This window comes from Streptomyces sp. NBC_00212, assembly GCF_045206365.1.
Taxonomy (GTDB): domain Bacteria; phylum Actinomycetota; class Actinomycetes; order Streptomycetales; family Streptomycetaceae; genus Streptomyces.
Window position 1 is genome coordinate 1,130,533 of the sequence record NZ_CP108115.1, and the last position, 56,782, is coordinate 1,187,314.

The 56,782-nt window shown below is 70.7% G+C and carries 47 protein-coding genes, 1 tRNA gene and 4 pseudogenes (2 of these 52 running past the window's edge); 21 read left to right on the top strand and 31 right to left on the bottom strand.

Features of this window, described 5'->3' with window-relative positions; all coding sequences use genetic code 11:
• The 4 genes and pseudogenes from OHA17_RS05255 to OHA17_RS05270 all read right to left on the bottom strand — a co-directional run.
• Positions 1–1,216: the 5' portion of an ATP-binding protein gene (locus OHA17_RS05255; RefSeq protein ID WP_406510943.1), read on the bottom strand. The gene continues 644 nt to the left of window position 1, outside the view; only the first 1,216 of its 1,860 coding nucleotides appear in the window; the start codon lies at positions 1,214–1,216; its stop codon lies off the left edge, out of view.
• A gap of 14 nt (positions 1,217–1,230) precedes the next feature.
• Positions 1,231–1,644: pseudogene (locus OHA17_RS05260) on the bottom strand (AAA family ATPase); the annotation flags it as partial.
• 155 nt (positions 1,645–1,799) lie between these two features.
• A tRNA-Pro gene (locus OHA17_RS05265) sits at positions 1,800–1,873 on the bottom strand.
• Between the two features lie 137 nt (positions 1,874–2,010).
• Positions 2,011–3,204, bottom strand: coding sequence for a Gfo/Idh/MocA family oxidoreductase (locus OHA17_RS05270; RefSeq protein ID WP_406504479.1), 1,194 nt, complete (start codon positions 3,202–3,204; stop codon positions 2,011–2,013).
• A gap of 1,249 nt (positions 3,205–4,453) precedes the next feature.
• Between OHA17_RS05270 and OHA17_RS05275 the strand changes: the two genes are divergently transcribed.
• Positions 4,454–5,659: an acyl-CoA dehydrogenase family protein gene (locus OHA17_RS05275; protein ID WP_406504480.1), complete on the top strand. Its 1,206-nt coding sequence runs from the start codon at positions 4,454–4,456 to the stop codon at positions 5,657–5,659.
• 24 nt (positions 5,660–5,683) lie between these two features.
• Here the strand turns inward: OHA17_RS05275 and OHA17_RS05280 are convergent, their stop codons facing one another.
• The 7 genes from OHA17_RS05280 to OHA17_RS05310 form a co-directional block, all read right to left on the bottom strand.
• Complete coding sequence (locus tag OHA17_RS05280) at positions 5,684–6,247, bottom strand: GAF domain-containing protein (RefSeq protein WP_053730981.1); 564 nt, start codon at positions 6,245–6,247, stop codon at positions 5,684–5,686.
• 1 nt (position 6,248) lies between these two features.
• On the bottom strand, positions 6,249–6,866 hold the full coding sequence (locus OHA17_RS05285) for a GTP-binding protein (protein ID WP_406504482.1): 618 nt from the start codon (positions 6,864–6,866) through the stop codon (positions 6,249–6,251).
• A complete protein-coding gene (locus OHA17_RS05290; RefSeq protein WP_053730983.1) occupies positions 6,844–7,215 on the bottom strand; it encodes a DUF742 domain-containing protein in 372 nt (123 codons plus the stop codon). The genes OHA17_RS05285 and OHA17_RS05290 overlap by 23 nt, the downstream gene beginning before the upstream one ends.
• A gap of 2 nt (positions 7,216–7,217) precedes the next feature.
• Positions 7,218–7,652 (bottom strand): roadblock/LC7 domain-containing protein, encoded by a 435-nt coding sequence (locus OHA17_RS05295; RefSeq protein ID WP_053730984.1) that lies wholly within the window; start codon positions 7,650–7,652, stop codon positions 7,218–7,220.
• Between the two features lie 7 nt (positions 7,653–7,659).
• Positions 7,660–9,579 carry a sensor histidine kinase gene (locus tag OHA17_RS05300; RefSeq protein ID WP_406504485.1) on the bottom strand — a complete coding sequence of 640 codons (1,920 nt, stop codon included), beginning with the start codon at positions 9,577–9,579 and terminating at the stop codon, positions 7,660–7,662.
• 459 nt (positions 9,580–10,038) lie between these two features.
• Entirely contained in the window at positions 10,039–10,572 is a 534-nt protein-coding gene (locus OHA17_RS05305; RefSeq protein WP_406504487.1) for a hypothetical protein, read from the bottom strand.
• Between the two features lie 69 nt (positions 10,573–10,641).
• The gene (locus OHA17_RS05310; protein WP_406504489.1) at positions 10,642–11,070 is read right to left on the bottom strand and encodes a hypothetical protein; all 429 of its coding nucleotides are present in this window, start codon (positions 11,068–11,070) and stop codon (positions 10,642–10,644) included.
• 241 nt (positions 11,071–11,311) lie between these two features.
• Between OHA17_RS05310 and OHA17_RS05315 the strand changes: the two genes are divergently transcribed.
• The gene (locus OHA17_RS05315) at positions 11,312–12,571 is read left to right on the top strand and encodes a sensor histidine kinase (RefSeq protein ID WP_406504491.1); all 1,260 of its coding nucleotides are present in this window, start codon (positions 11,312–11,314) and stop codon (positions 12,569–12,571) included.
• Positions 12,556–13,203, top strand: a complete 648-nt coding sequence (locus OHA17_RS05320) for a LuxR C-terminal-related transcriptional regulator (protein WP_406504493.1) — start codon at positions 12,556–12,558, stop codon at positions 13,201–13,203. The genes OHA17_RS05315 and OHA17_RS05320 overlap by 16 nt, the downstream gene beginning before the upstream one ends.
• A 2-nt stretch (positions 13,204–13,205) precedes the next feature.
• Here the strand turns inward: OHA17_RS05320 and OHA17_RS05325 are convergent, their stop codons facing one another.
• The 5 genes from OHA17_RS05325 to OHA17_RS05345 all read right to left on the bottom strand — a co-directional run bounded on the left by OHA17_RS05325 (position 13,206) and on the right by OHA17_RS05345 (position 18,928).
• Positions 13,206–15,275, bottom strand: a complete 2,070-nt coding sequence (locus OHA17_RS05325; RefSeq protein ID WP_406504495.1) for a transglycosylase domain-containing protein — start codon at positions 15,273–15,275, stop codon at positions 13,206–13,208.
• 175 nt (positions 15,276–15,450) lie between these two features.
• On the bottom strand, positions 15,451–16,527 hold the full coding sequence (locus tag OHA17_RS05330; protein WP_406504497.1) for a Leu/Phe/Val dehydrogenase: 1,077 nt from the start codon (positions 16,525–16,527) through the stop codon (positions 15,451–15,453).
• Between the two features lie 83 nt (positions 16,528–16,610).
• Complete coding sequence (locus OHA17_RS05335; protein ID WP_406504499.1) at positions 16,611–17,408, bottom strand: hypothetical protein; 798 nt, start codon at positions 17,406–17,408, stop codon at positions 16,611–16,613.
• Between the two features lie 95 nt (positions 17,409–17,503).
• Positions 17,504–18,241, bottom strand: a complete 738-nt coding sequence (locus OHA17_RS05340) for a Phenylacetic acid catabolic protein (protein WP_406504501.1) — start codon at positions 18,239–18,241, stop codon at positions 17,504–17,506.
• A 273-nt stretch (positions 18,242–18,514) separates the two neighbouring features.
• Positions 18,515–18,928, bottom strand: coding sequence for a PaaI family thioesterase (locus tag OHA17_RS05345; RefSeq protein WP_406504503.1), 414 nt, complete (start codon positions 18,926–18,928; stop codon positions 18,515–18,517).
• A gap of 24 nt (positions 18,929–18,952) precedes the next feature.
• Between OHA17_RS05345 and OHA17_RS05350 the strand changes: the two genes are divergently transcribed.
• Complete coding sequence (locus tag OHA17_RS05350) at positions 18,953–19,570, top strand: TetR/AcrR family transcriptional regulator (RefSeq protein ID WP_406504504.1); 618 nt, start codon at positions 18,953–18,955, stop codon at positions 19,568–19,570.
• 27 nt (positions 19,571–19,597) lie between these two features.
• On the opposite strand, the gene OHA17_RS05355 is transcribed toward OHA17_RS05350, so the two are convergent.
• Positions 19,598–20,239, bottom strand: coding sequence for a LuxR C-terminal-related transcriptional regulator (locus tag OHA17_RS05355; protein WP_406504506.1), 642 nt, complete (start codon positions 20,237–20,239; stop codon positions 19,598–19,600).
• An 845-nt stretch (positions 20,240–21,084) separates the two neighbouring features.
• Here OHA17_RS05355 and OHA17_RS05360 point away from each other — a divergent pair.
• Positions 21,085–22,071 carry an alpha/beta hydrolase gene (locus OHA17_RS05360; RefSeq protein ID WP_406504507.1) on the top strand — a complete coding sequence of 329 codons (987 nt, stop codon included), beginning with the start codon at positions 21,085–21,087 and terminating at the stop codon, positions 22,069–22,071.
• Positions 22,072–22,135: 64 nt separating this feature from the next.
• On the opposite strand, the gene OHA17_RS05365 is transcribed toward OHA17_RS05360, so the two are convergent.
• Positions 22,136–22,546 carry a hypothetical protein gene (locus OHA17_RS05365; RefSeq protein ID WP_398872692.1) on the bottom strand — a complete coding sequence of 137 codons (411 nt, stop codon included), beginning with the start codon at positions 22,544–22,546 and terminating at the stop codon, positions 22,136–22,138.
• 162 nt (positions 22,547–22,708) lie between these two features.
• Complete coding sequence (locus OHA17_RS05370; protein WP_406504509.1) at positions 22,709–23,191, bottom strand: hypothetical protein; 483 nt, start codon at positions 23,189–23,191, stop codon at positions 22,709–22,711.
• 190 nt (positions 23,192–23,381) lie between these two features.
• Between OHA17_RS05370 and OHA17_RS05375 the strand changes: the two are divergent.
• The 3 pseudogenes from OHA17_RS05375 to OHA17_RS05385 form a co-directional block, all read left to right on the top strand.
• Positions 23,382–27,115 (top strand): annotated as a pseudogene (locus OHA17_RS05375) (nitrate reductase subunit alpha).
• A gap of 3 nt (positions 27,116–27,118) precedes the next feature.
• A pseudogene (narY, locus tag OHA17_RS05380) lies at positions 27,119–27,383 on the top strand (nitrate reductase subunit beta); the annotation flags it as partial.
• Positions 27,381–27,740 (top strand): annotated as a pseudogene (locus OHA17_RS05385) (respiratory nitrate reductase subunit gamma); the annotation flags it as partial. The pseudogenes narY and OHA17_RS05385, both read left to right, overlap by 3 nt.
• Before the next feature lie 7 nt (positions 27,741–27,747).
• Here the strand turns inward: OHA17_RS05385 and OHA17_RS05390 are convergent.
• Both OHA17_RS05390 and OHA17_RS05395 read right to left on the bottom strand, forming a co-directional pair.
• Positions 27,748–28,599, bottom strand: coding sequence for an SDR family oxidoreductase (locus tag OHA17_RS05390; RefSeq protein WP_406504511.1), 852 nt, complete (start codon positions 28,597–28,599; stop codon positions 27,748–27,750).
• 29 nt (positions 28,600–28,628) lie between these two features.
• The gene (locus tag OHA17_RS05395; protein ID WP_406504513.1) at positions 28,629–29,315 is read right to left on the bottom strand and encodes a MarR family winged helix-turn-helix transcriptional regulator; all 687 of its coding nucleotides are present in this window, start codon (positions 29,313–29,315) and stop codon (positions 28,629–28,631) included.
• A 159-nt stretch (positions 29,316–29,474) separates the two neighbouring features.
• Between OHA17_RS05395 and OHA17_RS05400 the strand changes: the two genes are divergently transcribed.
• The 4 genes from OHA17_RS05400 to OHA17_RS05415 all read left to right on the top strand — a co-directional run bounded on the left by OHA17_RS05400 (position 29,475) and on the right by OHA17_RS05415 (position 33,182).
• On the top strand, positions 29,475–29,720 hold the full coding sequence (locus OHA17_RS05400) for a hypothetical protein (protein WP_406504515.1): 246 nt from the start codon (positions 29,475–29,477) through the stop codon (positions 29,718–29,720).
• A gap of 195 nt (positions 29,721–29,915) precedes the next feature.
• Entirely contained in the window at positions 29,916–31,817 is a 1,902-nt protein-coding gene (locus tag OHA17_RS05405; RefSeq protein WP_406504517.1) for a chloride channel protein, read from the top strand.
• A 428-nt stretch (positions 31,818–32,245) separates the two neighbouring features.
• Positions 32,246–33,058 (top strand): SDR family NAD(P)-dependent oxidoreductase, encoded by an 813-nt coding sequence (locus OHA17_RS05410; protein WP_398872673.1) that lies wholly within the window; start codon positions 32,246–32,248, stop codon positions 33,056–33,058.
• A gap of 49 nt (positions 33,059–33,107) precedes the next feature.
• Positions 33,108–33,182, top strand: a complete 75-nt coding sequence (locus OHA17_RS05415; RefSeq protein WP_373300991.1) for a 50S ribosomal protein bL37 — start codon at positions 33,108–33,110, stop codon at positions 33,180–33,182.
• Positions 33,183–33,309: 127 nt separating this feature from the next.
• On the opposite strand, the gene OHA17_RS05420 is transcribed toward OHA17_RS05415, so the two are convergent.
• From OHA17_RS05420 to OHA17_RS05430, 3 genes are all read right to left on the bottom strand, one after another.
• Complete coding sequence (locus tag OHA17_RS05420; RefSeq protein ID WP_406504519.1) at positions 33,310–34,656, bottom strand: hypothetical protein; 1,347 nt, start codon at positions 34,654–34,656, stop codon at positions 33,310–33,312.
• 412 nt (positions 34,657–35,068) lie between these two features.
• Positions 35,069–35,863, bottom strand: a complete 795-nt coding sequence (locus OHA17_RS05425) for a DUF4118 domain-containing protein (RefSeq protein ID WP_406504521.1) — start codon at positions 35,861–35,863, stop codon at positions 35,069–35,071.
• 130 nt (positions 35,864–35,993) lie between these two features.
• Positions 35,994–38,426 (bottom strand): ATP-binding protein, encoded by a 2,433-nt coding sequence (locus OHA17_RS05430; protein ID WP_406510636.1) that lies wholly within the window; start codon positions 38,424–38,426, stop codon positions 35,994–35,996.
• 393 nt (positions 38,427–38,819) lie between these two features.
• Between OHA17_RS05430 and OHA17_RS05435 the strand changes: the two genes are divergently transcribed.
• Both OHA17_RS05435 and OHA17_RS05440 read left to right on the top strand, forming a co-directional pair.
• Positions 38,820–40,394: a Na+/H+ antiporter gene (locus OHA17_RS05435; RefSeq protein WP_406510637.1), complete on the top strand. Its 1,575-nt coding sequence runs from the start codon at positions 38,820–38,822 to the stop codon at positions 40,392–40,394.
• Between the two features lie 88 nt (positions 40,395–40,482).
• The gene (locus tag OHA17_RS05440; RefSeq protein ID WP_406504523.1) at positions 40,483–41,025 is read left to right on the top strand and encodes a hypothetical protein; all 543 of its coding nucleotides are present in this window, start codon (positions 40,483–40,485) and stop codon (positions 41,023–41,025) included.
• Between the two features lie 149 nt (positions 41,026–41,174).
• Here OHA17_RS05440 and OHA17_RS05445 read toward each other — a convergent pair whose 3' ends face one another.
• Positions 41,175–42,374: an MBL fold metallo-hydrolase gene (locus OHA17_RS05445; protein ID WP_406504524.1), complete on the bottom strand. Its 1,200-nt coding sequence runs from the start codon at positions 42,372–42,374 to the stop codon at positions 41,175–41,177.
• 86 nt (positions 42,375–42,460) lie between these two features.
• Positions 42,461–42,910 carry a PPOX class F420-dependent oxidoreductase gene (locus OHA17_RS05450; RefSeq protein WP_406504526.1) on the bottom strand — a complete coding sequence of 150 codons (450 nt, stop codon included), beginning with the start codon at positions 42,908–42,910 and terminating at the stop codon, positions 42,461–42,463.
• A 70-nt stretch (positions 42,911–42,980) separates the two neighbouring features.
• On the opposite strand from OHA17_RS05450, the gene OHA17_RS05455 reads away from it, so the two are divergent.
• The 6 genes from OHA17_RS05455 (at position 42,981) to OHA17_RS05480 (ending at position 49,215) form a co-directional block, all read left to right on the top strand.
• Positions 42,981–43,601, top strand: a complete 621-nt coding sequence (locus OHA17_RS05455; RefSeq protein ID WP_406504528.1) for a GNAT family N-acetyltransferase — start codon at positions 42,981–42,983, stop codon at positions 43,599–43,601.
• A gap of 26 nt (positions 43,602–43,627) precedes the next feature.
• Positions 43,628–44,806 carry a Glu/Leu/Phe/Val dehydrogenase dimerization domain-containing protein gene (locus OHA17_RS05460; RefSeq protein ID WP_406504530.1) on the top strand — a complete coding sequence of 393 codons (1,179 nt, stop codon included), beginning with the start codon at positions 43,628–43,630 and terminating at the stop codon, positions 44,804–44,806.
• Between the two features lie 162 nt (positions 44,807–44,968).
• Positions 44,969–45,769 carry a polysaccharide deacetylase family protein gene (locus tag OHA17_RS05465; RefSeq protein ID WP_406504532.1) on the top strand — a complete coding sequence of 267 codons (801 nt, stop codon included), beginning with the start codon at positions 44,969–44,971 and terminating at the stop codon, positions 45,767–45,769.
• Positions 45,770–45,805: 36 nt separating this feature from the next.
• A complete protein-coding gene (locus tag OHA17_RS05470; RefSeq protein ID WP_406504534.1) occupies positions 45,806–46,423 on the top strand; it encodes a TetR/AcrR family transcriptional regulator in 618 nt (205 codons plus the stop codon).
• A 344-nt stretch (positions 46,424–46,767) separates the two neighbouring features.
• On the top strand, positions 46,768–48,036 hold the full coding sequence (locus OHA17_RS05475) for a phosphatase PAP2 family protein (RefSeq protein ID WP_406504536.1): 1,269 nt from the start codon (positions 46,768–46,770) through the stop codon (positions 48,034–48,036).
• A gap of 177 nt (positions 48,037–48,213) precedes the next feature.
• Positions 48,214–49,215, top strand: a complete 1,002-nt coding sequence (locus OHA17_RS05480; protein ID WP_406504538.1) for an NAD-dependent epimerase/dehydratase family protein — start codon at positions 48,214–48,216, stop codon at positions 49,213–49,215.
• Between the two features lie 71 nt (positions 49,216–49,286).
• Here OHA17_RS05480 and OHA17_RS05485 read toward each other — a convergent pair whose 3' ends face one another.
• The gene (locus OHA17_RS05485; protein WP_053724115.1) at positions 49,287–50,078 is read right to left on the bottom strand and encodes an SGNH/GDSL hydrolase family protein; all 792 of its coding nucleotides are present in this window, start codon (positions 50,076–50,078) and stop codon (positions 49,287–49,289) included.
• A 215-nt stretch (positions 50,079–50,293) separates the two neighbouring features.
• On the opposite strand from OHA17_RS05485, the gene OHA17_RS05490 reads away from it, so the two are divergent.
• Positions 50,294–51,472, top strand: coding sequence for an erythromycin esterase family protein (locus tag OHA17_RS05490; protein ID WP_406504540.1), 1,179 nt, complete (start codon positions 50,294–50,296; stop codon positions 51,470–51,472).
• A 56-nt stretch (positions 51,473–51,528) separates the two neighbouring features.
• On the opposite strand, the gene OHA17_RS05495 is transcribed toward OHA17_RS05490, so the two are convergent.
• From OHA17_RS05495 to OHA17_RS05510, 4 genes are all read right to left on the bottom strand, one after another.
• Positions 51,529–52,767: a peptidase S8 gene (locus OHA17_RS05495; protein WP_406504542.1), complete on the bottom strand. Its 1,239-nt coding sequence runs from the start codon at positions 52,765–52,767 to the stop codon at positions 51,529–51,531.
• 323 nt (positions 52,768–53,090) lie between these two features.
• Positions 53,091–54,062, bottom strand: coding sequence for a patatin-like phospholipase family protein (locus OHA17_RS05500; protein ID WP_406504544.1), 972 nt, complete (start codon positions 54,060–54,062; stop codon positions 53,091–53,093).
• 13 nt (positions 54,063–54,075) lie between these two features.
• Positions 54,076–55,890, bottom strand: a complete 1,815-nt coding sequence (locus OHA17_RS05505; protein WP_406504546.1) for a peroxidase family protein — start codon at positions 55,888–55,890, stop codon at positions 54,076–54,078.
• On the bottom strand, positions 55,887–56,782 hold the 3' end of the coding sequence (locus tag OHA17_RS05510; protein ID WP_406504548.1) for a GMC family oxidoreductase. The gene runs 1,021 nt beyond the window's last position; 896 of the gene's 1,917 nt are visible here — the last part of the coding sequence; the start codon falls outside the window, past its right edge — the gene reads right to left on this strand; its stop codon occupies positions 55,887–55,889. The genes OHA17_RS05505 and OHA17_RS05510 overlap by 4 nt, the downstream gene beginning before the upstream one ends.

Genomic DNA, 56,782 nt, shown 5'->3' on the forward strand with positions numbered 1-56,782 from the left:
CCGGCGCCCACTCGACATCGTGCTGAGCGAACAGCGCGGTGGCGAGGGCATGGGGATCACCGGCGGTACGGGCGATCTCCGCCGCCTGCCGGGCATGCTCCTGGGCTCGGCCCACGTCCCGCTCCGGGCCGTCGGCCAGCTCCCGCGCCAGTGCGGCGAGCACCTCGGCGTGCGGTGCCGCCGGGGGGCCGCCGCGCAGAGCCGCTTCCGCCCGCTCCAGCCAACCGACCACCGCGCGCCGTGAGTCGCCGCTGCGGACGCCCGCCCGGTGCAGGCCAAGGGCTGCTGCCGCCAGCATCTCCGGCCGCGCGTGCGCCTGGGCGGCGACCTCGGCGAACCCGCGCGCGGCCGAATCCCTCGATCCGGCGTACAGCTCGGCCTCGGCCAGCGCGGCACGCAGCCGGAGCCGTCCGGGATCGTGCGGGACCGTGAGCCGGACGGCCTGCCGCCACCAGCGGGCGGCCTCCTCGTACGCCAGCTGGGACAGCGCTTCCTCGGCCGCCCGTACGGCGTGGCCGATCGCCGGTTCGGTGGGGCCGAACGGCAGCGCCTGCGCGTAGTGCCAGGCCAGCTCGGCGGGGTGGCCGGTGTCCTCCAGCGTTCGTGCGACGGCGAGATGGGTGCGGGCGCGCCGAGCCGGATCGAGCTCGGCCATCAGCTCCTCGCGGAAGAGGTCGTGCACGAACCGGTAGCCGTCGGGGCCGTCGCGGGTGACGATCCGCGCGTCCACCGCGGGCTCCAGCAGGCCCGGTACCTCGGTGGCCGGAACGGCCGCGACGGCGGCCAACTGGAGGATCGCGCACCTACGGCCCAGCACCGCGGCGGTGCCCAGCAGGCGGGCCGTCCGATCCGGCAGCCGGGCCAGGCGCCGGGCCACCGTCTGGCTGATGGCGACCGGGACCGCCCCGCTGTCACCGCCCGCGGCGCGCAGCCGCGCGATCTGCTGGACGAAGAAGGGATTGCCCCCGGTGCGGCGCTGCACGGCGGCGGCCGTATCCGCTCCGGCCCGCTGGCCGAACCGGTCCAGGAGCACGGCCACCTCCGGCGCCGCGAGACCGCCGAGCACGACCGCCTCGGCGTCCGGCAGCAAGAGCAGCGGGTGATCGTGCGCGAGCTCGACGTCGCGGTAGGTGCCGACCAGGAGCAATGGCTCGTGCCTCGCCCGGCGGCCCAGGTGGCCGAGCAGCAGCACCGAGGCGGCGTCGGCCCACTGCACAGCACCGCGACCAGCGGCCGGCCGCCGTGCAGCAGCAGCAGTTCCGCGATCCCCTCGAACAGGGCCGGCCGGGAGTCCTCCCCGCCGCCTTGTGCTCGCGCGCCCGCGCCTTCGACGAGCGGCTCCGCCCGCCCCGTGACCGTGTGGACGATCTGCTGCCAGGGCCAGAGACCGGGCGCGGTGCCCCCGTCCTCACAGGTACCCCACGCCACCGTCACGCCGAGACTTCGCGCGTAGCTCATGACTTCGGCGGCGAGCGCCGTCTTCCCGATGCCCGGCTCCCCCGCCAGCAGCACCAGGCCGCCAGTCCCGCCGACAGCCGCGTCCACCTGACGGCACAGCGACGTCAGCAGCGCGGACCGGCCGACAAGCTGCGACTTCACCTGCGCGCCCACAACGGAATTCTCCCACCGGGCACGGCTCGCCACGCGTTCCCGCGGACTCCACGGCCACCTGCCCCGAGCCCGCCCGCCGAGCAGAGCCCGAGAGGCGGCTGAGGCATCGCCCGTACCGTGGCTCCGGACGCACGAAAGGCCGTCCTCTCATTCATGAGAGAACGGCCTCCGACGTGCGTAAAACACAGTCGGGACGACAGGATTTGAACCTGCGACCCCTTGACCCCCAGTCAAGTGCGCTACCAAGCTGCGCCACGTCCCGATGCCCGTCTGACCTGGGGTTTCCCCCCGGCCGTTCGTGCATGAGAACAATACCGCACTTCCCCGGGTGGTCACGAACCGCTTTCCCGGGGCGCGCAGGGCGACACTCGGCGGGGGCCGCCGGCCGCCGGCCCCCGCTCAGTCGGCCGCGTGCCGCTGCCCCCGCTCGAAGTACGCCACGAGGTCGGGGTCGAGCCGGGGCACCTCGCGCGGGGTGCCGCCGGCCCGGAGCGAGGCCGTGGCCTGGTAGCCCGCCGCGACCGCCATCCGGGCCGCGACCGGCGAGGTGTCGGTGACGCCCCCGTCGCGCACGAAGCGCAGGAACTCGTCGATGATCAGCGGGTCCGCGCCGGCGTGCCCCTGGTCCTCCTCGGCCTTGGGGATGTCGTACGTCTCGTCGGGCTCGGCGCGGTACTCGGAGCGCCGGGAATTCCACACCTTCACCTGGCCGCCGGGGCCGTCGCCGAAGTTCTCCAGGCGGCCCGCGTCGCCGATGACCGTGTAGTTGCGCCAGTAGTCGGGCGTGAAGTGGCACTGCTGGTAGGAGGCGAGGACACCGTTGTCGAGGCGCATGTTGAGCAGCGAGACGTCCTCGATGTCGATGACCGGGTTGAGCGCGCGCTGGGTGTGCGGCGGCCAGTGGCCGTCCTCGGTGTACCAGTCCTCGGTCTTGGGCTCGCCAGGGGCGCGGCGGTGCGGGTTGTCCCCGTACACCATCAGATCGCCCATGGCCTGGACGTCGCGCGTGTAGCCGCCGGACAGCCAGTGCAGTACGTCGATGTCGTGCGCGGCCTTCTGCAGGAGGAGGCCGGTGGTGTACTGGCGCTCGGCGTGCCAGTCCTTGAAGTACCAGTCGCCGCCGTAGCCCACGAAGTGGCGCACCCAGACCGTCTTGACGGTGCCGATGGCGCCCCGCCGGATCAGGTCGCGCATCATCCGGACGACGGGCATGTGCCGCATGTTGTGGCCCACGTACAGCCGGGTACCGGTATCGCGCGCGGTCCGGAGGATCTCGTCGCAGCGCTCGACCGTGATGTCCAGGGGTTTCTCGACGAAGGCCGGCTTCCCGGCGTGCAGCGCCGCGCAGGCGAGGTCGGCGTGGGTGTGGTCGGGGGTGAGGACGAGCACGGCGTCGAGGTCCGGGGCCTCGATGACCTTGCGGTGGTCGGTCGTGACGAGCGCGCCGGGGAAGGCCGCGGCGGCCGCCTCGCGGGCCCGGGGGTCGGGGTCCGCGACGGCGGCGACCACAGCGCCGCGACCGGGCCGGTGTGCGGTGCGCGCGATGGTGCCGCGCATGCCGTATCCGATGACACCGATACGGAGGTCGGTCATGTCAACTTCCTTCACGTCGGGCGGTGTTGCGGTGGGGCGGTCGGTGGAGCCGCGGGACGGCCGGGCCACGCCGGTGCGCGGGACGCACCGACCGGCGGGCACGGTCGTCGAGTGGCATGCTGCGCATTGTTCTCGATGTCGGTGCCCACGGCAGGTACATCGCGGCAGCCGCCTGTTCGTGCCGATCGCCGGGCGGGCGTCCGCCCGGCCCATGGGGTGGCCGGATTCCTCACCACTTCCCCCCACCTCAGGGGCCGCGAGTGCCCGTGCGGCAGCGGCGGCCGCTCGGACACCCCCCGTTTCGCGTCGGCGGCCGGTGTCCGGATGCGGGCGCTCGTCGGCCGGACCGTGTCGGTGCCGAACGCTCCCGACCAGGGCGACGTCCGATTCCGCATCGCACGCTCCGACCCGCTTCCCGCACCCCTTGCGCACACCGTGTGCGCCGGGCCGCACCCCAACGCGCCGCCCCCGAACGCAACCGTAAGCGTGACGGAGAGGTATCGGTGCCTCTTTCAGAACCGATCAACTCCCGTACAAGGAGGGGGAGTTATGGATCAAGACAGTCGGCCGGAGACTCCGTCGCGGACTCGTGCCGGGCCGTCCGTGTTCCGCGCCGCCCGGCGCGCCGAGATCCGAGGCCGCTGCCACTGCCGCCGCTCCGAGATCCGCCATGCCGTACGCCGCGCGGAAGACCGCCAGGTCAGCGCCGCGATCGAGAGAATCGCGCGCCCCTCTCCACAGGCCGCTCAACCCCGGCGCGGCCGGCCCAACTCCCGTACTTCACCGACTGGTTCGCCACCCGACGCCACCCCAGCGCGGCGAAGACGTCGGCCGGTCTGGCACTGCGGGCCTCCATCGTTCACCCACATGCAGGAAGGGAAGGTCGATTTCGTCGATGTCGAAGCGAATCGGTTCTGCACTTGTCCCCGGATGTCACGACCGTGCCCATCTGATTCCGCTTCCTGACCCTGAGTGCCACATGCCCACGAAACCTTTGCCGTGGGCATGTGGCAGAAAGATGTGTGAAGGGGATGCAATCGACTGGGACCGAACGGGCCGGCCCGCACACAACACATCGCCATTCAAACGTCAACACGCCTGATTCCGGCCAAAGTTGACGACGAATGTTGTACGAACCGAAGGTGATCCACAGCATTGAGGAGGTCGGCCTCTTCGGGACGGGACCACTGCCGATGCACCACCTGCCGGGGCCTCCCGCGGCAGGCGTTTCGCGGAGGAGGGCTCGCGGATGGACGCATACTTCAACAGCCGACTGCACCAACAACTCAGGGAAGACGTACGGCACTTCGCGGAACGCGAGGTCCGGCCGCGGATCGCCGAGATGGAAACGGCCCGCACCGTCCAGCACGAGCTGTCGCGGCTGATCGCCCGGCAGGGCTGGATAGGAGCCACCGTGAGCCCCGCCTACGGCGGTATGGGGGTGGGGCACCTCGGCAAGACGATCATCATCGAGGAGCTGTCCCGGGTGAGCGGCGCGATGGGCGCCATGGTGCAGGCCTCCCAGCTCGGCGTCGCCAAGATCGTCCACTTCGGCAGCGAGGAGCAGAAGAAGAGCTGGCTCCCGGCCGTTTCCGCAGGCGAATGCCTGCCGACGATCGCGGTCACCGAGCCGGAGTCGGGCGGTCATGTCCTTGGAATGGCGGCGAGCGCGGTCCGCGACGGCGACGACTACGTACTCAATGGCCGAAAAGTGTACGTCGGCAACAGTCACGTCGGTGATCTCCACGGGGTGGTCCTGCGTACCGGACCGGGCTCGAAGGGACTTTCGGCCTTCCTTGTGGAGTCGGACCGGCCGGGCTTCTCGCTGGGCGAGCACCGCGAGTCGATGGGCCTGCACGGCTTCAGCTTCGGTGAGGTCCACTTCCACGACTGCCGTGTCCCCGTGGGCAACCGGCTCGGCGAGGAGGGCGACGGGCTCGCTGTCGCGTACTCCTCCAGCGTCCTCTACGGGCGGGCCAACCTCACCGCCGTGTCGCTCGGCATCCACCAGGCGATCCTTGAGGAGACCACCAGGTTCTGCACGGAGCGGATCCGCTACGGCAAGCCGCTGCATGAACTCCCCAACATCAAAATCAAGTTGGGGCAGTTGAAGTCCCGTCTGATGACGGCCCGGCTCGTCGCCTACCACGCGGTCCATCTGCTCGACCAGGGGCTGCCCTGCGACGCGGAGCTCATGAACGCGAAGGTCGTCAACGTCGAGTCGACGCTGGACTCCGCGCGCAACGCCATGGAGATCCATGCGGCGGCCGGGCTGTTCACCGACCGCCCCATCGAGCGCTATCTGCGCGACGCCCACCACATCTTCGCTCCGGCCGGCACCTCGGACGTCCAGTTACTGAGGCTGGCCGAGGTGGCTCTTGGCACGGCGAAGGGCCAGTGGTCGCAGCAGCTCTCCGAGCTGGTGCGGATGGAGGAGCTGGCCGCGGCCCACTGACCGTGCGTGCACCGCGAGGGCGGCTCAGATACGGCCGTCCTCGCGCCGGTGGATCTGCTCGACGAGCTCCGCCGCCATGGACTTGATGGTCTCCAGGCCGGCCCGCCCCCAGGGCCTCGGCTCGGTGTCCACGACGCAGATCGTGCCGAGCGCGATGCCCGTACGGTCGATGAGCGGCGCCCCCAGATAGGAGCGGATGCCGATCTCGTCCACGACCGGGTTGCCCGCGAAGCGCGGGTAATCGCACACGTCCTCCAGGACCAGCGCCTTGCGGCGGACGACGACGTGCGGGCAGTACCCGTGGTCGCGGGCCATGATCCGGCTCACCCCACCGGACGCGGCGGCCAGGTCCGAGCCGGTGTGGGCGCCGTTCGGGGTGTGCAGGCCGGCGAAGAACTGCTGGTTCTCGTCGATGAAGTTGACCATCGAGAAGGGCGCCTCGGTCACCTCGGCGAGCTTGCGCGCGAACTCGTCGAAGGCCGGGTCGGGCCACTCCCCCATGCCCAGCTGCCGCAGCCGCTGGACGCGGACCGGCGCCTCCCGGTCGACGGGGGTGAGCAGGAGGTGTCCGGTCGGGTCGTACGTCATGTCAAGCTCCATGGCTGGTGGCTGCCGGGATGGTGGCGAGCAGATGCTGGACCAGGGTGACCAGCGTCCGGATGCCGGAGCTGCCGATGCGGGCGTCGCACAGCACGACGGGAACCTCGGGCTTGAGGTCTATGGCGGCCCGCACCTCCTCCGGGTCGTAGCGGTACGAACCGTCGAACTCGTTGACGGCGACGAGGAATCCGATCCCCCGCCGCTCGAAGAAGTCGACGGCGGAGAAGCATTCGTCGAGCCGCCGGGTGTCGGCGATGATCACCGCGCCCAGGGCCCCCTCGGACAGCTCGTCCCACATGAACCAGAAGCGTTCCTGCCCGGGCGTGCCGAACAGATAGAGCACGTGGTGGTCGTCCAGGGTGATGCGGCCGAAGTCCATGGCGACCGTGGTGGTCGTCTTGGACTCGACCCCTTCGAGGCTGTCGTGGGCGACGCTGACCGTGGTGAGGAGCTCTTCGGTGGAGAGCGGTTCGATCTCGCTGACCGCCCCGACGAAGGTGGTCTTGCCGACCCCGAACCCTCCCGCGACGAGGATTTTCAGCGCGGTGGGGAACTGGTCGACGGCGTCCCCGTCGGGCAGGGCGTCAAAGCCGTCGTCGTAGGCCATCGAGCACTGCCTCCAGCAGGGATCGGTCGGTGGGTGTGTGGTGGAAGCGGGGGGCGCGTGCGGTCACCGCCCCGCAGTCCACCAGGTCGGAAAGGAGCACTTTGGTGACGACGGCCGGCAGCCGCAAGTGTGCCGAGATCTCCGCCACCGAGGTGGGCCCCTTGCACAGGCCGAGGGCCTGCGAGTGCTCGGGGCCCAGGTGCGTCTGGGGGATCGTTCCGGTGGCCATCACCTGCGAGAGCAGGTCCAGGGTCGCGGTCGGCCGGGTGCGGCCGTTGCTCACCGTGTAGGGGCGGATCAGCCGCCCGGCCGCGTCGTCGAGCCACGGCCCGTCCTGCGGGGCCGCCACGGTCAACTCCTCAGGCCGCTGGGTGTCCCGGCTCCTTGCCTGGCCGGCGTCACGAGGTAGGGCCGTACGCTCTTGACGAGCATGGCCATCTCGTAGCCGAGGACCGCGGCGTCGGCCTCCCGGCCGGCGAGCACGGCGAGACAGGTCCCCGATCCTGCCGTGGACACGAACAGGAGCGTGGAGTCGAGCTCCACCACGACCTGCCTGACCTCGCCCCCGTCGCCGAAGCGGGCCCCCGCGCTCCGGCCGAGGGAGTAGAGGCCGGAGGCGAGGGCCGCCATGTGGTCGGCGCTGTCGGTGTCCAGGCCGTGAACGGATTTCACCAGGCCGTCGGAGGAGAGCAGAACCGCATTGCGGGTGTAGGGCACCCGCTGGACCAGTCCGCTCAGCAGCCAGTCGAGGTCCGAGACGTGTCCGGTCGGCGCATCGCTCGCCATGGTGCATCTACTCCTTGGAGTGTTCGGCGTCAGTTTCCGACTGGAGCGCCTGGGGGGACTGGTGGGTCGACTGTGCGGAGTGGCTCTGCTGTGCCTCGGCGAGGCCGATGCCTCGCTGGAAGGCGGCCATCAACCCCGGGTCGTGCAGGGCGTGTTCGTCATCCTTGCGGGGTGCGGGCGCGTCCCGCAGCTGGGGTACGAGGTGTTCCTGGCTGCGGCGCCGGGGCAGATCGGGGCGGCCCATGGTGCCGCGCACGGCTCCGTTCTGGGCTCTCGGAGTGATGGGCACCCGGGATTCGACGGGCTCGGGCGCCGCGCCGTGGTGGATGCCGGGGGGTGCGGCGGCCGGGTTGGGCCGCTCGTCGTGCGCCCCGCGCACGGGCAGCGGGCCGCTTCCTTGGCCGGCCGTGGTGGGCTCGGACAGATGCCCCCGGGGCGGGGGCAGCAGGCCGACGGTGGGCCGGGTCTGGTGCACGGGCTCCGGCTGTACGGGAGCGATGGCGGGCGCGGGGGCGGCGGCCGGGAGCGGCGCGCTCACCTCGGCGGGTTGGGTCATCTGAGGGGGCGCCAGCACGACGGGGATCTGGCCGGTGCTCTCCCGCTCCGCGCTCTGCGCCGTCTGCGGCTGGGGGCGGCCCTGCTGGTTGAGGCCTTCGGGTTCGGCCCCCAACAGGCCCTGTGGCAGCACCAGTACGGCCTGGACTCCGCCGTAGATGTTGGTCTGGAGGCGGACCGCGATGCCGTGCCTGCGGGCAAGGGCGGAGACCACGAACAGGCCGATGCGGCCGTCCTGGAGGAGGTGGGCGACATTGACCTGGTCGGGGTCGGAGAGCAGCGCGTTCATCTTGCTCTGCTCGGTGACCGGCATGCCGAGGCCCCGGTCCTCGACCTCGACGGCCAGACCCGCCGTCACGAACTGGGCGCGCAGGAGGACTTGGGTGTGCGGGGCCGAGAACACCGTGGCGTTCTCGACGAGTTCGGCGAGGAGGTGGATGACGTCGGCGACGGCGTGGCCGCGCAGCGTCCCGTCGATCGGCGGCACCAGTTTGACCCGGGGGTACTGCTCGACCTCGGCGATCGAGGAGCGCAGGACCTCGGTCATGGTGACCGGGTGGGACCACTGGCGCCGCGAGATGGCGCCGCCGAGCACGGCGAGGTTCTCGGCGTGGCGGCGGATCCGGGTGGCCAGGTGGTCGACGTGGAAGAGGCCCTTGAGCAGCTCGGGGTCCTCGACCTCGTTCTCCAGCTCGTCCAGGAGCTGGATCTCCCGGTGGACGAGGGACTGGAGCCTGCGGGCGAGGTTGACGAAGACCTCGACCTTCTGTTCGTTGCCGACGCTGCTGGAGAGCTGGGAGGCCTGCACGACGGCGACCACGGCCGCGTCGTACGAGCGGTTCAGCTCGTGCGCGAGCAGCTCGAACTCGTCGGCTCCTGCGGGCAGTTGGTCCGGTGCGTGGCGTGCTGGCGGCCCTTCGCCGCGCCGCAGTGCCTCGACGACCGTACGGAGGTCGGCGGCCGAGCGGGCGCTGCTCCGGCGCAGTCCGTTGGCGCGGCCGAGCACGGTCTTGGCTGCCCGGTCGGCGCCGATTCCGGCCGCGATCAGGGCGGCGATGGCGAGCACGGCGAGGCCCGCGAGCATGGCCCAGAGCCCCGTGCTGGGGTGCCGGCCGGTGGAGTGCAGGGTGAAGGCGACGGCGGCGGCGCCGCACAGCACCGCCACGGTGGCGGGCAGTACGGCGGCGCGCAGCAGCTGCGGGCGTATGCGGGACTCGGGCGACGGGCGCGGCCCTGGGGGCATCGGCGCCCGGCCCGCCGGGGCCGGGTGTCCGGCGTCGACGGTGGGCTGCTGCGGCCGGGTGGCGTTGCGGCCGTGCCGCCCGCCCTCGCGGCGGTCCGGCCGCGCGGCGGGTGCGCGGAGATGAGACATCGGTGTCCTCGGTGCGTGGGGTCCCATGGATCATTCTGGCAGGCCCAACTCGGCTGATGTAAGGCCCACTTTGCTCGTCGACCACTCACCGTAGTCGTCAATACATCACCCTCGGTGCGCAGTTGGCAAAGTTCCACGCACAGCGTCCCGCTCTGGTATGACGCATCGTACGACAGACCGATAACGTGCGTGATCTTCAACTCCCCACTGCGGAACGGCCGATGTCATTTCCCGCTCCCCCGGGTTCCGCTTCGCGGCAGCGACCGGGTGGGGGCCGGATACACCTCCGACGTGGGTTCGATGGGTGGCCCCGGGATGGGCGAAGCGACGAGTGCGTGACTCGCTACCGAGCCACGCCGCCCAGCCACAGCATGTCGCGGGCGCGGGTCATCGCGAGGAACAGCCGACCGCGCACCAACTCATCGCTCCCGCGCCGTTTCGGCCACGCGCGTGCCTCCCTCAACTCCCCTCGGCCGCATGTTCCTTGAGGAAGGCGCCCGCGTGGGCGGCGGCCTCTTCCTTCGTGGCGTGGCGCGAGGCGCTGGCGGCCTGGCCGTGTGTGCCGTCGGCGGCCCGGCCGGCCCAGCGCCAGTGGCCCGACGACGGGTCTCGCGACAAGGTGGCGCTGCCGCCGCAGAGTTCGACGAGGCTCTCTCCTGGTTCACCCGGCGCCGCCTTGTCGACGGCATCCGGCCACTTCTTACGGGCGCCCTGACGGGTGATCCCCCAGGCGGCGCCCAGCTGTTCATAGCTCGCGCCGTAGGAGCCCGCGGTCTTCGCGGCCAGGGCCGTGAGGTGCTTGACCTCCGCGTCCACCACCTTCCAGGTGGCGAGGATCGACAGGGTCACCTCCAGGGGGGCCGCTTCCCACATGCGCTCCTCGGGGAGTCCCGTCGCCCGGGCGCGCAGGGCCGAGGCGAGCGGGTTGAGGGCGTCGTAGAGGGCCTTGTCGAGGGCGGTCCGTTCCGGAGTGGTGATCTCAGGTGACGTCATGCTGACACCTTTAGTTTCCCAACACGCCTACGGCAACTAAAGTTGTCAATCTGGGGGTCTCGGTAACCGTCAGCGCTCTTTGGAGAACGCGGCTCGCACTTCGGATCCGTTGACCACGAAAGCCGTCGCTCCGATGGTGAGAGCGCATACGACCTGCATCGCGACGAACCAGCCCGGCAGGCCGCCGATGACGTCGACGGCGACGATCGCGATCGGTACGACGACCGAGACGACGCGCACCCTCACATAGGCCCATCGCTTTCCCTGTGCGGCGACGCCGGTCAGCCAGTACGTCACCGCGGCGCTCGCCAGCACTCCGCCCGACCGGCCCCACATGAATGAGCTCACCGTGTGGCCGGTGAGTGCGCGGATGACGACCGTGAGCAGGACCACCGAGCTCAGCGCACCATAGGCGGTGACGATCAACTTCGTCTTGCGGAAGGCCAGTTGGGCACAGCGGTGAGTGACTGCGAGTGTGGTGCGGGCGGTGGTTTCCATGGTCTTCCTCGTCCTTCGGGGTGTCCGCGTTCGGCTTCGTTTCGACGTTAGGAAGCGCGTCGAAGGGGCGGTATGGGCCTGGACGCCGGGGTGGGTGGGGCCAGACCCACTCCTGGGCCGACCTGGGGCCGGGCGGGAGCCGCGCGGTGCAGAGTGGAGATCACGAAGCCGTACCGGCCCGATGGGTGGAACGCGGGAACTGCCCGTGCCGCGGTCGGGGTTGTGAGGGAGAAGGAAGGTCATGCGACAGCTGGGATCGTGGGTGGCAGGTGTCTGTGTGGGGTTCGTCCGGGCCTGCGTTGTGGTGGTGGCCACCATGGTGATTCCGGCTGTGTGGGCCGGCGCCATAGCACTGGGGATCTGGTGGGGAGCGGCGAATCCCTGGTCGTGGCTCGCGCCGGTCGTGCTGGTCTGCGTGGGCACGCTCGGCCTGTCCCGCCCGGTGTGCCGGACAGTCCGCTTCCTCGTCGCGCGGTGGACCGGCACAGTCATCGCCTCCGGATACCGCCGGCCGGGGCCGGTGACGCGGCTGTCCACCGGGTACTGGTGGAACGGCTTCGGCTACGAGCGCACCAGCCGCGATGCCGTGATGGACCAGAAGCTGCGGCTCCGCTGGAGCGACCCGGCCAACTGGCGTGACCTGCGGTTCGCGGCGATCGTGGCGGTCAGCGCGGGCGTGGTGGCGGCCGTCCCCCTGGCCGGGGTGGCCGCGGCGGCCTTCGGGTTCGGCCGGTCGGGGCTCGCCCCGCACCTCGTCGGGGTGTTCGGCCTGGTCGTGGCCGTCGCCACCGCCCCGTACGCCTGGCGGCCCGTGGAGCCCGTGGCCGTACGGTTCCTGCGGACGTCGGCGGCGATGGCGCTTGCCGACCGGGTGGACGCACTGACCGCTCAGCGCGCGGACACCACCGTCGCGCAGGCCGCCGAGATCCGCCGGATCGAGCGTGACCTGCACGACGGGGCGCAGGCGCGCCTGGTCGCGCTCGGGCTCTCACTGGCGACCGCCGAGAAGCTGATGGACACCGACCCCGACCAGGCGAGGGCGCTGATGCGGGAGGCCCGGGTCGGCGCCGCCACGTCGCTGACCGAGCTGCGCGAACTGGTCCAGGGCATCAGCCCGCCCGTTCTGAACGAGCGGGGGCTCATCGATGCCGTGCGTGCCTTCGCCCTGGACAGCCCACTGGAAGTGGCGGTCAGCGCCGACGTCGAGCTGCGTCTGGACCCGCCCATCGAGTCCGCCCTGTACTTCGGCATCGCCGAGCTGGTGACCAACGCGGTCAAGCACGCCCGGGCGAACCGGGCGCGGATCTCCATCACGCGGGACGGCACCACCCTCGTCGTGGAGGTCGAGGACGACGGCCGGGGCGGGGCCGGCGCACGCGCCGACGGCGGACTCGCGGGGCTCGGGCGCCGCCTCGCGGTCTTCGACGGCACCCTGGAGATCACCAGCCCGGCGGGCGGTCCGACGCGGGTGAGGATGATGGTGCCATGCGAATCGTCGTAGCCGAAGACCTCTACCTGCTGCGCGACGGGATGGTCCGTCTCATCGAGGCGTACGGACACGAGGTGGTGGCGACGGCCGCCACCGGGCCGGAGACCCTCGACGCGCTCCTGGAGTGGCGGCCGGACGTGGCCGTCGTCGATGTGCGCATGCCGCCGGGTCAGTCGGACGAGGGCCTGCGCGCGGCCCTCGCCGCCCGCCGCGAGGTGCCCGGCCTGCCGGTCCTGATCCTGTCCCAGCACGTTGAACAGCTCTATGCCCGCGAGCTGTTGGCCGACGGCACCGGTGGCATCGGCTACTTCCTCAAGGAGAGCGTGTTCGACGCGGACCAGTTCATCGACGCGCTGGAACGCGTCGCCACCGGTGGCACCGCCATGGACCCGGCCGTCATCGCCAAACTGCTCTCCAGCGGATCCTCGAACCGGCTCCTCGAAGGGCTCACCGAACGCGAGCACTCCGTCCTCGGCCTGATGGCCGAAGGCCTGTCCAACCAGGCCATCGGCCAACGGCTCTTCCTCAGTGAGAGCGCGATCAGCAAGTACACGACGTCGATGTTCGGCAAGCTCGGCATCACCGACGACGACAGCAACAACCGTCGCGTGCTCGCCGTCCTCACCTATCTCAACACCCCCTGACCTCAGCCGTCGGAACCCGACCCGCCGGGCAGCGTGGTCGTGGTGAGCGTTCCGGCGGGCTGTCCCGCGAGCGCTCCCTCTATGGAGTCGCGCCACACAGGTCCGGCGAGGGTGCCGCCGAAGGCCTGTCCGATGGTCTCGCCGCCGATGCTCTGGCCGTCGAGGTCCTGCGGGCTCCGGGTGTCGCTGACGACGGCGGCGCCGGACAGTTCGGGGGTGTATCCGGCGAACCACACCTGCTTGCTCTCGTCGGTGGTGCCGGTCTTGCCCGCGCTGTCGCGGTCGGTGAGCCCGGCGGGTTTGCCGGTGCCGTCCTGGACGACGCCCAGGAGCATCGTGGTCACGGTGTCGGCGGTCTCCGTGGACATCACCTGATGGCAATTGGCCTGCGGCACCTGCACGTTGGACCCGTCCGGCTTGGTCACCGAGGTGATGGCGACCGGAGCGCAGTACGTGCCGTGGTTGGCGAAGGTGGCGTACACGTTGGCCATCTCCAGCGGGGTCAGGTCATTGCTGCCCAGCGTCAGCGAGGGGACCACCTGCAGCTTGGTGCCGCCGGCCTGCTCGGTGATGCCGAGCGCGTTGGCCATCTTCGACACGTCGCACAGCCCGGTGTCGGCCTCCAGCTGGGCGAAGTAGGTGTTGACGGACTGCGCCATGGCGTCCGGCATGGAGAACGGTCCGGTCAGGGACGTGCTGTCGTTGTGTACCTCGCCGTTCTCCGGATAGGTGTTGCCCGCGCAGTCGGACATGGCGGGCCACGGCATGGAGTACGGCGCCGGGTACTCCTGGTCCGGGGTCGTGCCCTTCTCCAGGGCCGCGGCCGCCACGATCGGCTTGAACGTGGAGCCGGTCGGGAAGCCCAGGCCGCCGCCCATGTCCGTACCGACGTTGAGGTTGATCTCCGTCTGATCCGCGCCGAGGCCGTAGTCGCGGCTCTGCCCCATCGCGACGATCTTGCCGGTGCCGGGCTGGACCAGGCTCATCACGGCGGCCGCGTCGTCGGTGGTGTACGCGTGCGAGGTGACCGACTGCTGCAGGGCCTTCTGCGCCTTGGGGGCCAGCGTCGTACGGATCTGCAGACCACCCCTGCTCCACAGTGCCTGCCGCTCGGTGGCGGTCTTGCCGAACGCCGGATCGGTCACCACGACGTGGTGTACGTAGTCGCAGAAGAAGCCCTCGCCCTGCTGGGCGGTGATGCAGCCCTGGCGCGGCTTGCTGATCTGGAGCTTGATCGGCGTGCTGATCGCCTGCTGGGCCTGGGCGGCGGTGATCGAACCGTACTGGGCCATCTTGGTCAGGACCGTGTCGCGGCGCTGCTTGGCAAGGCGGGCGTTGGTGACCGGGTCGTACATGGACGGCGACTGGACGATCCCGGCGAGCAGGGCGGCCTGGGGCAGCGAGAGGTCCTTGGCGTGCACGCTGAAGTAGCGCTCGGCGGCGGCCTCGATTCCGTACGCCTGCTCGCCGAAGAACGTGATGTTGAGGTAGTTGGTGAGAATCTGGTCCTTGGGCAGGGTCTGTTCGAGCTCGATCGCGTAGCGCAGCTCCTGGATCTTGCGGCCGAGGGTCTGGCGCTGGGCTTCGAGGACCGCCTTCTGGTCGCTGCCCGCCTGCTCGACGAATACGTTCTTCACGTACTGCTGGGTGAGGGTGGAGCCGCCCTGGGCCACGCTGCCGCTGGCCGCGTTCTTGTTCAGGGCGCGCAGTACGCCCTGCAGGTCGACGGCTCCGTGCTGGTAGAACCGGTTGTCCTCGATGTCGACCAGCGCCTTGCGCATGACCGGGGCGATCTGGTCACCGGGTATGACGGTGCGGTCGCGGTCGTAGACCGTGGCGATGAGGCCGCCGTCGGCGTCGTAGATCTGGGACGCCTGGGACAGCGGGGGCGTCTTGAACACGTCGGGCAGACTGTTGAAACTCTCCGCGGCGGTCTTCGCACCCAATCCCAGCGCGCCCACCGCGGGCAGTACGATCCCGGCGGCCATCGCGCCCGCCAGAACACTCACCCCGAGGAGCCGCAGGGTGCGGGTGAGCAGGGATCCGGGCGGGCGGGGGCGCATGGAGGACATACGGCGAAACATACGCAGCTGACCTATGAATCACGTCAAATAATCGTCTATGAACCGTAATTCCGGCCGTGTGGGACCGAAGCTGGTCGCGCAGGATCTCATGTGGGCGCGCCATATGGCGCCGCACGCCATGTGCGGGCACCCCATGGGGCCCCGCACCATGTGCTGCCGCCCCTCACCCGCACCGCGGCGGCAGCCAGAACGAGCTCACGCCGCGTACTGCGGCGAGGCGATCGCGGGCCATGCTGGTCGCGGCTGCGGCCGTGCTGATGTTCAGGTGCTTGGCCCTGGTGAAGATCTCGACGAGCCGTTCCGGAATCAGCTGGGCGCGCTGCCGCACCCGGTTCATGTCGTGGCCCGCCGGATGCAGCTCGTCGACGACCTGGATCAGGCCGAGCGCGTTGATCACGAAGTCGGGTGCGTAGAGGATGCCGCGCGCCGCGAGCCGTTCCGCGATCGTGGGGGCGGCGAGCTGGTTGTTGGCGCCGCCCGCGACGACGCGGCAGCGCAGCTTGTCCACGACGTCGGCGTCGATGACGTTGCCGATCGCGTTCGGGCTCAGGACGTCCACGTCGAGGAGGTAGAGCTTCTCTCGGCTGACGACCTCCGCCCCGCAGGCCTCGGCCACCCGCTCGGCCTTCTCCTGGTCGATGTCGGCCACGGTCAGCCGCGCGCCGCCTTCGGCGAGATGCGCCGCGAGCCGCCCGCCCACCTTCCCGACACCGTCGATGGCGATGTGGCGGCCCGCCACACTGTCGCTGCCGTCGAGGTGTTCCAGGCAGGCCCGGATGCCGAGGTTCACGCCGTACGCGGTCATCGCGCCGGATTCACCGGAGCCGCCCTCCTCGACGTCCAGGCCGCGTATCCACCGGGACTCCTTGCTCATGATCCGGAGGTCGGCGGTGGTGATGCCCATGTCGCAGGCCGCGATGAACCGTCCCGAGAGGCTCTCGACCGCCTGGCCGAAAGCGCGGAGCAGCGTTTCGGACTTCTCCACCCCCGGACCGCCGAATATGACGGCTTTTCCTCCCCCGATGTCCAGTCCCGCGCAGGCCGCCTTGTACGTCATCGCGCGGGAAAGGCGTAACGCGTCGCCGACCGCCTGGTCGTCATCGGCGTACGGAAGGAATCGCACTCCGCCGAGCGCGGGGCCCAACAGGGTCGAATGGATGGCGATGACGCAGCGGAGCCCGCCGGGGCCGGAGCTGAACAGAACTTGCTCGTGGCCGTCCATTTCGTTGAACACACTCATGACCCACCCCTGGATTGTGTCCGTCGACTGCCGGGCCGGCGGCCCGCTACGAGGCGCGAACCACCGGCCCGTGCGGCGGAGAATTATGCGGCCGGCTGCTGCAATCCGGACGAGAGGAGCGCCGCGTCCAGGACGTCCCACAGCGCGCACAGCGATTCGAGGAAGTCCTCGACACCCTGCTCTACCTGCTCGCTGTTCGACGCGTCCATGACGGCCGAGACGGCGCGGATCACATTCGATTCGTGCTGCTGCTCGGCGCCTGCCTCACCCCAGTGCTCTGCCATGTAGTGCATTTCCGGCTCGTCGAGTTCGGCCTTGTAGTGGCCGGAGTCGATCAGGGCGCGCTTCTCGCCGGGGATCAGGGACTGGTTGGAGATGATCTCCAGCGCGAGCGCGGTGCCGAGGTTGCGGACAGTGGTCTCGGCATCGGCGGAGAACCGGCGCCGGAACACCTCGATGGCGGCTTTCGCCTGAGCCGTGAGGCCCGCCTCGCGGTCGTAGCCGGGGAGGCCGGCGAGCAGCCGGTCCGAGGAGGTCTTGAGCCATGCCTCGACGCGCTCGGTGTCGTACACGTCGTCGAAGACCTGCGAGCCGGTGCGGTTCACGATGTGGCCGGCCATGGTCGCGAGTTCGGGGCCGTGGCCGGACTCGCTGTCGACGATCTCTTCGATGAGGACCGCCTGCTCGTCCCAGCCGAGGCCGCGCAGCGCGGTCGGGAACTCGCCGCCGGGACGGGTGGAGGCGCAGAACGACTGCACCTGGTGGAAGAGCGCGCCCGAGACCTCGGCGGACGGGGGCCCCGCGGCCCAGTGGTCGTAGAACGGGTGCGCGAAGACGCGGTGCGTCTTGATCCGGTCGATCAGCGTGTCGGTCGTCGTCATCGATTCCTACTCCGGTGAGGTGGCTGGGGTTCCGAGGGAAGCGGATCGTTCCGGGGAGGTTGGGCCGGCGCCGCTCGGGCGAACTGGAGCGTCGCTCAGGCGAATTGGAGCTGCGAGGGGTCGACCTTGGGGACGGAGAAGCCGATCTTCTCGATGTGCTGGGCGATCGCGGTCTTGTAGAGCTCGCGGAGTTCGCCATTGTCGTGCTTGCGCAGGCCCCACCTGACGGCGAGGCGTCCGCGCCGGGAGTCGGGCCGCCCGAACATGTCGAGCGCCATCGGGTAGAACCGGTCCAGCGCCCGCTGGGCCCGGTCGCGGGACTGCCCGCCGGCGTCGTACGCCTCCTGCATGAGGCGCTTGCCGTAACCGAAGTGCCGGGCCTCCTCCTTGAGGATGGCATCGGCCTCGACACGCAGGGGCGCGTACGTGCTCGTCGTCATTTCCTTGATCTGGAAATGCCCTTCGAGCTCGCAGAGGAAGCTGAACGCGGCGCGCTCTTCCCAGACGGTGAATTGCGTCGTCATGCTCTCGGCGGGGAAGTAACGCCGGTCCGCCACGGCCTGGTTCACCATGTGCGAGGTGTCGATGCCGAGCGGGGTGAGCAGTTTAGCGAAGCGCCGGAAGTGGTCCACTTCTTCCATGCCGAATTTGAGGCACATATAGCGCTCATCGGCGTTGGGAGCGAGCGGATAGAACGAGTCGACGTAGGTGTCACCGGCGCTCAGCTCGCCCTCACCATTGGCGAGCATCTGATGGGTCAACACCTCCCGGTATTCCTCCGGGAGTTCAGCGACACTCTCCAGGCTCACATTCTCCGAATAGACAGTCGCCATACGAATCTCCTCCGGTAGCCGAGAAATTGAGCCTATCCGGCCGGTTCGCGCCGTCGGTAGTGCACGATGGACCCATCTCGCCCCTGAACCATGGGGGTAACCGTGGGGCTCGTAAGAGGTACTTCGGAGGGATGTTTCCGGGCTCGTGAGCCACACAAGTAACCCCCGCACCACCTGCTGCTCAGGTGTGGTGCGGGGGTTCATTTAGGGACGCGGGGAACTGGGCGACCAGCCGCGGGGACGGCTCGCGGCCGAAAATCAAGGCGCTGAGACTCAGCCCCCGTTCCGCTGCGGAGGCCGGATGTACGTGAGCGTGTGGTGGGAGACGAGTCTCCCCGACGTGTCGGTCGTCTCCGCGGTCCCGTACACGATCAACCGCCCGGGCCGAACGATCGTCGACTCGCAGACCAGATCAGTCCGGGCCGGCCCGAGGAAGCTGGTCGTCATCTGCTGGGTCACGGAAGGATCGTCCTCGCCGAACAGCGACATGATCGCGATCCAGCAGGTCACATCGGCGAGCGTCATCGCGCACCCGCCCTGGAGCACGCCGCCCGGGCGGAAAAGTTCGGGGCGCTGCGGGAGCGAGACTCTGGCCCGCCCCTCTTTGACGGCTTCGACCCGGAATCCCCACCAGGGGCCGAAGGGGCTGTTATCGAGGACGGCCTGCGCTGCATCGACATCCATCATCGAAGAAACATAGCATCGTTCGGTATGTCGCCACGCAGGACCAACGCCGAACGCACCGAGACCACCCGAGCCCAACTCACGCACACCGCACGGGAGTTGTTCAGCGAGCGGGGGTACTCCTCGACGACCATCGCGGAGATCGCCGAGCACGCCGGGCTCACGACGGGTGCGCTGTATCACCACTGGGCGGGCAAGGAGGCGCTCCTCGTGGACGTCGTGCACGACATCCACCGCGAGCTCGCGGTACGGATCCGAGCCTTGGGAGCCGTCGAGGACGACCCCGTCGCTCAACTCCTCTGCTCAGGGCGGGAGTTCCTCGCATTCTGCGCCGATCCGGCCGTCGCCCGACTGCTCCTGCTGGATGCCCCCGCGGTGCTCGGGTACGAGCGCTGGCGGCGGATCGACGAGCAGTGGTGGCTGTCGACGACGATCCGGTTGGTGGAACGGGCGCGCGCCACGACGACCCGAACCGGCCCCGGCGTCGAGGGCGTCGGCGCGGGAGCCGAGAGCTCCCGGCAGCTCGCGCTCGCCCTTCTGGGTGCGCTGACCTACCTCGGGCACGAGGTGGCGATGAAAGGCGAGCCGACGGTGACCGGCGCGGGCCGGACCTATGAGGTGCTGCTCAAGTCGCTCTTCTCCTGACCGGACGTACCGCCGGCCCCGTACGGCTCACACCCTCGGGCCGAGCCGGGAAACAAGCAACGCCGCTTCCACCCGGCTTGAGGCCGATAACTTGATCATGACGCGATGGACGTGTTTCTTGACGGTGTTCTCGGCGATATGGAGAGAGGAGCCGATCTGTTTGTTCGTCATGCCGTCGGCGAGCAGCCGCAGAACGTCGTTCTCGCGTGAGGTGAGATTCGACATCGCCCCCGAGGTCGATGACATCGAGCACCCTTCGCCGATGTCGGAAAGCCGGTCTCGGGGCAGCAGATAGGCGGCGCAGCCACGGCGGCCGACCAGAGCGATCACGCCGGCAAATTCCTCTTGCAGGATCTCCAGGTCCATGAATCCGGCGACCTTGGCCCGTAACGCGTCCTGGATCGTGACGGCGGAGTCGTGGCACCACAAGACGATGACCGAAACGTGCGCGCCGATCAGTTGGACGAGATGACGAAGGCTGTCTCCCGTCAGTGTGCGCAGGTTGAGCAGGACGATATCGGGATTTCCGCAGTCGACGGCGGCCAGGACGCCGGCGACGTCCTGCGCCACGCCGACCACGTCGAGTCCGGGCGCCTCTCTGCTCATGGCCACGAGACCGGATCGGGTCACGACCTGGTCATCGGCGATCAGCACGCGGATCTGAGCCATGTACGCCGTCCCCTTCCCCCGTGCGGCCGCCTGCGGGCCTCTGTGGAGGCCGGGCGTCAGTGCGGCCACGAGATCGAATAAGGCCTGAATGCCGGTCCGCCATTGAGTCGCATTTGTCATGGACCAATGGGGAGAACGGCAAGGAGGTCGGGCCTCTGTACCGTCGGCTTCGCGCAGTTCTTCGTGGGTCGAATTTCCATGGATCGAATCTCTTCCATGGATCGAATCTCCTGGATCAAATCGATCCGCTGCGATCTCAGGCGATCCGGCACGGGCGGGGACGGGGACTCCCCAGAGCAAGGCTCAAGTGCGGGTTGTCCGACTTGCCGCCCCTACTGAGGTATTGCTTTGTCCGAATCCCGTGACACGGGGTCGCTCCACCTTCACTGTGGCCGGCGGGGAAAATCAGCCATGCGCGCGAACGTCCTCGTGAACACCCAAGGCGTACCCCCTCGGCCCGGTGTCGGGCTCACGGCGAGCGTACCTCACGGTCACTCCCATGGGGAGATCTGAATGAAATCTTCCGGATGAGAGTATTGACCGCAGCCCAACTCTCCCGAATCAGCCAATCTTTCCGATATCAATCGGCCATTCGGGACCGGGAAGAACACTCCGCCGAGCGCGGATAATCGGCCATAACGCGGCGGCGGGCGTCCGGCGCGTACCAAATCTTGGCTTTACGCAGACGAGTTGCCGACCGACGCTCCCCCGCTGCGGCCGCAGCCGACGGACAGTTCGGGGCCGCCAACGGCCGCCGTCCGGCGGGTGATTCACTACGCCGCATGGATCTCGCACCAGGGTGCGCAGTGCCGTCGCGGCCCTGCCCCGCATCGACGGCTCGGGGCGTGCCCCCGTTCGACCCCGAACTGGGCTCGGCACTGGGCAGGTTGGGGGCCGGGGTGACTGAGCCGTTCACCCCGGAGAACCTGGCGGCTCGGCAGGAGCGGGACGCCATGGCGCGGCCCCGGCCGTCGGCGGAGGATCTGCGGGCCGGCGGCCACTTCGAGGTGGAGGAGCTGCGGGTGCTGGCAGGCGGGCGGGACGTCACCTTGGTGAGCGCACGGCCCGCCGGGGTCAGCGGCCCGCTGCCGCTGCTCTACTACCTGCACGGCGGCGGCATGATCATGGGCAACGCCTGGTCCGTACTCCCGCGCCTGCTGGGCGAATTGGCGCTGCCGCTCAAGCTGGCCGTCATCTCGGTCGAATACCCGCTGGCCCCGCGGACGCGGCATCCCGGCCCGATCGAGGCCTGCTACGCCGGTTTCGTCTGGGCGGCTGCGCACGCGTCCGGACTGGGCATCGACCCGGACCGCGTCATCGTCGGAGGCAAGAGTGCCGGCGGCGGGCTCGCGGCGGCTCTGGCCCTGCTCACCCGTGACCGCTCGGGCCCCGCACCGATCGGCCAGCTGCTCCTGTCCCCGATGCTCGACGACCGCGACAACACCTGCTCCAGCCATCAGATGGCGGGCGTCGACACCTGGGACAGGACCTCCAACAGCACGGCTTGGCGAGCCCTGTTGGGGAATCGGTACGGGGCCGAGGACGTGTCCCCCTACGCGGCGCCCGCCCGCGCCACGGATCTGTCCGGGCTGCCCCCGGCGTACATCGAGGTCGGGTCGGCCGAGACCTTCCGGGACGAGGACGTGGCCTACGCCAACGCGCTCTGGCAGGCCGGCGGCCAGGCCGAACTGCACGTATGGCCGGGCGCCTTTCACGGCTTCGACACCTTCGCACCCCAGGCGGCCCTCAGCCGGGACGCCCGCGACGCCCGCACCCGCTGGCTCCGCCGCGTCCTCGGGCAGTCCGACGCGAGCGGGAAGCTTCTCCGTTGAACTCACCTCAACGGACGGGCAGTTGAAAGTGCGGCCCCGGCGACAGCCCTCCCGAACAGCACCCTCACATCTGCCGGATCACCACAAGCACCACCAGCAGCACTGTCGCCCCCGCGCTCATCCCATGGGCGGCAACCGCGGCGAAAGGGAAATGGCGTTCGGCCGTCGTGCTGCCCTGGGAGTGGCGGCCGGAGCTGGGCAGCCAGCGCAGCAGCATCGTGAAGCCGAACGCGGCCACGACCAGGACGCCCGCGCACGCCGCCCAGGCCAGGCTCCTCAGGTCGCCCATGAGGTACCCGGCCCAGGCGGCCAGCCCGGCGACGGCGAACACCACATGGCCGCCGATCAGCCACAGCGGGAGGCGCGTCACGCCCGGGGCTCGTTGTCTCAGGCCGCCGTGGCGGATCCACACGGTGCCGAGGTAGCCGCCCAGTGCGGCGGTCAACAGCCATGCGCACAGCACGAAGACACCCATGCACTCCCCCAAAGTCCCGTCACGGCATGTCGTGCCCTCAGGACACCGCACGGAGTGGAAGCGGCCCGGACATCCATTCCCTGATTCACCCGTTGGCGTGAACAGGAGCACAAGTCCCGCACGTGGTGTCCGTCCGCTGTGCCATGGCCCGCCGACCCGACCTCACCCCTCCAGTGCCGTACCGCAGCTCCAGCAGAACCGTGCCGCGCGCTCCGTCGCCAGCCGGCCGCACTCCGGGCACACCTGGCCGAGCAGGCAGGCCGCCTCTCCGCCCTCGTCACGGGACGGGCCCGCGATGGTGAGGCCGGGCCTTCGCACATGGACGGAGAGGTACCCCATCCCGTCGACCCCGGCGGCCAGGGAGCGGCGCGAGCCCTTGGGCAGCCAGAGCGCGCAGAGCGGGCGCAGCTCCTGGGCGCCGGTCTCCGTCCTGAGTTGCCCGCCGCCTTCGAAGACGATCAGCAGGACGTCCAGCTGGAGGTCCGTGTGCTCGTCGATGGTGCGGCCCGGCGGCAGCCGCAGCAGGTTCGCGTCCAGGCCGCGTCCGCTCTCGGCGAGCCGCCACAGTGCGCCACCCGCGCGCAACGACGCCGCCGCGAGTTCGCGGCCGAAGTCGGCCACCACCCGGGCACTTCCCTGTTCCATCTGTACGTCACCCTCCCCTGCCTGCACGGTTCACGCCCGTCGCCCCGTCAGCCATCCATACACATGCGCATTGCAAGTATTGCAAAGAGCAAGACAAAAAACGTATAGCTCGCATCAACTCCCCAGAGTTGCTCCCTCACACACCGCATGGCGGATGCAGTCTGAAAGTAAAGCGGAACGCCGGTCACCCATGTCAGATCGTAGGGCCGGTGTGCTCCGGGCAGCCCTGGAAGGAGCGACGGTGTCGGTACGACGTGGTGCGCGCGAGGAAGCGGAACGGGTGGCGGCGAACGCCACGGAACAGCTTCTGCGGGCCGGGCGGATACTGCGGCGGACCACGACGACACCGGACCTGCGCGCGGTCTACCGCGCGGACCAGAAGGTCAACGACGAGCCCTACAGGGAGCGTTGGGCACACGACAAGGTGGTGCGCTCCACGCACGGGGTGAACTGCACCGGGTCGTGTTCCTGGAAGGTGTACGTCAAGGACGGGCTGATCACCTGGGAGACCCAGGAGACGGACTATCCGTCGGTGGGCCCCGACCCGCCGGAGTACGAGCCCCGCGGCTGTCCCCGGGGGGCGTCCTTCTCCTGGTACACGTACTCGCCGACCCGGGTGCGCCATCCACTGGCCCGGGGCGTCCTGGTGGAGATGTACCGGGAGGCCAAGGCGCGCCTGAAGGATCCGGTGGCCGCCTGGGCCGAGGTCACCGGGGACCCCGAGCGGCGCCGGCGCCACCAGGCGGCGCGCGGCAAGGGCGGTCTGGTGCGGGTCGGCTGGGACGAGGCGCTGGAGATCGCGGCCGCCGCCCAGGTGCACACCATCAAGACGTACGGTCCGGACCGGGTCGCCGGGTTCTCGCCGATCCCCGCGATGTCGATGGCTTCGCACGCGGTCGGTGCCCGCTACCACTCGCTCATCGGCGCGCCGATGCTGTCGTTCTACGACTGGTACGCGGACCTGCCGATCGCCTCCCCGCAGGTCTTCGGCGACCAGACGGATGTGCCGGAGTCGGGTGACTGGTGGGACGCGGCGTATCTGATGCTGTGGGGCTCCAACATGCCGGTTACGCGGACGCCCGACGCGCACTGGATGGCCGAGGCCCGCTACCGGGGACAGAAGGTGGTGGTGGTCTCCCCGGACTACGCGGACGCGACGAAGTTCGCGGACGAGTGGCTGCACCCGCATCCGGGGACCGACGGGGCCCTCGCGATGGCGATGGGGCACGTCGTCCTGAGCGAGTTCTTCGTCAAGCGCCAGGTGCCCTACTTCCTGGACTACGTAAGGAAGTTCACCGATCTGCCGTTCCTGGTCGAGGTGACGGAACGCGCGGACGGCACCCGCGTCGCCGGGAAGTTCGTGACCGCCGCCGACCTCGGGCTCGGGGACGAGTCCGACGCGGAGGCCGCCCGGTTCCGGCCGGTCCTCCTCGACCAGGTGTCCGGCAGGCCGGTCGTGCCCAACGGCACCATCGGCGACCGCTGGTCCAAGCAGGGCGAAGGACGCTGGAACCTGGACCTCGGCGACGTCGTGCCCGAGCTGAGCCTCCATCGCACGACAGGCCTCCAGAGCACCGAGATCCTGCTGCCCCGCTTCGACCGGACCGGCACGACGCGGCGCTCGGTGCCGGTGCGGGAGCTCGGCGGACGCCGGGTGACCACGGTCTTCGACCTGCTGCTCGCCCAGTACGGCGTGTGGCGCGAAGGGCTCACGGGTCAGTGGCCCGTGGGGTACGAGGACGCCTCCCAGCCGTGCACCCCCGCCTGGCAGGAGACCATCACCTCGGTACCGGCGGGGGCGGTGGTGCGCGCGGCACGGGAGTTCGCGCACACCGCGGAGAAGACCCGCGGCCGCTGCATGATCGTGATGGGGGCCGGCACCAACCACTGGTTCCACTCCGACACCATCTACCGCTCCTTCCTGTCGCTGCTCCTCCTGACGGGCTGTCAGGGGGTCAACGGCGGCGGCTGGGCGCACTACGTCGGCCAGGAAAAGGTCCGCCCCTACGCGGGCTGGCAGCAGCTGCAGTCCGCCGCGGACTGGGTCCGCCCGTCGCGGCAGATGGCGGGCACCCCGTTCTGGTACCTGCACACCGGCCAGTGGCGCTACGAGAAGTACGGCGCCGACGCGCTGGCCTCCCCGGTCGGCCAGGGCCTGTTCGCCGGGCGCCACACCGCCGACCTGGTGGCGCAGTCCGCCCGTCTGGGATGGATGCCGTCGTATCCCACGTTCGCGGCCAACTCGCTCGATCTGGGGGCCCGAGTCCGGGCCAGCGGTCACGAACCCGGGGAGTGGACGGCGGCCGAACTCGCCGCGGGACGGCTCCAGTTCGCGTGCGCCGATCCGGACGCTCCGGCCAACTGGCCCCGGGTCCTTACCGTGTGGCGGGCGAACCTCATCGGGTCCTCGGCCAAGGGCAACGAGTTCTTCCTGCGCCATCTGCTCGGCACGAGCGACAACGCGTCCGCCGACGAAGCCGGTCCCGGCGAGCGGCCCCGCGACGTCGTCTGGCACGAGGAGGCGCCGCGCGGCAAGCTCGACCTGCTGCTCGCCCTCGACTTCCGGATGACGTCGACGACGCTGATGGCGGACCTGGTCCTGCCCGCCGCCACCTGGTACGAGAAGCACGATCTGTCCAGCACGGACATGCACCCCTATGTGCACGCCTTCTCACCGGCGATCGACCCGCCGTGGCAGGCCCGTACCGACTTCGAGATCTTCCACGGGCTCGCGGCCAAGCTCAGCGAGCTCGCGACGGGACGCCTGGACACCGCCTACGACCTCGTGGCGACGGCCCTGCACCACGACACCCCGGGCGAAGTCGCCCAGCCCGGCGGCAGCACCCCCGAATGGCAGGGCGGTCCGTCCCCCGTACCCGGGTTCAACATGCCGGACCTCACCCTGGTGGAGCGCGACTACACCGCCGTCGCCGACCGGCTCGCGGCGCTCGGCCCACTGGCCGAACAGCACGGCATGACCGTGAAGGGCGTGACCGTCCACCCCGGCCCCGAGGCGCGCTGGCTGGCCAGCCGGTGCGGGACGGCGTCCGACGGGCCGGCGAGCGGCAGGCCGCTCCTGGACACGGACGTCAAACTCTGCGAGGCGATCCTCGCCCTGTCCGGCACCACCAACGGCCGCCTGGCCGCCGAGGGATTCGAGCAACTCGCCCTGCACTGCGGGCCCGAGAGCCATCTGGCCTCCCTCTCGGAGACGGTCGCCGAACGGCGCGTGGTGTTCTCCGACACCCAGCGGGGGCCTGTCCAGGTCGGGGCGAGCTTCGAGTGGTCGGGCAAGGAGGCCCCCGACCGCCGGTACTCGCCGTTCACCATCAACACACCGGCCGCCAGCACTTCTACCTCGACCACGACTGGATGGCCGAGCTCGGCGAGCAACTCCCGCTGTACCGGCCCCCGTTGGACCTGGCGGCGCTCGGCGAGTACGCCCGTACCGACGACGCGGGCGCCCGCTCGGTGGCGGTCCGCTATGTCACCCCGCACTCGAAGTGGTCGATCCACTCCGAGTACCAGGAGAACCTGCTGATGCAGACCCTGGCGCGCGGCAGGCCCGTCATCTGGATGAGCGTCGAGGACGCCGAGGCCATCGAGGTGGCGGACAACGACTGGATCGAGGCGGTCAACGCGAACGGCGTGGTCGTCGCCCGCGCCATCGTCTCGCACCGCATGCCGGCCGGCACCGTCTTCATGTACCACGTGCAGGAGCGCCTGGTGAACGTCCCCAAGTCCGAGACCACCGGGCGGCGCGGCGGCGTCCACAACGCGCTCACCAAGGCCCTCATCAAGCCGACCCATCTCATCGGCGGATACGACCAGTTGTCCTTCGCGCCCAACTACTACGGGCCCACCGGCAACCAGCGCGACGCCGTCACCGTGATCCGCCGCCGTGCGCAGAACGTGGAGTACTGAACCATGCCCCGTCGCGAAGCGACCATCGGACGTGTCATGGCGCAGGTCGCCATGGTCATGAACCTCGACAAGTGCATCGGCTGTCACACCTGTTCGGTCACCTGCAAGCAGACGTGGACCAACCGCAGCGGCACCGAGTACGCCTGGTTCAACAACGTCGAGACCCGCCCCGGCCAGGGCTACCCCCCGTGGCCACGAGGACCAGGAGAAGTGGAAGGGCGGCTGGCGGCTGAAGAGCGGCCGCCTCGTGCCGCGCAGCGGCGGCCGGGCCGCCTATCCGCTGCTGGTCCTGGTGCTCCTCGCCGGACTCACCGCCACCGCGACCAGCGCCACCAACCCGTACGACTACCGCCTCGGCGTGTCCGTCTGGTTCCGCAGCCTGTTCGCCCTGGACCCCGATGTGAACGCCATGGCCGACGCGCCGCTCGTGTACCAGCTGCACGCGCTGCTCGCGATGACCCTGTTCGCCGCCTGGCCGTTCAGCCGCCTCATCCACGCCTTCACCGCGCCAGTGGGCTACCTGGTCCGGCCGTACGTCGTCTACCGCTCGCGGGCCCGCGCCACCCCGTACCGCCATCCGGCGGCCGGAGTACGCCCCGCCGAGAAGAGGCCGGCGTCGCGCTGACCGGCGCTCAGGCGTCCGCCACCGACTCACGGAAGTGGTCCGTGAGGCGGTGGTGGCCGGTGGTGGGGGCGATGACGTCCTGGGTGAGGACGGTCAGCGGGAACTCGACCACCCCGTGGACCCGCAGCGGGGTGACCCGACGCAGCACCAACAGCGACGCCTTGAGCACCCACACCGGAACGTGCGTGATGCGTTCGGGTCGCCCCACGGCCCGGAAGGCCTCGCGCGCGATGCGCTCATGGGTGAGCACATCGGGGCCGCCCAGTTCGATCTCCTGAGCGGCGCCGGTGACGGCATCGGCCACCGCGCTCGCCACGTCACCTCCGTCGACGGGGTTGATGCGGAACTCCCCCTTGCCGAAGACGACGGCGCGCCCCTTGCGCGCCATCGTCAGGTACTCGTCCATGTCGGAGAAGAACCCGTTCGGGCGAAGGACGGTGTACGCGAGCCCGGAGGCCCTCAGCTCCGCCTCGAACGCCCGCTTGGCTCTTACGAGTTGGACGTGTTCGAGGCCGGGCGAGCGCACCACCGAGACGTAGACGAACTTGCCGACCCCGGCCCGCCGGGCCTCTTCGAGCAGCTTGTGGTTCGCCCCGTAGTCCACGTCCCAGCAAGTGAGTCGACCGCGCTTGCCGACCAGCCCGACGGAACTCACCACGGCGTCAATGCCGTTACAACTACCGCTCAGCGCAAGAGAGTTGGTGGCATCGGCGACATGTACCTCGTCCACCCACTCGCGGACCGGCGCCAGCTTGTCCGGGGTGCGCGCGAGCGCCCTGACCCGGTGGCCGCGCAGCGCCAGTTCGCGTACGACCCGACTGCCCAAGTAGCCGGTCGCGCCGGCCACCAGCACCTTCATCTCACCCACCCCTTCCCTGGCGGCCGCGCTTACCTGCCGGGGGCGAGCGGGTCCGCGACGAGGCCGCCGATGCGGCGCACTTCGTCGAACGGGTCGACGGCCAGTTCGCCCGCGGCCCGGGTCAGGGCGCGCAGGGCGGGGACGAGGCCGGCCCGCTCATCGGCGGGCAGCCGGGCGACGAGTGCGCTGACCTCGGCCTGCCGGTGCGCCATCACCCGGCCCACCAGGTCCCGGCCCGCGTCGGTCAGGTTCAGAACGACCTCGCGCCGACTGGCGGGATTGGTCCTGCGGTCCACCAGGCCCACGGCCTCCAGGCGGTCGACCATCCGCATGGCGGTGGACGGATTGACGCCCAGCGTCGCCGCCATGGCGGCCAGCTTCAGCGGCTCACAGCTTTCGAGCACCACCAGGGCGCGCAGTTGCGGGAGGGTCATGGAGTCGTCGATCGACGACAGGGCGCGGGCGGAGATCGCGACCAGGAGCCGCGAGGCCGCCATGACGGCCACGGCCACTTCCTCGGCCTCTTGATCAAGAGTGTTCTGATCAAGGGTTTCCTGGTCGGGAGCCGACCGGCCGCGGGGCTGCGGATCGGGAGCCTGCGGATCGGGGGCCCGCTCATCGAGCCCGGCCTCGCCAACGGCACGGCGGGAAGGATTCTGCGACTTCCGTGCCGCGGCTTCGTCGTGCGCCAAGTCATGCGCCAAGTCATGCGCCATGTCGTGCGCCATGGAGATCGATACACCCCAATTATTCAAGGCTGTCCCAAGACGGGCAGGCGGCCCTTGTAATCATTGCAGTCTGCAATGTTAGCCTGTGTTCGGATCGGCCGGACCTGCGCGGGCGCGACGGGACCGGTCAGCAAGGAGTGATTGACGATGCCGGTGGAGCCGATACGCGAAGCCTATTCGTTCGTGTGCCTGCACTGCGGGCACGCCTGGGAAGGCTCGTACGAGATTCAGCACTCGATCGACGCGAACGGCACCACGCGCACGGACTACTACGTCCGCGGCGCCAAACAGCCCTCTCCGCTGACCCAGAACACCTGCCGGATCTGCCACAGAACGACGATCCGCATCCTGCGCCCCGGCCGCGTCGCCTCGGCCCGCCCGGTCCTCGACTGACCGAGCCGTACCCGGGGGCGCGGCGTTCGACGAAGCACGCCGCGCTTCCGGGTACCTGCCGTGCGTCACCCTTCCTCTTCCCCTCCTGACGGGCAGCGCCGCCCGTTCCCTCCCCGCTGCCCCACGCCTGCGTGCGCGTCACCGTGCCCGGGCCAGCGACCCCTGCCTGCTCCTGCCCGAATACGGAGACCTGCCGTGCCCTTCTCCCACGCCGCCCATCCTCATCCACCCGCGCCGAAGCACGGCGTGAAGATCCCGCACCTCGGGGACTTCCATGTGCCGCCGCGCGTCGCCGCCATCACCGCGCTCGCCATCCCGATCGGGGCCGCGGCCGCGCTGGTCGCCGTGGCACTGCTCAAGCTGATCGCGCTGTTCACCAACCTCTGCTTCTACGGCAGGTTCGCCTTCTCGACGGCGGCACCGCACGGCACCCCGCACCGCTGGCTCCTGGTGGTCATGCCCATCGTCGGTGGCCTGGTCATCGGCGTGATGGCGCGGTACGGCTCGGAGAAGATCCGCGGTCACGGCATGCCGGAGGCCATCGAGTCGATCCTCATCGGCGGCAGCCGTGTCCAGCCCCGCGTCGCCGCGCTCAAGCCCCTGTCCGCGGCGATATCCATCGGCACCGGCGGGCCCTTCGGCGCCGAAGGGCCGATCATCATGACCGGCGGCGCGGTCGGCTCCCTCATATCCCAGCACCTGCGCGTCACCACCGACGAACGCAAGGCCCTGCTCGTCGCGGGCTCCGCGGCCGGCATGGCGGCCACCTTCAACGCGCCGCTGGCCGCGATCCTGCTCGCCGTCGAGCTGCTGCTCTTCGAGTGGCGCCCGCGCTCGTACCTGCCGGTCGCCGCGGCCGCCGCCACCGCCACCCTCGTACGCGGTCCGCTGCTCGGCACCGAGCCCCTGTTCGGCGGCGCCCACGTCCCCGCACACCTCACCACGTCCGCGTACGGGCTGTGCGTCGTCGCGGGCCTGGCCGCCGGACTGCTCGCCCTCGGCGCGACCTGGCTCGTCCACTTCTCGGAGGACCTCTTCGCGAAGCTGCCCTTCCACTGGATGTGGTGGCCCGCGATCGGCGGCGCGATCATCGGCGTCGGCGGCCTCTTTGAGCCCCGCGCCCTCGGCGTCGGCTACGACGTCATCGACCAGCTGCTCACCGGGCGTGCCACCACGGCCCTGATCATCGGGATCCTCGTCGTCAAGACCCTCATCTGGGGCCTGTCGCTCGGCTCGGGCACCTCGGGCGGCGTCCTCGCCCCCATGTTCATGATCGGCGGCGCGCTCGGCGCGGCCGAAGGTCTCGTCTTCCCGCAGGTCAGCCCCGGCTTCTGGGCGCTGGTCTCGCTCGCGGGAGTCCTCGGCGGTGTCATGCGCTCGCCGCTCACCGGCATCGTCTTCTGCCTGGAACTGACCCATGAGATGAACGCCCTCATCCCCATGGTCATCACCGCCTCGGCCGCGTACCTCCTGTCGGTCATCGTCCTCAAGCGCTCGGTGCTCACCGAGAAGCTCGCCCGGCGCGGCATGCACCTGACCCGCGAGTACTCGGTCGACCCACTGGAGGTCCATCTCGTACGCCAGCTGGAGACTCCCGTCCGCCTCACCCTGCGCGCGGAGCAGACGGCGCGCGAGGCGGCCGTGGTGCTGCACGCGGCGTACGAGGCGGGCGACCCCGACGGTCTCCTGGCGCAGCGCCTCTATCCCGTCCTCGACGGCGAGACCCTGACCGGGGTGGTCACCCGGCACCAGCTGGTCCACGGCCCGGCCGACGACACCCCCTTGTCACGCCTCGCCGTCCCAGCCGTGACCGCCCACGACGACGAGACCCTGCGCACCCTGGCCAACCGCATGGCCGAGCACGACATCACCCGCATCCTCATCGTCAGCCGCGATGACCTCCCGCGCCTCGAAGGTCTGCTGAGTCTGCGTCAGCTCCTGCACGCCCGCCGCGTCGACCTGCACGAGGAGCGGCACGTGGAGCGCCACCTGACCCTGCGGCCCCGCCGCAAGCGGTCCCTCGTCGTGGCGTCGGGCACGGGAGGCGGGCCCCGGTCCTCCGAGGACGAGGCGCCCGCGGCCGTCTCCGCCAACTGACCGGAAGGGATGCCGTCGCGCAGGGGGCGCAGGCGCCGGAGCCCCGGCGCCTGCGCCCTGCCATCGGCACCGACATCGATCCATCGATCCATCGATCCATCGATCCATCGACGTACTCATCTGCACGATCACCCGGTTGAACCGAGCCGCATCAGAACCTCGTTAGGGACGGGCCCGTCCTCTTGAGCCGCCGCCCGGCGGCCAGTTGGATGGACTGCATGAACAGCGGTCTGCGTCACGACGACCGGCCACCGAATCCGGTGTAGCCCGGTACTGCGCGCTGTTCCCGCGCCGGCTCCCCGAGCCGCGCCTCCCTGACGCCGTATGCCGTCGCCGGTCCCACGCCGCGACGGCGTACGCGCGCTCTCGTTCCCGCACGTCCGGCCGCCCCAGGGGCGGCCGCGTCATGCCATCACCCGGGATTTCACATGCCTTCCACATCGCTTTCCGGCCGCACCGTCCTCGTGACCGGAGCCACCGCGGGGATCGGTTTCGAGACCGCCCGCCGGCTCGCTCAGCACGGTGCGACCGTCCTGGTCCACGGCCGTACCGCCGAAGAGACCGAAGCCGCGGTCGACGCGCTCATCGCCACCAGCGCCGAGATCGAGACGGCCCAACTCTGCGCCGTCGCAGCCGACTTCACCCACCTCGACGAGGTCGAGGCCATGGCCCGCCGGGTCATCGAGACGCACCCGCACCTGGACGTCCTCGTGAACAACGCGGGCATGGCCGCCCCCGAGCGGCACACCATCACGGCGGACGGCAACGAGATCGCCTTCCAGGTCAACTTCCTCGCCCACTATCTGCTGACGTGCCTCCTGGAACCGGCGCTCACCAGCGACCCGGGCGGCCGCGTCGTCAACGTGTCGTCGTCCCTGCACCGCACCGGCAACATCCAGTGGAGCGACCCCAACCGCTCCCGCCGCTACTCCCGCCTGGCCGCCTACGCGCAGTCGCAGCTGGCTCTGACGGTGTTCGCCGCGGACCCGCGCGTGACCGCCGTCTCCGTCCACCCCGGCATCTGCGACACCGCCCTGCTCCCGCTGTACGCACACGAGGGCGCCACCCCCGCCGAGGGCGCCGCATACGTGGCGCGCCTGTGCGACCCGGCCGTCGAGATCACCAACGGCGCCTACTACGACCGTGATCAGCACGTCGACCCGGCGCCCGCGGCGACGGAGAACCGCTCCGTGCAGCGCCTCAACAAGCTCGCCTCCCTGCTCGTCGGTCACACGGCCTGAAGGCCACCACCACCTGCCTCAACACCTCCACCTGAAGGAGCACCACCGCATGTCGAAGCGCGCCCGCAAGAAGAGGGACCGTCGCAAGAAGAAGGCCAACCACGGCAGCAAGGCGTCCTGCTAGCCGCACTGGTTCCACCGCACGCCCGAAGGGGCGGACTGCTCCGGCGGGCAGTCCGCCCCTTCACCGTCGTGATGGTCCGTCATCTTCCGTAAACACAAGGGTGGTTGAGTGAATCATCGCCCGCATCTCACCGGAACTCCGCGAGGCGTGGGCGCAGTCCCAGTACGAGGAGCAGTCCCGCCAGGAGCAAGGCGCCGGCGGCGATGGGGGTCTGGACGCCGATGGCATCGCGGCCGGTGGCGATGGCCCGGTCGTGGTGGGCGGCGTTGATGGCGGTCACTTGGTCGAGGGCCTTCATCCACTGCCCGAAGTGGACGTTGGAGGTGTCGGATGCCCAGCCGATGCAGAACACCGTGGCCTCCTGGAGCCTGCCCTCGGCGATGAGCTGGCGGAAGGTGCGGTCGTCCTTCTGGTAGACGGCGTACGCCTCGACGGTCTTCTCGGCGGCCTCGCGCTCGCCGGGGAAGGTGATGTTGTCGAGCTCGCGCCGGTACTCGCCGCTGAACTGCTCGTCCGTGTGGTCGTGCTGGTAGGCGGCCCAGGTGTCGGTGAGTCGCGTGTCGTAGGTGGACAGGCTCGCGCCCGCGATCCCGTACAACTGCTGCGACTTGTCCAGGAAGGACTTCTCATACGCGTCCCGGCGCGTCTCATCAAGGAGGAACCGGCTCTCGTCGGCGTTGGCGTCGTAGCCGATGGCTTTGGAGCGGGACAGGGCCACCACCGAGTCGAAGGAGTCGTGGCGGGCGATCTTCAACTGGTCTGCCGAGGTGGACAGGAGCTGTCCACCGCAGGCCACGGCCACCAGCGCGCACAGCGTGGCGGCGAGCACGGCGGGGTTGAGGATGCGGCCGAAACGGCGGGCCAGGTGGAGTTGCAGCACGACGAGGGCCGCGAGCAGCAGGATCCCGAGCACCGCCTCGGCGACGAGCTGGGTGGTCAGGTCCGAGCGGGCCGACTCGTACTCGCTCTCGTACACGGCGTTGTTGGCGTCGACGAGGGTGCGGGCCTGGGGCAGGAGGTGGGCGGAGAGCAGGTCGGTGGCGCGGCGGTAGTCGGCGCGGGCCGGGTCCTTGCCTCCGATGTGCTCGTCGTTCTCCAGGGCGCGCCCGACCAGCTCCTGGTACTGGGCGAAGTCGTCGGTGAGCGCGACGACGGTGCGTTCGGTGGCCTTGTCGCCCTCGGAGGCGGCGCCGAGGGTCCGCAGAGAGCTGCTGATGGTGCCCTGCGCCTCTTTGTAGATGCGGTTGGCGTTGAGGTACGACTCGTCGAGGCGTCCCTTGCCGGTGCCCGAATCCCCGCTGGAGAGAAGGATGTTGGCGGTTTGCGCGTCCATGTCGTTGAGCGCCAGGTTCAGCTGGGTGGCGGCCACCGTGCGGGGCGCGTCGCGATGCTGGATCGCGTCCCAGGTGGTGGAGAGCCCGGTGGCGGTGACTGCCAGGAGCGCGAGCAGCGCGGCGCCGAGCAGCAGGCACACGGTGCGGGCGAGCCGGAGCCGGCCGGGTGTGTCGTGCCAGTGGCGCTCGGCGGCGTACCGCAGGAGCCGGACGGGCCGGGCGACGGCGATGGGAGACCGTCGCCTCGGCCGTCCTTGTCCCGGACCCCCTCTGGCCTGGGACGACGGGATCCCCCCGTGACGAACGGCCGACGCGGGGTCTGGTTCGGCAGTCGTTGTCGGGGCCCCCGCTCCCTGACGCTGCCCGGCACCGGCGGTGATCGCCACTCGCCCTCCAACCTCGCGCCACGGGCCGCTCGTACGAACCCGTGCGGAGATCAGCATGGCGGGCAACCGTTCGCTTGACCGGCCGCGTTGACGCTGCCCTGACGCCCAGCGGCCCCGGATTGACGCGCCCTTGACGGCGACGACTTCCAGCCGCGCCGCGCAGGGCTCAACTCTCCTTGCCCGCGCCCGTTCCCGAGTCCGCCAGCGCCGCGCCCACCTGGTCGGCCAGGGTCGCGGCCACCAGACGGGCCTGCAGCGGTACGACGTCGGCGCGCCCCGGCCGCAGCATGAACCGGCCGTAGTAGTGGCCGTTGCCGAACACGCGCAGTTCGGTCTCGCCCTGCGGCCAGCCGCGCCGCTCCAGGCTCCAGCGGCCGTGCGCCGTGGTCACCTCGCCGTCCTGGCCGAGCTGCGGCGGATGGCCGAGGAGCGAGCCGTACTCGAAGCGGCAGCCGTCCAGGTGGAGCACGTCGGTGAGCTCACCGCGGACGTGGTCGACGACCGTGGCGGCGGACCCGGTACGCCGGGCGAGCTGGGCCGTGTCGTGGATGCGGGCGAGGTGGTCGGCGTCGGTGACGGTGACCACCTTCAGACGGCGGGCGCGGGCGGCCAGCTGCGAGACGGCGAGGCCCACGGCGAGCAGCAGCACGGCGGTGGTGATGTCGTCCCCGCCGGCGATCGTGAACCGTTCGTACGGCCGGGTCAGGAGGAAGTCGAACCAGACGGCCGACGAGAGCGCGGCCAGCGCCCCCGCACCCCGGTGTCCGTTGGCGGCCACCGCCACCACGACCACCACGAGGATCAGCGCGAGATTGGTGCTCGCCACATGCGTGCGGAACGGCACCAGCAGACCCGCGGCCGCGAGGGGGCCCGCGACCGCGGCGGCCAGCGCGAGGGTGTCACGCAGGGGCATGGCGAAACGTGCGGGGCGGGCAGCCCTCGGGAGCGTGATCGCAGTCATGGCAGCCACCTCCGGTGCTCCGCCTTCCAGGATCCTCCCGAGTCCTCCCCGGACCGACGAGGCCCCCGCTGTCTTGACGCAACCTTGAGGTCGCCCGGGGAGGAGCGCTGAGAGCGCGTCCCGCGCGGCCCTACGCCGCCGGCAACGACAGCACCATCGTCAGCCCCCCGCCCGGTGTGTCCTCCGGGGTGAGCGTGCCGGACATCGCCTCCGTGAGGCCGCGGGCCAGGGCCAGGCCGAGGCCCACGCCCGTGGTGTTGTCGGTGTCGCCGAGGCGCTGGAACGGCACGAACGCGCGCTCGCGGTCCTCGGCGGGCAGCCCCGGGCCCCGGTCGATGACCCGTACCTCGACCCGGTCGTCGAGGGTGCTCGCGGTGAGCAGAACGGTTTCGCCGCGCGGCGTGTGCCGGGCCGCGTTGCTCAGGAGGTTGGCGACGACCCGTTCCAGGAGGGGAGGGTCGGCCAGGACCGCGGGGACGGTGTCCAGGCACTGGACGTCCGTCGCGGGCGACTCGGGCGGGAGCGAGTCGAGGGCCATCGGCAGCACCTCCTCCAGGGCGGTGGCCCGCAGGCTCAGGTTGAGCGCGCCGGCCTGGAGGCGGCTCATGTCGAGGAGGTTGTCGATGAGCCGGCCGAGCCGGGCCATCGACTCGTCCGCGGTGGCGAGGAGTTCGTCGCGGTCCTCGTCCGTGAAGTCCACATCGCGGCTGCGCAGCGAGGCGATCGCGGCCCAGCCCGCGGCGAGCGGGGTGCGCAGGTCGTGGCTGACGGCGGCGAGCAGGGCGGTGCGCATGCGGTCGGCGGCCCTGACCGGTTCGATCTCGGCGGCGGCCTCGGCCAGTTGGGCCCGCTCGACGGCCACCGTCACGTGCGCGGCGAACGCGGCGAGCACCTTGCGTTCGGAGGACGGCAGGGAGCGCCCGCGCAGCACCAGGTGCGTCTCCTCGCCGATCGGCATCTGCACGGCGGCCGTGTCGGCGACCGGCGCGGAGGTGAGCTCGGCCGAATCCATCCCGAAGGTCTCCCGCGTACGTTCGAGGAGCGCCGGGATCGCCCGGTCGCCCCGCACGATCGACCCGGCGAGCGAGGACAGGGTCTCCGCCTCCGCCGTCGCGCGGGCCGAGCGGCGCGAGAGCCGCAGCGAGCGGTCCACCACGGCCGCGACCGTACCCGCCACCACCGCGAACACCACGGTCGCAAGCACGCTGTTCACGTCGCCGAAAGTGAACTGGCCCACCGGCGGCATGAACCAGTAGTTCAGGAGCAGCGACGCCGTGACGGAGGCGACCACGGCGGACACCACGCCGCCCACGCAGGCCACCGCGACGACGGCGAGCAGGAAGAGCAGCGCCTCGCTGGTGAGGTTGAGGGTGTCCCTCGTCCCGTCGAGCAGGAGGGTGAGGAGGACGGGGAGGACGAGGCCGGCCACCGGTCCCGCGATGAGCCGGCGGGTCGACAGGGTCCGGCGACGCGACGGCAACTGCCGCCCCCTGCCCGCCCGTTCGTGGGTGACCATGTGGACGTCGATGTCCCCGGACAGGGCGACGATCGTCTCTCCTATGCCGCGCCCGGTCACGAACCGTTCCAGGCGGCCGCGGCTGCTGGTGCCCAGGACGAGCTGGGTGGCGTTCTCGGCGCGGGCGAATTCGAGGAGTGCGGTGGGGACGCTGTCGCCGACCACCGAGTGGTAGCTGCCGCCGAGGCTCTCGACCAGTGCCCGCTGCCGGACGAGGGCGGCCGGTGAGGATCCGGCGGCGAGCCCGTCGCTGCGCGCTATGTGCACGGCGAGCAGGTCACCGCCCACCGACCGGTCGGCGATCCGGGCCGCCCGCCGGATGAGGGTCTCGCCCTCCGGTCCACCGGTCAGGGCGACGACCACCCGCTCCCGGGTCTCCCACACCCGGTCGATGCCGTGCTCGGAGCGGTACTTCTGCAGCGCGTCGTCCACACTGTCCGCCACCCACAAGAGCGCCAACTCCCGCAGTGCGGTGAGGTTTCCGACCCGGAAGTAGTTGGCGAGGGCGGCATCCACCTTCTCGGGCGCGTAGATGTTGCCGTGGGCCATCCGGCGGCGCAGCGCCGGGGCGGGCATGTCCACCAGCTCGATCTCATGGGCGCGCCGCACCACCTCGTCGGGGACGTTCTCCTGCTGCGGCACCCTGGTGATCTTCTCCACCACGTCCTTGAGGGACTCCAGGTGCTGGATGTTCACGGCGGTCACCACGTCGATCCCGGCGGCGAGCAGCTCCTCGATGTCCTGCCACCGCTTGGCGTGCCGGCCGCCGGGGATGTTGGAGTGGGCGAGCTCGTCGACCACCGCCACCCTGGGGCGTCGCTCAAGGACCGCGTCGAGGTCCATCTCCTCGAACTCCCCACCCCGGTACGCGCGTTGGACCCGGGGCAACACCTCCAGGCCGGCGAGCCCCGCCAGGGTGTGGGGGCGCTTGTGGCACTCGACGTACGCCACCACGACATCGGTGCCGCGGTCCGCGCGGCGCCGGGCCTCGTCCAGCATCCGGTAGGTCTTGCCCACCCCGGGGGCCGCCCCGAGATAGATCTTCAGCCGACCCGGCCGCTCCGGTGGAACACCCCCTCCGGGCGGGGCGTCCCCTCCGGGCGGGGCGTCCCCTCCGGGCGGGACATCCGGCTCCACCACCACAGCACCTGCCTCCTCACGCCGTACGCGCGCCCCGCCCCGCGGGGTCCCCGCACGGCCGGGGCCCGATGTGTCACTCCGCATCATCGTCGGACGGCGCCGGGGAGAGGGCGCGGGGCGCACGACATTGACACGTTCCTGACCCGGTCGACCGCCCGCCGTGACACCTCCCCGTGGCCACCCGCCCCTTCGTTGACGTCGCCTTGATGATCAGCGCATCGGTAGGGTGAAGGCGGTGTGCCGGGAAGTCTGGTCGGCGTCGCGGGCCGACGGGGCCCGCGTTCGGTCCTTGGGGGCGGCATGCGCGGCGTCGGTACGGTCTTGTTCCTCGTGGTGCTCGCCACGCTGGTGGCCACGGGCGCCCGCCGATGGCGCATCCCCGCCCCCTCGCTCCTGGTCGTCGCGGGTCTGACCGTGGCCCTGCTGCCGGGCAGCCCCGCGATCCACGTGACGCCCGAGCTCATCGGCCTCGTCGTGCTGCCGCCGCTCCTGTACGCCAGCGCCGAGGAGATCTCCTGGCGGGAGCTGCGCGCCGTGTGGAAGCCGGTGGGGGTCCTGGCGTTCGGCCTGGTGCTCGCCTCCGCCGCGGTGGTGGGTTTCGTCGCGTCCGTACTGACGCCGCTGCCCTGGCAGATGGCGCTGGTCCTCGGGGCAGTGCTAGCCAGCACCGACCCGGTGGCGGTCACCGCGCTCGGCCGCCGTCTCGCCCTTCCGCCCCGGGTCCAGGTCCTCGTACAGGCCGAGAGCCTGTTCAACGACGCCACCTCGCTGGTCCTGTTCAAGGTGGCGGTGAGCGTCGCGGTCGCCGCCTCGGCCGTCTCCTGGGCCGGCGCGGGCGGCGAGTTCGCGCTGCTCGCGGGCGGCGGCACCCTCATCGGAGCAGCGACCGCCGGTATCGTCGCGCTGATCCGGCGGCGCACCGAGGAACCGGTCCTGGAGACCGTGATCGCACTCGTCACCCCGTACGCGGCCTATGTGCTGGCCGAGGCCGCCCACACCTCCGGGGTCACCTCCGTGGTGGTCGCGGGTGTGCTGCTCGGCGGCCGGTCGGACCGGCTGACCAGTTCCCGCATACGGCTTCAACTGCACGCCGTGTACGGCACGGTGGTCTTCCTCCTGGAGAGCGTGGTCTTCAGCCTGATCGGGCTCTCCCTGCCCGGCCTGATCCGCGAACTGGGCGACGGCGACCGGCTGTGGCCGCTGTACGCACTCGCCCTGGCCGGCACCCTGATCGCGATCCGGATGCTGTGGATCTTCCCGCTCTCCGCGCTGATCCAGCGCAGGAGCGGCCGGGCCAGGACCAACTGGCGGGTCCCCGTGGTCCTTTCCTGGGCGGGCACCCGGGGCGTCATGCCGCTGGCGGCCGCACTCTCCATCCCCGTCGTCACCCCCGACGGCAGCAGGCTCGCCGGACGCCCCCTGGTCCTGGTCCTCACCACGGCCGTGGTCGTGGTGACGCTCGTCGTGCAGGGCTTCTCCCTCTCGTCCGTGGTCCGCCGCTCCGGCATAGCGCTGGAACCGGACCACACCGAACGCGAGGAGGCCGAGGCCCGGCTCAGCCTCGCCGATGCCGGGCTGCGCCGCCTGGAGGAGATCGCCGAGCTGGAGGCCGTCCCCGACGTGGTCGCCGACCGGCTCCGCCGCGCCCTCCTCGCCCGCCGGGAGCACGCCCGCGAACGCCTCGACGACACCGACGGCGCCAGCGGCCGCACCGAGACCGCCGACCACGTCTACCGCCAGCTGCGCCGCGATCTGATCGTGGAGGAGGCCGCCGAGCTCCAGCGCCTCTACGACGACCACCGCATAAGCGAGACCACCCGGCGTCGCCTCCAGCGCTCACTCGACCTGGAGGAAGCCCGGCTCGCGGATGCCTGACCTCCCCAGCGTCAGGAAGTCGTCAGACGCCCATCAAGACTGGCCGTCGCACCACGACATCCGTGCCTCGTGCCCTTACGGTCCCGGCATGAGAAGACGGACGACGCGGGCCGCGCCGGGAGACCGGGCGGCGCCGCTCGCGCACGACACGACCTGGGCGGGCGAGACCCGCTCGGCCGTGGGGTACGCGGCCCTGCTGTGCGCCCTGCTGGTGACAGTCGACGCAGTGGCCGACACCCTCACCGACCTGCGCGCCGCACTGTGGCTGAGCCTGGGCGTCCTCCTGCTCCTGGTCCTGTGGCCGGCCCGGGTGTCGGCGGGCCGGGGCCGCCTGGTCTCCCGGACCCTGTTCGGCGAGCGCACCGTACGCACCGACCGGCTGGTCTCGGTGCGCTGGTCCAACGGCGTCGCGCAGCGCCTGGTGCTGCGCGACGCCGACGGCAACCGGGCCGAGCTCGACCCGAAGGTACTCATCGCCAATCCCCCGCTGTGGCACGTCCTGGACGCCGATGCCCGCACCAGCGTCCAGGGAGGCCTGCTCCGCTGCGGCGAGACGGCGCTGCGGCAGATGGCGTCCCGTATCGACAAGGAGACGGCCCGCACCGTGTTCAAGGTCTCCGGCATCGAGTAGCCGCTTCCTCCCGGTACGTACGACCCAGCGGAGGGGAGGCAGGGTGCACGTCGCCCCGAGGACGCCCCATCCGCCGCCCGCGCTCAACAGCAGCCTGTAGCGCGGCGGGCTCTGCCGCCTACCGCCGGCGGTCGGAACGCTGCTTCACCTCACCGCTCCCCCGCCAGATCCAGCTCGCCCACCGGGACCGGCGGTGTGACGGCCGGGCCCTCGGGGACGCGCCACGGGTGGGCGAGGGGCGCGGACAGCGGCTGCCACCAAGGGGTCACGGGCAGCCGGCCCGCGGGCTCGAAAGGCTCGCCGGGGCGGGGGAACGCGGCCGGCTGCTCGGCCTCCTCGGCGGCGTCCTTGGTCCACTCGCCGGGCTCGGCCCAGGCATGCGGGGCGAGGTTGAAGGTGCCCCAGTGGATCGGCATGATCACGCCGTGCGGGGCGCCGCCCTGGAGGTCGAGGTGGGCGCGCAGGCCCTCGGCGGGCGTCATGTGGATGTCGGGCCAGTACTCGGAGTAAGCACCGATCTGGATCATGGTGGCGTCGAACGGGCCGTGCTCCGCGCCGATGTCCTCGAAGCCGCCGAAGTAGCCCGTGTCACCGCTGTGGTAGATCCGGTGCTCGGGACCGGTCACCGCCCAGGACGCCCAGAGCGTGTGCTGCTGGTTGCGCAGGCCGCGGCCGCAGAAGTGGCGGGCCGGGGTCGCGGTGAGGGTGATCCCGTCGACCTTGACGGACTCGTTCCAGTCCAGCTCGTGGATCCGCTCGGCGGGCACGCCCCAGTGCTCCAGGTGGGCGCCGACGCCGAGCGGCACCGCGAACACCGTGCCGGTTCCGGCCAGGGCGCGGATGGTGGGCAGGTCGAGGTGGTCGTAGTGGTCGTGGGAGATGACGACGACGTCGACCGGGCCGAGCGAGGCCAGCGGCAGCGGGACGGGGTGCAGCCGCTTGGGTCCGGCGAAGGCGAAGGGGGAGCAGCGCTCGCCCCACACCGGGTCGAACAGGACGCGCCGCCCGTCGATCTCGGCGAGCACGCTCGAATGCCCCATCCAGGTGAGCCGCAGCCCGGTGGCGGGCGGCTTCGCGATGTCGGCGAGGGTGGTCGGGTGGACCGGGACGGTGCCGGTGGGCGCGCGGCGTACGCGCTGCTCCTTCGCGAAGAACTGCTTCGCGAACTCCAGGGTCGAGCCCGATGGCCGGGTGCGCGCGCCCTCGGGGTTCTGGAACACGCCGTCCGCGAAGTTCGGCGAGCGGCGGATGCGAGCCATTCGCTCCCCTGCCGGGTCGGCGCCGAACGCGTCGGGCCGCAGCTCGCGGAGTCTGGAACGCAGGGGAAGCAGAGATCCAGCGCCGGTCACGGCACCTCCTGGGGCTCGGGGTATTTCTATTATGTGCATCCGTCGCGGAGGCACCTTGCCGGGACCGTCGAGGCGGCGCCGGCCGGTCAGGCCCCGTCCTGGCGCGGCTGGCCGTACGCCCGCTCCACGCGCAGCCGCAGCACCAGGCGCCGGTCGCGGACCATGACCTTGCGGTACTCGTCCCAGTCGGGGTGCTCGCCGCGTACGTCCCGGTAGAGGGTGACCAATTCCTCGACCGTGTCGTCGTGCGGGTCGGCGGCGACCGGGGTGAGGTCGGCGGTCCCCTCCGCCACCGTCCACGCCCAGCGGTCCTCGCTGGTCACGTGGTAGCTGGCGCGGGGGTCGCGGCGCAGGTTCTTCGTCTTGGCCCGGTCGTCGGTGAGCGACACCTTGATGACGCCCTCGTCGGGGTAGTAGGCGTGGTTCACGTTGGAGAGCTGGGGCCGGCCGTCCCGCTTCAGGGTGACCAGGACGCCGCCGTCCTGCTCGGCGACCAGTTTCAGCAGCGCTTCCTGAGGTGCCTCGAATGCCGTCATGGCTGTGGAACGCGGATGCGGGCGGCCGGATTCCCCGGAGCCGCCCGGCGGCGCCTGCCATGATGCGGGGATGATCACTCCGATACCTCCCGTGGTGCCCGCCGGCCGGCTGGCCCGGCAGCAGCAGCCCTCCTTCGTCCTGCCCGGCGGGCGTGAGCTGCGCCCCTGGCGGGAGTCCGACGCGAACGTTCTGGTGGCCTCGTGCCTGGATCCGGAGATCGTGCAGTGGAACCGGCCCGAGGCGCTGACGCCGGACACCGCCCGCGAGAAGGTCGCCCGCTGGGGGCAGCGCTGGACCGAGGAGGCCGCGGCGGTCTGGGCGATCTCGCGGCGCGAGGACGACCGGGCGGTGGGCCTGATCGGGCTCGGCGATCTCGACCTGCGGGGCGGCAGCGCGGAGTTCCTGTACTGGCTGCTGCCGTCCGGCCGGGGCGGGGGCGCCGTGCTCGACGCCACGTTGCGGGTCAGCCGGTGGGCCCTTGAGGAGCTCGGGCTGCACCGGCTGCGGATCTCGCACTCGGTGGGGAACCCGGCGTCGTGCCGGGTGGCACAGCGGGCCGGATTCGCCCTGGAGGGCACGATGCGCAGCGCGCTGCTGCACGCCGACGGGTGGCACGACGAGCACCTGCACGCCCGGGTGGCGGGCGACCCCTGGCCGGACGGAGCCGACCTTGGCACGCTCCCGTACTGACTCATCGTTCAGTTAGGGTGCGCGGCATGACTCCTCCTCTCGTCGCGCTCTCCTGGACCGATCACGTCACCGGCCGCCGCGGCCACCTCGTCATCGACCGGCTGATTCGCGGTGTGTCCAGCGGCGGGCTGCGCATGCGGCCCGGGTGCACCCAGGAGGAGGTCGCCGGGCTCGCCCGCGGCATGACGATGAAGGAGGCCCTGCACTACGACCCGCGGAGCCACTACATCCCGCTCGGCGGCGCGAAGGGCGGCATCGACTGCGATCCCCGGCACCCGGAGGCGTACGGCGTGCTGGTCCGCTACTTGCGTGCCATGCGCCCGTACATCGAGAGCTTCTGGACGACGGGCGAGGATCTCGGCCTCAGCCAGGACCTCGTCGACCGGGCGGCCGCGGAGGCGGGCCTCGTCTCCACCGTTCAGGCGGTTTATCCGCTGCTCGACGACGAAGCGGCCGCCAGGCGGCGTCTCTCCGATGCCTTCGCCGTGCAAGTCGACGGGATCGGCCTTGACGAACTGGTCGGCGGCTGCGGGGTCGCCGAGTCGGTCCTGACCGCCCTGGACCGTAACGGCACCGCGTACGACGGGACGCGCGTCGCGGTGCAGGGGTTCGGCACCATGGGCGGCGCCACCGCCCGGTTCCTTTCCCGGGCCGGCTTGAAGATCGTCGCGGTGGCCGACATCAAGGGCACGGTCGCCAACCCCGAGGGCCTCGACGTGGAGGCGCTGCTCGCCGCGCGCGACGCGCACGGGGCCGTCGACCGCTCGGCCCTTGGGCCCTCGGACCGCGAACTGCCCGGCGGGGACTGGCTGGCCGTCGACGCGGAGGTGCTGGTCCCGGCGGCGGTCTCGTACGCGATCGACAGCCTCAACCAGGCCCGGATCACGGCCCGTTGGATCGTCGAGGCGGCGAACATGCCGGTGCTCGTGGAGGCCGAGCGACTGCTCGCCGGGCGCGGCGTCACGGTGTTGCCGGACGTCGTGGTCAACTCCGCCACCAACGCCTGGTGGTGGTGGACGCTGTTCGGCGACCTGGGCGCGGACGCGGACGAGGCCTTCGCCCACACCCGGCGCGCGATGCGAGGCCTCGTCGAGCGGATGCTGATACGCGCCGACGGCGACGGGACGACTCCGCGCGCGGCCGCCCACGCCCTCGCGGCAGAGACACTGCCCGTCATCACGGAGCGGTTCGGCACGTATCGCTGACGGGGCCGCCTCGGCGGCACCTCCCCCGCATCCCCACGGGCCCCATTCCAGCCACCTCGCGCCCCACTATACACTCGATGTATACACCTCGCGTATAGTCCGGCGGAGATCCTCCCCCGAGGGTCGCGAACGCGAAATCTCACCACCGGGGAGAGCACCGCCATGCTCAGAAACAGCTCACGTTCCCTACGGTCCCGGGCCGCCGCGTGCCTGCTCACGACCGCCGCGCTGACCTTGACCCTGGCCGGCTGCGGCCAGGACTCCACCTCTCCCAGGGAGGCGCGCGGGCAGGCCGGCGTCAAGGCGTCCGACGCCAAGGCCCACCTCAACGCGGCCGAGGCCCCGGGTTCCGTGGACTGCGCCAAGGCCAAGTGCATCGCCCTGACCTTCGACGCCGGGCCGGGGCCGCACACGCCCCGGCTCCTCGACATCCTCAGAGAGAAGAAGGTGCCCGCCACCTTCTTCCTGCTCGGCAAGAACCACGTGGACACCTACCCGGACACCGTCCGCAGGGCCGCCGCCGAGGGCCACGAGATCGCCAACCACACCTGGACGCACCGCCGCCTCGATCAGCTGAAGCCGGCCGAGATCCGCTCCGAACTCGGTCGCACCCAACAGGCGATCAAGGCCCTGACCGGCCGCGAGCCAACACTGATGCGTCCGCCGCAGGGCCGCACCGACGGCGAGGTCACGGACGTCAGCAAAGAGCTCGGGCTCTCCCAGGTGCTGTGGAGCGCCACCGCCAAGGACTACGCGACCACCGACAGCGCCCTGATCCAGAAGCGGATACCCGACCAGGCCGGGCGCGACGGGATCATCCTGCTGCACGACATCTACGACGGCACGGTGCCCGCCGTCCCGGGCATCATCGACGAGCTCAAGAGGCGCGGATACACCTTCGTGACCGTCCCGCGGCTGCTCGCGCCCGGCACCGCACAGCCGGGCACCGTCTACCGGCCGTAACCCTCGACCCCTCAGGCCCGTGTGTAGGGTCGGCCCATGGCCAGAGTGCGGTTGGGCGTGGCGGAACGGCGCGAGGAACTGCTGCGGGCCGCAGTCGAGCAGATCGAGTCGCGCGGCGTCGCCGCCGTACGGATCGCCGATGTCGCCGCTTCGCTCGGCGTGAGCAACGCCCTGGTGCTGTACCACTTCTCGACGAAGGAGAAGCTCGTCGCGGCGGCCTTCGCCCATGCCGCCGAGGACGATCTGGCCCAGCTGCACAAGATCCTCGGGCGCCGCACCAGCGCGCTGCGCAGGCTGCGGGCGGCCGTGCGCTGGTACGCGCCGACCGGGCCGGCCAAGGGCTGGCGGCTGTGGATCGAGGGCTGGGCGGCCGCGCTCCGCGACCCCGCGCTGCGCGAGGTGGCGCACGGCCTCGATCAGCGGTGGAAGGCCGCGCTGACCGAGGTGATGGCGGAGGGCGCGGCGGCCGGAGAATTCGGCTGCGCGGACCCGGCGGGCGCGGCCTGGCGGCTGACCGCCCTCCTCGACGGACTGGCCGTGCAGATGATCTCGTACCCGGGCTCGCTGGGACGGACGGCCATGCTGGAGTGGGCGGACGAGGCACTGGCCCGCGAACTCGGCGTGGCCCGCGCTGCGTTGACCACTACCCGCTGAACGCGGTCACCCGGCGCCGGGCATCCGCCGCGGATCTCTCCTCGCCGTCACACGGTGGCGCCGTGCCCTGCGTCGACACGGCACGGGATCGCCCGGCCACCGCGCCGTGCAGGACTGGCGAAATCCACCCACACCCTCGTAAAAACCACTCGCGCCACTCCGATAACATGATCCGACTCAGATGATCGCCCATAGCGTCCACCCTTCACGGAAACCATGCAATCGACCACGAAGAGTGACTCGCTTAGTCAACGTCTCACAAATCGGCGTCTAACAAATCGGCCAGACAATTGATATCGCGAATAAATAGCAGAATTACAGTTGCATGGCGTCAACCACGGGTGATGCTGTGGGCCGCGGCAGGTGTGGTGGCCCTCGGATTCCTCATCGCGTTGGAGATTGCCGCCCACCACTACGGCCTGCCCGGGCCGATGACCAATCAGGCGAAAGAGGTGATATTCGCGCCCAAGTCGGGGCCGCTGTTGTACGCCAGTATGGCGTTGATGATGGTGGTGCTCACCTGGCGGGAACGCTTTATCGCGATCGGTGCCGCGATCGGTATCGACGTCATCTTCTTTCTGGTGCGGTGGGCAGTCGACGCCAAGATGATGTTCGGCAACGGCGCATTGTGGGTGATGCTGGGCTGCACGGTCATCGCCATCACGCGCCGCACCGGGCAGGAACGCATGCTGCTCCTGAAGGGCGTCGGGCTGGGCCTCCTGCTGGTGGCCGGCCGCAAGACCGGCGACACCTGGCTGCTCATCACCTCGAAGACCCGCCCGACGGTGCTCGACCAGTACGTGGCGACCGCCGATCACGCGCTGGGCGACCCGTCCTGGGTGGCGGGCCGGATCGTCAACGCCACCGGCTCGATCGGCGCGCACGTCCTCGACTACGTATACATCCAGCTCGCCGTGGCCGCGGTCATCGTCGCGCTGTACCAGCTGCGCAACGTGGCGGCCGAGCGCCGCTTCCCGGCCCACCACCTGGTGCGCACCTTCCTGGTGATCGGCCTGCTCGGGCCGGCCATCTACATGATCTTCCCGGTGGTCGGACCGATCTTCGCCTACGGCGCCGACGGCGGACACTTCGCGGTGGCCAACCTGTGGCCGAACACCCCGCCGGGCGGTGCCCCGCACCACATGGGATTCAACGAATTCACCCCGCGCAACTGCATGCCCAGCCTGCACACCGCGTGGGCCACCACCATCTTCATCCATTCCCGCAAGGGCCCGCTGATCCTGCGTATAGCGGGCGCTTTCTGGCTGATCGCCACGCTGGGCGCGACGCTGGGATTCGGTTATCACTACGGCACCGACATCATCGCGGGCGTGGTCTTCGCGCTCACGATCGAGGCGGCTCTGCGCTCGCTCGCGCGTGGCTGGGACCGGGCCGGAATCCAGCTGGTCGCCTACGGCACGGTCGTCTTCACCGCGCTCTTGGTGTCCTATCGCTATCTGCCGGTGCAGATGGCCGATCATCCGTGGGTGTTCGGCCCCCTTCTCGTCCTTGCGATGGTCTCGGTGATCTACGGCTTCGTACGGACGACCAAGCTGTGGGAGCCGCAGGTCGCACCGGCGCGGCAGCCGGAGCTGCAGCCCGAACTCGTCTGAGTCATCCTGCTGCGGGTGGTGGGCCGAGCGCCGACCGCCAGGGGACGGGAAGCTGAACGTGTGCGGGCGAAGACCTTCACTGTGCCGGGGGGCACGGTGAAGGTTCCCGGTTCACGGGATTACGCCGAGAGCAAGCAGCCTTTCCCGGCCTCTCCCCCAGCGGGCAGAGTGGCGATCATGAGACTGCTGATGCTGGGCGGAACGGAATTCGTCGGCCGGGCCGTCACCGAGGCGGCGCTGGCACGCGGGCACGAGGTGACGGTCTTCCACCGCGGGCGGCACGAACCATCTGCGGGGGTGGCCTCGCTGCACGGCGACCGCACCTCCCCCGAAGGCCTCGCGGCGCTCGCGGACGGCGAGTGGGACGTGGTCGTCGACACGTGGTCGCACGCCCCGGCCGCCGTCTGCGACGCGGCCCGGCTGCTCGCCGGGCGAGCCGGGCGGTACATCTACGTGTCGAGCCGCTCGGTGTATCCCGAGACGGCGCCGGCCGGCGCGGGCGAGGACGCGCCGCTGGTGGACGGCTGTGCCGACGAGGCGGGCGAGGTGGCCTATCCGCAGGCCAAGCGCGGCGGAGAACTGGCCGCGATCCGCGAATTCGGCGCGGACCGGGCCCTGTTGGTGCGCGCCGGGCTGATCCTCGGCCCGTGGGAGAACATCGGCCGACTGCCCTGGTGGCTGGACCGCGCCGCACGCGGCGGCGACATGCTCGCGCCGGGCCCGCGCGATCTGGGCATCCAGTACATCGACTGCCGCGACCTCGCGGAGTGGACCCTGGACGCGGCCGAGGCCGGCCTCAGCGGCCCGTACAACGTCGTCAGCCCGCCGGGGCACGCCACGATGGGCACGCTCCTCGAAGCCTGCGTGCGGGTCACCGGCGACCGGGCCGTGCTGCGCTGGACCGACCCCGAGCCGATCCTCGCGGCCGGCATCCAGCCGTGGCAGCAGCTGCCGGTGTGGCTTCCGCCCGGCGAGCTGCACGACAAGATCCACGGCACAGCGGTGGCGAAGGCGGTCGGGGCCGGGCTGCGGTGCCGCCCCGTCGAGGAGACGGTCGCCGACACCTGGGCCTGGCTCCGCTCGATCGGCGGGACCGCGCCCCAGCGCCCGGACCGCCCCCTGGTCGGCCTCGACCCGGATACCGAGGCGAAGGTGCTGGCCGGCCGACCGTCCGCGTAGCGCCACAGACCGTGCGACCCAACAGGCCTGACCGCGCCACCCGATGACGCTCCGTCAGGCCTGATGGTTCGTCAGAGGGGCAGCAGGTCGGGGCGCTTGGCCGAGACCTCGTCGCCCGAGGACTCGCCGCGCAGCCGCCGCCCGATCCACGGCACGAGGTACTCGCGCGCCCAGTGGATGTCGTCGCGCCGCACCTCAAGGGTGCCCCGCGGCGGGAGCGGGGGCCACGGCTGGTCCGGGTCGGCCGGGACGTCGAGCCCGAGCACCTGGGCGGCGCGCAGTGCGACCCGGGTGTGCCCCTCGGCGGAGAGGTGCAGCCGGTCGCCGTCCCAGGCCCGCCGGTCCTGGACGGACTTGAGCGACCAGAGGTCGAGCACCGGGCAGTCGTAGCGGTCCGCGATGGCCCGCACGTGCCCGTTGTACGTCGCGATCTTGCCCCGCAGGTGGCGGAGCAGCGTGACGCCCCGGGTGTCGAAGCCCGTGGTCACCATGACGGTGCCGACGGCCGGCTTCAGGTCGGCAAGGGCCCGCTCGAAGCGTTCGGCCACCTCGTCGGGGTCCGTGCCGGGCCGGATGATGTCGTTGCCGCCCGCGCAGAAGCTCACCAGGTCGGGAGCGAGCTCCTTGGCCCTGGGCACCTGGTCCTCGACGATCTGGTCGAGGAGCTTGCCCCGGACCGCGAGGTTGGCGTAGCGGAAGGACCCCTCCGGCCGCTGGTCTGCGAGCAGCACTGCGAACCGGTCCGCCCAGCCGACGAACGTCCCGTCCGGGCCGGGGTCACCGACGCCCTCCGTGAAGCTGTCGCCGATCGCCGTGTACGACCCGAACGTGCCGCTGCTGAATGATCTCGAATCGTCTGCCACGAGTGCTTATCCTTCACCCACGCAAGTGACCTACGCCACCGTAGGGAGGGGTTGACGGGGGGTGATATAGACCACCCGGTCAGTTTCCCAGGTACGGGAATAGGCCGGAGTCGCACCCACAACTGTCCGGCGGGGCGCGGGTGTTCACTCCGTACGGACACTCCAGCAGGCCGGCCCTTGACCTCAATCGGACTTCAGGTTGGAGGCTGAGCGGCATGACGAACACCGCGGTTTCCCAGGCTTCGATCCCTTCCCTCCCCCTCTCCGACGCCTCGCTCGACGAGCTGGCCGAGCGACTTGCCGGTGATGCGGCGGCGGTCGTCGGCATCGGGGAGTCCACGCGCTTCTCCCGGGAGACCTTCGGCATACGGGACCAGCTCTTCCGCCGGCTGGTCCGGCACCACGGGTTCCGGGCGCTCGCCGTACAGGACAGTGCCGGTGTCGGCGCCGAGCTCGACCGTTACGTGCGGGGCGGCGAAGGCTCGGCCGCGGCCGCGCTCGACCACGCCTGGCGCCCCCAGCGCACCGTCGAGCTGGCCGCGTCGCTGGAGTGGATACGGGAGTTCAACCGGGACCACCCGCACGACCCCGCACGGATCTTCGGTGTGCAGCCCGTGCAGGCGGGGCCGGAGGATTACGACGCCGTCCTGGACCACGTCCGGGAGTCGGCCCCCGAGCGGCTTGCGGAGCTGGCGGACCACTTGGACCCGATCCGGACCGCGCACCGGACCGATGAGCACGTCCAGCGCGCCCGGGGAATCCACCCGGGACGTCCCTTCGCCGAGCATGCCCGCGACGCGCTCGCGCTGATCCGGCCACTGCCCGGCGCCGGAACGCACGACGACATCCTGGCGCGGATGCGGCTGATCGTGGACTTCCACGAACACAGCGTCGCCGGGCGGGGCAACTACGCAGGCGAGGCCAGGGATTGGGGCGAAGTCATCAGCGAGTTCCAGCGGCGGACCGGTCTGCGCACCGTCTACTGGGACGGCATCGCGCACACGTCGGCGGCCGAGACGGTCCTGGGCATGGCGCCCGAGCGCGGCCCACAGCCCACCGTCGGCAGCCTGCTCCGGGGGCAGTACGGCTCCCGGTACGTGTCCGTGGCGATCGGCTTCCACCACGGGGACCTCGGTTTGGTCACCGTGGTGGAACCGGCCGACGACCTGATCGACGCGCGGCTCGGCGAGGTGGATCTGCCCGCGCACTGGCTGGACCTGCGCCTCGACGACGTCCGCAGTCAGTGGGACGGTCCCGCGAAGGCCCGTGTCATCAGTGGCGTCTACGACCCGTCCCGCGACGCCACCGGGTACCTCGCGGTCGACTCGCTCGCCGACGCCTTCGACGTACTCGTTCACATCCGCCAGGTGTCGCCGCTCCGCTGGCTGCCGTGACCCCGGGACGGCCGAAGGGGCCGCCGCGATGCGACGGCCCCCTCTCACTGGATCGGTCAGCCGGTGAAGGCCGCCGTGCCGTTCGGAGTGCCGAGGCCGGTCGGGCCGTCGTAGCCCGTACCCGCCTTGCACAGGTAGTTGCTGCAGCTGCCGTTGGCGCCGGAGGTGACGTCGTTCAGCGAGCCGGTGTGGGCGTAGGGGAAGGACGAGGGAGTGGAGCTCGCGCCGGGTGCGCCGGCCAGGGCGTACACGCTCGCGATGATCGGCGACGAGGCGCTGGTGCCGCCGTACACGTTCCAGCCGCTCGCCTGGTAACTGTCGTACACCGCGAGGCCGGTGGCCGGGTCGGCGACCGCGGAGACGTCGGCGACGGCTCGCTTGGCGCAGGCGGTGTCCTTCTGCCAGGACGGCTTCGGGTCGTAGGCCGAGCAGCCGGAACCGGCGCCGTCGCCACCGGAGCTGGAGCCCCAGACCGACTCGGACCAGCCGCGCGTGCTGCTGTCCTTCTTCAGCGAGGTGCCGCCGACGGCGGTGACGTACTGGGAGGCCGCCGGGTACTCGACGCCGTAGCCGCTGTCGCCGGAGGAGACGGTGATGGCGACGCCCGGGTGGTTGAAGTACTTGCTGTCGGCGGTGGTGTCGGAGGCGTCCTCGCTGCCGCCGTAGCTGTTGGAGACGAACTTCGCGCCCATGGTCACCGCGCGGTTCACCGCGGCGCCCAGGTCGTCCATGTTCGCGGAGTTGGCCTCGACGAGCAGGATGTGGCACTGCGGGCAGGCGGCGCTGACCATGTCGACGTCGAGCGAGATCTCACCGGCCCAACCGGCGTCCGCCGTCGGGTAGTTGGACCCGCCGTTCTGGTCGACCTTCTTGAAGCAGCCGTTGGCGGTGGTGCAGGCGGGCAGTCCGTACTGCGAGCGGTAGGTGGCCAGGTCCGACTCGGCGTTCGGGTCGTCCTGCGCGTCGACGATCGCCACCGTCGCGCCGGAACCACCGCTCGCCGGGAGGTTGTAGGCCTTCTGGAGGTCGGCGGGGCCGAGGCCGGAGGGTGCGGCGTCGGCGGTGATGCCTCTGTGCTGCTTGATGTCCGTACGTTCGAGGGCGAGGCAGTGCATCTGGCCCGGCTTGGCCGTCGCACACAGCTGCTTGACGTTGGAGGCTGGGTCGTTGGCCTGCTGGGCGGCGGCTGTGGGGGCCGCGGCGAGCAGACCGCCGGTGACGAGCGCGAGCAGGGAAAGGAGCGCCGAGGCGCCGCCGGTTCGCTGTCCGAACCTGGAGGTTCGTATGTGTTGCACGGTTCTTCCTCCATGGGGGGATCGTCCTGCCCTGGGACGGACGGGACGCGAAGAAACGTCGAGTGCATGACAAGCTGACGTTTGGAGACTGCCACCACGAAGAGTGGGGGCACTCATGAACGTACCTACGGACAACACCAGTTGACAGGCACCCCAAGGCAAAGGCTGTCTATTGCCTATGTGCGCAAGTGTGCCCCGCGTGAGGGAGGGGTGAAGAGATCAGGTCCGGCGGTCACACCATGTCCCGCTCATGGACGAACCCCCCATCTCTTTACGGGAGATGAGGGGTCGCTTCCCACTATGGCACGCAATTCGGGCTTGCGTCAGCCTTTCCAGCGTCCCAGGAATTCCCCGGCCGCCTTACGGCCCTGTTCGACGACGGCGTCCCGGGCCTCCGCGTCGATGCGGAAGTCGGTGATGCCGACGCCGGCGCAGTCGACCGCCATGGTGCGGTCGCGTACCCCGGGCCGGTCGAGGGATGTCTGGTCGCGGCCGACCAGGGCCGTCGTGACGACCTGTTCGAGCAGCGTCAGCGGCGGCCACATGACGCGCGCGGCGATCGGCGCGAGGTTGGCGATCCCGGCCGGCAGGTCGGGGATGATCCGCACGCCGAAGGTCGGCCAGCGCGACTTCTTGCCGTCCGTGCGGTCGAAGATGTCGACCGCGAAGTTGGACAGGATGCCGCCGTCCACGATCACCGAGGACTCCTGCGTGACCGGATTGGTCAGGGCGCACGGCCGGAAGTAGAACGGGATCGACAGCGAGCAGCGGACGGCGTCCGCCACCTTCTGCTCCTCCGCCTTCAGCCCGAACAGGTGGTAGTCCCACGGCAGTCGGAGCAGCCGTCCGCGTGTGACGTCGGTGGCCATCACGACCAGCTTGTACTTCTGGTCGTCGGCCAGGTCGGCGTCGGCGCCCGGATCGTCGGCGCGCAGATCGGCGAAGGTGGAGACGCCGAGCTCGGCGAGCTCCTCCTCGATCCACTCCCTGATCCAGTCCCCGCGGTAGGCGCCGCGCGTGCCGAGCAGGGCCACGGCCTCGCTCACCAACGGCACCCCGGGCAGGGCGCGGTCCGGGATACGGCTCAGGTCGAGCCGGTCCATGATGCCGCGCAGCTCCTTGGCGCCCACCCCGGCGGCGACCAGCGCCGCAGCGATGGCGCCGACCGAGGTGCCGGCCGCGCGCGGGAAGGTGTAGCCGTCCTCCAGGAGGCGGATGACGGCGCCCGCCGCTCCCAGGCCCCGCACGCCGCCGCCTTCGAGGACGACGTCGGCCTTGCGTCCACCGTTGGTCATCGCGACGCCCCCTTCACTCCCGACCGGCGACGTTCCACGGCGCGAACGCGTTCTTGAGACCGCTGAGCGCGGTGCGCAGTTCGGGATGGTGGCGCAGCAGCACGGTCATCATGCTGTTGTCGTCGATCCACTTCAGGCCCGCCTTCGAGTACACCTCGGGGGTGTAGTACTCGGTGAAGAAGCGGTCGCTGTTGAGGCGCCGGGACGCCATCAGGATGAAGATGCGGAAGGCCGTGTCGCTGAACGCGAATCCCTTGGGGAGCTTCTCGGCGAACATGCCGACCGACAGGTCGACCTTCTCGATGTCGCCCTCGTACACCTTCGCGATCTGCTTCGCCCACTGCGGGTTGTCCGTCAGGTCGTCGAAGCGCTCGGCGGGCTTCAGGCGCAGCAGCCGGCGGAATTCGTTGTAGCGGGGGACGCCGAGTTCGCGGGAGCGCAGGATATCGGTGGCGGCGAGGTCTTGGAAGTGGCCGTCGGGGCGCTCGTATTCCTGGAGGAACTTCGGGAAGTTGTGCAGGGTGACGAGCCCCGGGTGGAGCGTGCCGAAGCTGTAGAGGAGGTCGGTGGTGGAGATCGAGCCGAGGACCTTGAGGGCTTCGGGGCCCGCGATGTCGCGGAACGAGGCGTTGCGCAGGGTGGTGTTGTCGTTGGCGGCGCGCAGCTCCCAGTCGTCACGGATCAGCGGGTGCATCCGGTAGACGGCGACGAACTCCTCGGTGAGCGCGTACGGCACGCCGTAGTGGTCGGTCTCGCCGCCGGGAATGCCGCTGACGACCTCGGACTTGCTGATCCGGCCGAACAGGTCGTGGACCCGTTCCCCGGCCAGGCCCCACCAGTTGGTGTGCAGCGCGGTGACCGTGGTCGGGTGGCTGATGACGGCCGGGGTCCACTCCACGGTGTGGATCTTCGCGAGGAGGGCGGCGTTGATCAGCCGGCCCCGCTCGAAGAGTTCCTCGTCGTCCCACTCGGGGTACGCGGCGTGCAGGTGGTCGCAGATCGCGTTGTGCTCGCGGGTGAACAGGCCCTGCATCAGGGCGAGTCCGAGCCAGAAGCCGGGCACGCGCGAGGGGTCCTTGGCGGGGTCGGAGGGGAAGGGCATCCGCTCGTCGTCCCACAGGTGGAGCTTGCCGAGCTCGCCGGTGCGCATGGCGCGCTGCTCGTCCTCGGTGCTGCCGTAGATCTGGGAGGCGTCCCACCAGTGCGAGAAGACGTTGACGCGCGTGTCGGGGGTGCCGGCCGGGGCGTGCGGGTCGCGGGTGGGGTCGTCCGGGGTGCGCATGATCTGCATGGGCTGCTCGGGCCACGGGTCGTCGTCCATGAGCGGCACGGTCCAGGGACGGTCGGTGGGGCTGGGGCCGTGGCTGAACCAGTCGCGGACCATGAACTGGAGCCAGGCGGCCACCAGGGAGTTGACCGAGTCGGCCGGGATGAAGGTGTCGCGGGTGAGCAGTTCGCGGCTGACCTTGCGCGGGTTGGGCTCGGAGAGGACCTCGGCGGGGGTCGCCGAGGCGATCTTGTCGAGCGGGATGTTGCGGCCGAAGCGGGTGCCCGCCATGCCCATGCGGGGCTGACCGAGGTCGTTGTAGCTGCCGTCGGCGGTGCGGTTGACCTTGAACGAGTCCTTGGGCGGCACCGGTTCGGGCACGTTCACCGCGGGGATCTTGTTGGTGTCGTGCAGGTTCTCCTGGCGGTAGCGGACGCGCAGCCCGAGGAGGGTGCCGAGGCCGAGTGGGAGCGGCAGCTTGTCCCAGCCGATCCTGGCGTCCAGGTAGTCCGCGATGCCTACGACGATTCGCCACGGCAACGAGGTGCGGTACGAGCTCATCGGATCCCCCCTTGGGGCTGTCCTTGGGGCAGAGGTGGTGGCGCGTCGGCGAGGATCACGTCGCTCGCCTTCTCGCTGATCATGTAGATCGGGGTGGCGATGAAGAAGCCGGGGATGCGCGGGAAGACGGAGGCGTCCACGATGCGCAGCCGGTCGACGCCGCGCACCCGGAACCGGCTGTCGACGACGGCCGCGGGGTCCCCGTCGGCGCCCATCGGGCAGCTGCACGAGGCGTGGTGCCCCCAGGCCTCGTCCTGCACCCAACTCCGCACCTGGTCACGGGAGTTGATGCCCTTTCCGGGCCAGAGTTCCTCGCTGACGCACTCGCCGGCGCGGCGGTTCATGCCGCGGACGAACTCGACGGCGTCCGTCATCGCCTCCAGGTCGACGCCGTCCTTGTCGGTGCCTTCGGCGAAGTAGTGGAAGTTCACCACGGGGGTGTCGCGCGGGTCGGCCGAGCGAAGGCGCACCGCTCCCCCGCTGTTGTGGGTGTGCGCCTTGAGGATCGCCCAGGTGAACCGGTCCTTATGGCGCAGGTTCTCCTGGGAGTAACCCGGGTAGTAGCCGCGGAAGTCGGCGGGGAACCCGAACAGGAACAGGTCGGGCGCGTCGAGGCCGGGCCGGGACTTGCGGGTGATCCCGATGACCGAGCCGTTGGTGGTGTAGAGCCCTTCGCCGCGCTGCCAGGCCCGGTAGCAGCGGTCGGGGGTGGCACCGGGCTCGGGCGCGTGGAAGGTGCAGTCCTCGACGATCGGGAAGTCCTTCGCCATGCGGCTGACGACGCCCACCTCGTAGCGGTCCTGGAGGTTGCCGCCGACGCCCTGGAGGTCGAGGCGTACGGGGATGCCGTGCCGCTCCAGCTCCTGGCGCGGCCCGATGCCGGAGAGCATGA

Excerpts from the sequence above, each read along its gene's own strand:
- OHA17_RS05270 (WP_406504479.1), bottom strand. The coding sequence starts at position 3,204 with ATGACCGACCTCCGTATCGGTGTCATCGGATACGGCATGCGCGGCACC.
- OHA17_RS05275 (WP_406504480.1), top strand. The coding sequence starts at position 4,454 with ATGGACGCATACTTCAACAGCCGACTGCACCAACAACTCAGGGAAGAC.
- OHA17_RS05280 (WP_053730981.1), bottom strand. The coding sequence starts at position 6,247 with ATGACGTACGACCCGACCGGACACCTCCTGCTCACCCCCGTCGACCGG.
- OHA17_RS05285 (WP_406504482.1), bottom strand. The coding sequence starts at position 6,866 with ATGGCCTACGACGACGGCTTTGACGCCCTGCCCGACGGGGACGCCGTC.
- OHA17_RS05295 (WP_053730984.1), bottom strand. The coding sequence starts at position 7,652 with ATGGCGAGCGATGCGCCGACCGGACACGTCTCGGACCTCGACTGGCTG.
- OHA17_RS05300 (WP_406504485.1), bottom strand. The coding sequence starts at position 9,579 with ATGTCTCATCTCCGCGCACCCGCCGCGCGGCCGGACCGCCGCGAGGGC.
- OHA17_RS05305 (WP_406504487.1), bottom strand. The coding sequence starts at position 10,572 with ATGACGTCACCTGAGATCACCACTCCGGAACGGACCGCCCTCGACAAG.
- OHA17_RS05310 (WP_406504489.1), bottom strand. The coding sequence starts at position 11,070 with ATGGAAACCACCGCCCGCACCACACTCGCAGTCACTCACCGCTGTGCC.
- OHA17_RS05315 (WP_406504491.1), top strand. The coding sequence starts at position 11,312 with ATGCGACAGCTGGGATCGTGGGTGGCAGGTGTCTGTGTGGGGTTCGTC.
- OHA17_RS05320 (WP_406504493.1), top strand. The coding sequence starts at position 12,556 with ATGCGAATCGTCGTAGCCGAAGACCTCTACCTGCTGCGCGACGGGATG.
- OHA17_RS05325 (WP_406504495.1), bottom strand. The coding sequence starts at position 15,275 with ATGTCCTCCATGCGCCCCCGCCCGCCCGGATCCCTGCTCACCCGCACC.
- OHA17_RS05330 (WP_406504497.1), bottom strand. The coding sequence starts at position 16,527 with ATGAGTGTGTTCAACGAAATGGACGGCCACGAGCAAGTTCTGTTCAGC.
- OHA17_RS05335 (WP_406504499.1), bottom strand. The coding sequence starts at position 17,408 with ATGACGACGACCGACACGCTGATCGACCGGATCAAGACGCACCGCGTC.
- OHA17_RS05340 (WP_406504501.1), bottom strand. The coding sequence starts at position 18,241 with ATGGCGACTGTCTATTCGGAGAATGTGAGCCTGGAGAGTGTCGCTGAA.
- OHA17_RS05345 (WP_406504503.1), bottom strand. The coding sequence starts at position 18,928 with ATGATGGATGTCGATGCAGCGCAGGCCGTCCTCGATAACAGCCCCTTC.
- OHA17_RS05350 (WP_406504504.1), top strand. The coding sequence starts at position 18,953 with ATGTCGCCACGCAGGACCAACGCCGAACGCACCGAGACCACCCGAGCC.
- OHA17_RS05355 (WP_406504506.1), bottom strand. The coding sequence starts at position 20,239 with ATGGCTCAGATCCGCGTGCTGATCGCCGATGACCAGGTCGTGACCCGA.
- OHA17_RS05365 (WP_398872692.1), bottom strand. The coding sequence starts at position 22,546 with ATGGGTGTCTTCGTGCTGTGCGCATGGCTGTTGACCGCCGCACTGGGC.
- OHA17_RS05370 (WP_406504509.1), bottom strand. The coding sequence starts at position 23,191 with ATGGAACAGGGAAGTGCCCGGGTGGTGGCCGACTTCGGCCGCGAACTC.
- OHA17_RS05390 (WP_406504511.1), bottom strand. The coding sequence starts at position 28,599 with ATGAAGGTGCTGGTGGCCGGCGCGACCGGCTACTTGGGCAGTCGGGTC.
- OHA17_RS05395 (WP_406504513.1), bottom strand. The coding sequence starts at position 29,315 with ATGGCGCATGACTTGGCGCATGACTTGGCGCACGACGAAGCCGCGGCA.
- OHA17_RS05400 (WP_406504515.1), top strand. The coding sequence starts at position 29,475 with ATGCCGGTGGAGCCGATACGCGAAGCCTATTCGTTCGTGTGCCTGCAC.
- OHA17_RS05410 (WP_398872673.1), top strand. The coding sequence starts at position 32,246 with ATGCCTTCCACATCGCTTTCCGGCCGCACCGTCCTCGTGACCGGAGCC.
- OHA17_RS05425 (WP_406504521.1), bottom strand. The coding sequence starts at position 35,863 with ATGACTGCGATCACGCTCCCGAGGGCTGCCCGCCCCGCACGTTTCGCC.
- OHA17_RS05435 (WP_406510637.1), top strand. The coding sequence starts at position 38,820 with ATGCGCGGCGTCGGTACGGTCTTGTTCCTCGTGGTGCTCGCCACGCTG.
- OHA17_RS05440 (WP_406504523.1), top strand. The coding sequence starts at position 40,483 with ATGAGAAGACGGACGACGCGGGCCGCGCCGGGAGACCGGGCGGCGCCG.
- OHA17_RS05450 (WP_406504526.1), bottom strand. The coding sequence starts at position 42,910 with ATGACGGCATTCGAGGCACCTCAGGAAGCGCTGCTGAAACTGGTCGCC.
- OHA17_RS05455 (WP_406504528.1), top strand. The coding sequence starts at position 42,981 with ATGATCACTCCGATACCTCCCGTGGTGCCCGCCGGCCGGCTGGCCCGG.
- OHA17_RS05460 (WP_406504530.1), top strand. The coding sequence starts at position 43,628 with ATGACTCCTCCTCTCGTCGCGCTCTCCTGGACCGATCACGTCACCGGC.
- OHA17_RS05465 (WP_406504532.1), top strand. The coding sequence starts at position 44,969 with ATGCTCAGAAACAGCTCACGTTCCCTACGGTCCCGGGCCGCCGCGTGC.
- OHA17_RS05470 (WP_406504534.1), top strand. The coding sequence starts at position 45,806 with ATGGCCAGAGTGCGGTTGGGCGTGGCGGAACGGCGCGAGGAACTGCTG.
- OHA17_RS05475 (WP_406504536.1), top strand. The coding sequence starts at position 46,768 with ATGCTGTGGGCCGCGGCAGGTGTGGTGGCCCTCGGATTCCTCATCGCG.
- OHA17_RS05480 (WP_406504538.1), top strand. The coding sequence starts at position 48,214 with ATGAGACTGCTGATGCTGGGCGGAACGGAATTCGTCGGCCGGGCCGTC.
- OHA17_RS05490 (WP_406504540.1), top strand. The coding sequence starts at position 50,294 with ATGACGAACACCGCGGTTTCCCAGGCTTCGATCCCTTCCCTCCCCCTC.
- OHA17_RS05500 (WP_406504544.1), bottom strand. The coding sequence starts at position 54,062 with ATGACCAACGGTGGACGCAAGGCCGACGTCGTCCTCGAAGGCGGCGGC.
- OHA17_RS05505 (WP_406504546.1), bottom strand. The coding sequence starts at position 55,890 with ATGAGCTCGTACCGCACCTCGTTGCCGTGGCGAATCGTCGTAGGCATC.